This window comes from Acinetobacter sp. YH12134 (genome assembly GCF_013418555.1).
GTDB lineage: Bacteria > Pseudomonadota > Gammaproteobacteria > Pseudomonadales > Moraxellaceae > Acinetobacter > Acinetobacter indicus.
Window position 1 is genome coordinate 1 of sequence record NZ_VPBT01000019.1, and the last position, 57,671, is coordinate 57,671.

A 57,671-nucleotide genomic window follows, 5' to 3' on the forward strand; every position below is an offset into this window, starting at 1 on the left:
GGTTTAATTAGCTCATGAAATACGGTATTCTGATGTGACAAAACCTGAATCCTGGTCGTTAAAGTGTTTGTTTGCACTCATATTTTAACTGTTAGGACTCAGGTTTTTTTATTTAAAGCAAACTATGAGACAGCAGTGGGCTCAGGCCTCTTTTTTATGAAATGGAGGAAAGCTTAATAATAAGTCTTGGAATTCGAAGCATGTAAAAAGGCGGGAATCAAACCGGTTAAGGCCGCACGAATATCCGGGCGTTCATTAATCAGTTGATGTGACCCTTCTTCCAGCATCAGCAAGGTTTGCAGGCGGAATTTACGCCGGATAAACTCGATGTTATAGCGCCAGTCCACAGTCTGATCCTGCGCGCCCTGGGCCAGCCACACCGGAATCCGGCACGCTGGTCGCTGCTCCATTTCCAGCATCCATTTGGACATGGCCAGAATCCAGTCCATGCCCATCATGCGTGGTTGTAACGGATCTTTTAAGCGCACAAAACGTAAAAATTCCGGGTTATGGTTATTGCGTCTAAAATGGCGTGGCACTTCGCGTTTAATCCGGCGGATAATCCCAAGGCCCACTGAATTATGCCACCAGGCACTTTTGGCCGGACGGATGAGAGGTGACAGTAACAGCACCCGCTCAACAAACGGATTCTCCCGGCGCTCGGCAAATTCCAGTAAATGATGCATCCAGATCGCACCACCGGTACTTTGCCCTACCCCTAGCCAAGGCTTAGGCAATTGATCGGCATTGCGCACATATTGGTAAATGGCGTGTAGCACCTGCTGGTAATGATCAAAATTCTGGATACTGGCGGGCGAGCCATTACTTAAACCATGGCCGGGCAAATCATAAGTCAAGACACTAAAGCCCTGCTCCAGAATTTCTTTGACAATCGGCTGATAAATGCCGCTGTGCTCCAGATAGCCATGCAGTAAAAACACCGTACCTTTGCTTTTTTCCAGCTTGCCCGCTTCAAGTTTAGGCTGAAACACCTGCACATGCAGTTTAAACAGCGGCATTTGCACATAACCCTGCCAATGCTCGCACTCTAAGCTGTCAAAACCGTAAAGCTGGCGATAGGCCTGAATATCCACCGTGGGCGCATAAGGCCGGTTCAGGTTTAAAGGCTCCAGCACCTGCGGCGTGGTATCGCGGCTAGGAACCGGTAAATCCAGCTGTTTCAGCACACTCGGATTTAAAAACGGGATATTCGGCATTATGGCACCTCCCGGCAGTCGCTCGAACCAAACAGCATATCGCGGATGGTGGCCAGCATTTCATAATTGGCACGGCGGCTATGATCATAGTTCTGCTCACTAGGCTGCCATTGGGTCAACTCGGTTGGAATTGGCGCGACCACCGGCACGGTTTCAATGCCGTTTAAGGCAAACAAACGGCGTGTGCGCGGCATGTGATATTGATCGGTGATTAAAATCACCGTTGGTGCGCCGCCTTTTTTCTGTAGCAGCAAGGAACTAAAACGCGAGTTTTCACAGGTGTTCATACTGCGATCTTCCAGCAAGTTGGCTTCAACCCCGCGTTCTGCCAGCCATTTCTGCATATAAGGTGCTTCAACACCGCTCAGCACAATGGGTAATTTATACTGTTTTTCAATTTCTAAGGTTTTTTCTAAACGTAGTCGTGTGTAGTTATTCACAATAATATCTTTTTGATTTTCATGTAAGGTCAGACCGCCGCCCAGAACCACAATTGCATACGGCTGGGAAGTTATTTGCGGCTTTTGGATATTTTGTTGTTGAATCAGTGCGATATCCTGAAAAATTTCTTCATCAACCGGTACGGTTTCAACCGCTGCCACTTCATGGGTTCTTAAAAATTTCAGATACTGTTCCATTAGGGCCTGATTTTCAGAGCTGTCTAACTCCAATAAATCCTGTAACTGCTGTGAAGGCTGTGCAAGTTGCGCCTCAGATGCGGAAACATCGGCCAGCAATGGAATTTGCGGTGTGCTGTCCTGCTCTTGTTCCTGCTGACTGCGCTGCTCATCCTGAATTAAAGCCTGCAAGGCTTTATAGCGTGCCTGAATGATGGTGAGATTCTGTGAATTTTTGGCCTGAATCTCTTCTTCTATCACTTTTAAATAAGCTTGCCGGGCAATCCACAAATTCGAGCCAGGTTCCAGATTTTCCTGATCGGTCAGTGCCCCCATCTGCTGGCTTTGTGCAGCCACTTCATTGACCTCCACCGGCACAATGGTATTCAGCACTTTTATCACAAACTTGGAATAAAACGGCGAATAGATAAAAACCACCAGACAGCCCATCAGCACAAATAGCACAGCCGCCATTTGTACGATACGCACCATCCAGTGAGTTCTATTCATAAATGCCTAACCTGATTAAAAGGTATTGTGGGGAATAATCAGCCCGGCGTCATTAAACAGCACCGGTTCTGGTTCTAAGTGTATCCCAAATTTTTGGTACACGTCCTGCTGTACTGCCTGATATGTTGCCTGAACATCGGCCAGGGTCGCATTGGCATAATTGACAAGCACCAGCGCCTGCTTGTGAAACATACCAACCATGCCCAGCTGTTTCCCTTTCCAGCCGGCCTGATCAATAAGCCAGCCAGCCGCAATTTTGACCTGGCCTTCGGGCTGCGGATAATGCGGCATGTTCGGGAATTGAGTCGCCAGCTGTTCATAGACCGCGGCAGTCACCACCGGATTTTTAAAGAAGCTGCCGACATTTGGAAATTGCTGCGGATCTGGCAGTTTACTTTGACGGATCTGGATCACTTGGCGTTGCAGGTTTTCAGCGGTTTGCTCATCACCCACAGCGGTTTTTAAATCGCCATAATTCAGTTTCAAGTCCGGCTGTTTCCGCAGCTTGAACGTGACATGGGTGATGATATAGCGGTTTGGATTTTCTTTGAAAATACTGTGACGGTAGGCAAAATGGCAGTCACTGGCCAGAATCGAATTAAACTGACCGTTATAGCGGTCATAAACCTGTACCGATTCAATAAATTCACCGACCTCAACCCCATAGGCACCAATATTCTGCACCGGCGATGCACCGATCAGACCGGGAATTAAGGCCAGATTTTGCAGGCCAAATAACTGCTGCGTGGTGGTCCAGAGCACAAAATCATGCCAGACCTGACCCGCACCGACGCGAATGGTGCTGAAATTGTCATCTTCATTCAGGAATTCAATGCCCTGAATATCCATATGTAACACCAGCGCCTGAATCTGCTCTGGCAGCAGCATATTACTGCCGCCCGATAAAATCAGCACATTCAGCTGCTGCAACTTGGCATAATTTAAGGCCGCAATTAAATCATCGGTAGAATGCACCTTAATATAATGAGACGCATTTGCAGCCAGATTTAAGGTATTAAAAGGCTTAAGCTGGACCTGATGTTGAATGTTCATATTCTTAAACCTGATTTAAGCCAATTCTGTTTTTAAAATATTGATCCAGGCCTGTGCGCTGGACTCACACTGATCCAGCACGCGTTCAAAGCCATCGGCTTCGCCATAATAAGGATCAGGCACTTCATGACGTGGATATTGTGGATCATGTTCGCTCATTAGCGCCACTTTTGCACGTAGCAGTTCTGCACCATATTCTTCGGCCGCATGACGCTTTAAATGCTGAATATTTTGCAGGTTTTCCTGATCCATCGCCAGAATCAGATCAAAATCTAGAAAATCGCGCGTGGTTAACTGACGGGCACGCAAGGCAGATAAATCATAGCCACGCTGCAAAGCATGTTGCTGGCTGCGCGCATCGGGTGCTTTGCCCGGATGATAATTACTGGTGCCGGCAGAATCGACCCAGATATTCAGTTGCTGTGCATCACAATAATGTCTGAACACCACTTCCGCGGTAGGTGAACGGCAGATATTGCCCAAACAGACACATAACACCTTGTATGGCGTTCTGGATGACATAACAACCTCAAAACTGCTTTCTTTTAAAGTGTCTTATGTTAAGTTATTTGCAGGATGAATCCTATATTGTCACTATAGATAAATGTTGATTTAAGTATAAAAATTAAGGATAAAGCGTATGAGCCCATTTCAATTCCAGACTGTGCCCAACATTATTGCCGGACTGGGCAGCATCCAACAGCTCAAAGCCCTCCTGACTGAACAGAACAATCAACGTGTGCTGCTGGTGACCGATCCGGGAATGGTGCAATTACAATTGCATGCACCTGTTTTGGAAACTCTCGAAGCTGCCGAATGTGATTACCGCATTTATGCCAGCGTACAGGCCGATCCACCGGAACATATTGTGCTGGAAGCCGCCGAATTCGCCCGGCAAAACCAGATAGATACAGTCATTGGTTTTGGGGGTGGCAGCTCGCTGGATGTGGCCAAAATTATTGCCCTGCTGGCCCATCCTGAACAAAAACAGCAACTGCATGACATGTATGGCGTCAATCAGGCGCAAAAACCGCGTTTGCCTCTTATTCTAATTCCAACCACGGCCGGCACCGGCTCGGAAGTCACGCCCATTTCCATTGTCACCACCGGCGAAACCACCAAAACCGGCATTGTGTCTGCTGCCCTGTATGCCGATGTCACCATTTTAGATGCCAACTTTACCCAAAACCTGCCGGCGCACATTACGGCCGCCACCGGTATTGATGCAATGGTACATGCCATTGAAGCCTATACCTCCAAACACAAAAAGAACTTTTATGCCGATATGCTGGCGATTCAGGCACTTAAACTGCTGAACCAGAATCTGCATCTGGTGCTAAAAGATGGTAACAACATGGAAGCCCGTCAGAATATGCTGGTCGGCTCGATGCTGGCCGGACAGGCTTTTGCCAATGCACCGGTGGCAGCAGTCCATGCACTGGCCTATCCGCTGGGTGGACATTTTCATTTGTCGCATGGGCACAGCAATGCGCTGGTCTTAACCGAAGTGCTGAAATTTAATGCACCAGCCGCCAAGCAGCAGTATGCCGAATTGATGACCTTGCTCGACCCATCCAGTAAAGGTTGTGTAGATGGTTTGTGCGATCTGTTTATTGACCACATGCAAAACTATCTGGACCGCAGTGGTCTGACCTTAAAACTGAATGCCCTGAATGTACCTGAAAACATGCTGGAACAGCTGGCCGAGGATGCCATGTTACAAACCCGCCTGCTGCAAAATAATCCACGCGACATGGAAAAACAGGATGCATTGGCCATTTATCAGGCGATTTATCAATAAGGCTGAAGCTATTTTAAGTTGTGGTAAATCAAAAATATAAATTTTCGATCTATTCAGGGATGACGTCTTTTTATGAAACCGGTAGCCAAAACCCGCGATCAATACACCTTCTTTTTACCGATTCAAACCCGCTGGTCAGACAACGACATGTATGGTCATGTCAATAATGTCATGTATTACAGCTACTTCGATACCGCTGCCAATGCGCTGCTGATTGAGAAAGCCGGACTGAATATTCATCAGGCCGAGATTATGGGGCTGGTGGTAGACTCTGGCTGCAGCTTTTTAGCCGAGCTGAGTTATCCAGAAGTGATTGAGGTCGGTGTGGCGATTGCAGCGCTGGGCAACAGCTCGCTGAAATATGATCTGGCAATTTTCAAGCAGCATCAACAGCAGGCTTCAGCTCAAGGACATATGGTGCATGTTTTTGTCGATGCGCAGCAACGTAAAAGCACCCCGATTCCAAGCGAAATGCGGAATGCCCTGTTGTCTTATCTGCGTTCTCAATAAACGGTTGAAATGGTCTGACGGTGGTTATTTCAACTGGATATTCTGCAATTCGCCATCAAAACTTTCGAGCAGCGATTTAACCTGCGGCTCCTGATGCAGCAGCTCACTGGCGCGTTGATAAGCACGTACTTTACGTTCCTGCTGCAAGCTATACGGTGTCACCTCTGTGACCTGTCCATACTGCACTTTCAGGAAGCTGTTCGGCCACTGCTGTTTCAGCGCTGCTTCTAAATGCTGTAACTGCGAATTTAACAATTGCTGATACTGCTCCGGAATATGGAAAACCGACTCAGCTTCAATCTGGCCGGTCATCAGGCCGTGTTGGGCCAGTTCCTGAACTGCCGGTGATAAATCACTATTACGGAACCAGTATTCCCATTTTTCCACACTCCATTCGCCCTCTAAGGACTGCACCGGCAGTTGCAGAATATCTTGCGGCATCAGGCGCTGATCAGCACGTGGAATAGCGGTATTGTCTACAGCAGCAACGACAGGCTGGTTGACGGATGACGTCGGTGCTGGCTGCGCAAATAAACTGTCTTGCGGGCTGGAATCCTGTGGATGTGTCAGCTCAGGCTGTTGTGCGACAGACGAAACCGGTGCTGCAAGTTCAGCAGGCTGTTGAATCGGCTGCGCAGGAGTGGTTTCTGGTAAAGGGGCAATTTCATCAAACAGGAAATCATCACTGCTGGCCTCATCCTGCGTTTCCGGCTGATCAGCACGATCATCTTCATCTAAATCAAACAGCACTTCATCTGCCGCCGGATCAAAAATCATCTGCGCAGATGCCGCTTCTGCCGGTGTAGTCACCGGATGGTCTGGTTCGGATGGAGATGGAACTTCAGCAACCTCTAGCGGTTCATCTTGCAGAAAATCATCTGATGATGGTTCAGCAACGGGTGGGTTTATAGCAGCAGTTTCAGCTTCTAATTCATCCTCAGCTGAAACAACGGGATGCACCGGTTCAGGCTGCGCGGTAGCTGACTCGACTACCGGTGCTGCAGCAACTGCGTTGCTTTGTGCGCTGACCTGCGTCAAGGGCACTTCATTTGGCTGTAAGGGACGGAAAGCCAGCAGACGCAGCACGCACATCTCAAAGCCCTGCTCCTGGGTAACCGCCAGCTGTAAATCTGCGCGACCTTTGCTGGCAATCTGGTAATACAGCTGTAAATCCTGAGCCGAAATGCGCTGCGACAGCTGGGTAATTTTCTGGTTAATTTCGGCACTATATTTCAGGCTTAAATCTGGCAGATATTGCAATAAGGCCAGTTCATGCAAGGTCGAAATCAGCTGATCCAGCACCAGTGATACATCCAGCGCCTGCTGACGGAACTGTATTAACAGTGCGCTCACGCGTGCAGGTTGGTTCTGATGAATCGCTAGAATCAGGTCATAAATAATGGTGCGGTCAATCAGCCCCAGCATGTCTTTGACATCCTGATGATGAATTTCACCCTGACCATAGGCAATGGCCTGATCGGTTAAGGACAAGGCATCCCGTAATGAACCTTGTGCCGATTCAGCAATTTGCCAGATTGCATCCTGCTCGGCCTGAATCTGCTCTTTGCTGAGAATTGAAGATAGGTGCTCGGTAATTTCATCTACTGCCAAAGGACGCAAGGTAAATTGCAGGCAGCGTGAAATGACCGTAATCGGAAGCTTCTGCGGATCGGTGGTGGCAAACAGGAATTTAACATGCTCTGGCGGTTCTTCCAGCGTTTTTAGCAAGGCATTGAAAGAGTGCGTCGAGAGCATATGCACTTCGTCAATCAGGTAGACTTTAAAGCGGCCTTGTGTCGGTGCATACGGCACATTATCGAGCAGTTCGCGGGTATCTTCCACTTTGGTACGTGATGCCGCATCAATCTCGATTAAATCAATAAAACGGCCTTCATTCACCGCCTTACAGGTCGGACAAACTTCACACGGTGTGGAGGTCACCCCTGTTTCACAGTTCAGGCATTTGGCCAAAATACGCGCAATGGTGGTTTTCCCGACCCCACGAGTCCCGGTAAACAGATAGGCATGGTGTAAACGGCCACGCTCTAAGGCACTGGTCAGTGCACGAGAAACATGATTTTGCCCCACCAGCTCATTAAAATTACGTGGACGATATTTACGCGCAAGTACCTGATACATGTATGCTCCTTTTTACAGGTCTAAGCATACTGTTTTTTTAGTAAATAGTGAAATAAATGACGGGCGCTTCCAAAGAAAAATCCCTTGTTCGCGCCAGCAAAAAAGGGATTAAAAATCAGTATATTTAGCAAATGATTAGCCAGTATTTAAACAGACTTGGCCAGAATAAAATCACTTTGCATTTGATAGCGTTTGCCTGTTTGATCTACACGAATCTCGAGCAATTGTTTCTCAAGATCGACATATAACAAATTTCGGGTGTTGACTTGCAGCAGTTCAAGCTGCTGACGCGACGCATCTGCAAAGCGAATCCGCCCTTGAATCACTTCCGGTGTATTGTGCCCGCTCATACTTTCACGCACCAAGGTATAAGTTTCATCCTGATGAAGTTCTAAAGATTCTGCCATTCCCGGACAATCATCACAGCGCGACAAACAGCCCATACAAGGCGTAGTGCCTTTGAACTCACCGACCCACGCAGGAATTGCGCTCTTAGATTCCACCACGGTTTGGGATTGAGTTGAGTTTTGATCCTGACATCCGAGTACAACTGAACTGGCGACCAGCGGAATCAAAATGACTTTTTTCATCTTTGCACAACATCAAATTGACTAGTGCCAGAACATAGCACAAGGATAGGCTCAAAATCATCTCAAACTGTTTAAAACCAGCCCTTTCGGCCTTTTAAAACACCATCGGCACAGCGTAAGGTTTCCTGGGTTAATCCCCACAAGCGATAATCGCCGGTGATGGAACCGGTCGGAAAATTATGGGTATAAGCAAAACTTAAATTCCGCTCTGGATCACACCAGGCCCCTGAACCATTAAAACCAATATGACCAAAACCTGACGATGCCGACTTGCCCAAGCTCAAAATGCGGTGATAGCCCAAACGCCAATGCATTGGCAGCGGCATCACCCGGTCACGGGCGGTATATTGTACCTGACTTAGGACCTGAAACACCTGTGGTGAAATCAGTCGCTGCCCCTGCCATTGGCCACCCTGCGCCAGCATGGCATAGATTTTGGCCAGACTTTGTGCCGTAAATACCCCGGAGGCTGCCGGCACAATCGCCTGTAAACCGGCATCACTAAAGAATGAAAATTTCTTCATGCCTTTGGGAATCATGGCATCCTGAAAATCTTGCGGATGTTGCCCACTGAAGGCCAGCAGCTTTTCTAAAGGCGATGCGGTACGTGCAGGTTTAGCAGCAGCCTGTTTTTTGGGAGGCTGGGCAGATTGGGCGGGCTGAGATGTGGCAAACGGTCGCGCTACCCGCGCCAACTGCTCTACCGGCACGCCAAAATAAGCTCCGTTTAATTCCAATGGCTCGCTTAAATGACGCTGCATCAATACAGCCAAGCTTTCATTACAGGCTTTTTCCAAGACACCACCGACCTGCCAGCCAAAGGTCAGGGGCTGATAGGCTGCATCACTGTTCGGCAGAAAACGCGGTTTGGCCGCGGCAATGACCTCCAGCATATGCGACCAGTCGGCCATTTCCGAGGCATCGGCAATCAGGTTACGGATATCGTATAAACCACTGCGATGGCACAGCATCTCTCTTAAAGTCAGCTGCTGTTTGCCCTGCGCTGCAAATTCTGGCCAATATTCAGCCACCGGCACATCATAATCCAGCCGCCCCTGACTCACCAGAATATGTGCCAGCGTGGCCAGCACGCCTTTTCCGGTAGAATAGCAGACCGACAGACTATCCGGCTGCCAGGCCTCATTGGCAGATTTTTGACCGGTATAAATATCAACGACTTTATGACCCTGAAAATAAACCACCAGCGCAGCGCCGCCTTGCGTTGAGCGGGCATCCTGAAAACGGCTAAATAGATGGGCCAAATCTTTAAATGGTTCTTCCACTGAACCACGATAATTCTGAATATCTGCACGCAGATAATCTTTTACGCTGTTCATGCATCCTTTCCAGCAATATGGTGAACAATGAAAAAAGCCTAAATCCGGTTTGGACTTAGGCGCTATGACTTAAAGTGGGCGAATGCTACCGCTGACATGCGGCTTCTGATTCTTTTTGCTGCGAATCAGGAAGTCAGTATTTTGTGCCTGCTGCGCCGTCAAGAATTCCACCTGAGATGGCAGATACATTGGCAACTTAAACCAGACATCAGCTTCATACGCATCTGGCAACTGGATATTGGCCAGCGCTTTGGCTTTACTCCACATACCATGTGCAATGGCCTGTTTAAAACCAAAGGCTTTGGCGGTTAACGCATGAATATGGATCAGGTTAAAATCTCCCGATGTCATCGCATAACGGCGACCGGTATTTTCCGACACATCCCATTGTCCTGCCGGCACATAATCCGGTACGGCACTTTCTGCTGCTTTGGCCGCGGGCTTGCTGCCAGTTTTCTGACGTGACAAATAGGTGGTTAAACCTTCCATCACCACTTCATTACCAACTTTAGCAGTGGTGATAAAATCAAACTGTACGCCTTTGTCATGTGGCTGCAATTCACCAAACTTGCAGGATAAAGTCAGCTGCTCATTCACGCCAACTTTACGGTATTGCTTGAGCTGATTGCGGATATGCACCAGACCTAAAATCGGAAATGGGAAAGCTTCCGCAGTCATCATGTGCATTTGCAGGCTTTGCGATAACACCGCCAGATAAATGGCCGGAATATAGCCGTTATTTTTAAAACCACAGACTTCGTTATAGGCTTTCAGATGTTTCTGGTCGACCTTGAATGAATCCACCACATATTCAACTTGCGGCAGAACTTTTTCACCCTTCGGCTTTTTAAAAATTAAGCCCTGAATCACTTTTGGATAGGCTAAATACGGCTTGGGAAGTTGACTAAAATGGCGAGTATTCATACTGAACCTTTGGAATATTTATCTTTTAAATCACCCTTTCTTTAATAAGAATTGGGTTTTCTATTTTAATTCCCTCAAATCCCTCCCGACCTCCCTTCAAAAAGGGAGGAGAAGTCCCCCTTTATTAAAGAGGGATTTTAGGGGGGATTCCGAGTGAGGGATATATTAAGCCCCTAACAGACTCTGACCACAAACACGCACCACGTTACCATTTAAACCGGTAGATGCAGTTGAGGCAAAGAAGGCAATGGTTTCTGCGACATCAACCGGTAAACCGCCCTGACTCATCGAGTTCATACGGCGGCCCGCTTCACGAATGGCAAACGGAATGGCCGCAGTCATTTGGGTTTCAATAAAGCCCGGAGCCACAGCGTTAATGGTCACGCCATTTTTCAGTACTGGTGCGGTATATTTCACCACTCCAATTACGCCTGCTTTTGATGCCGCATAGTTGGTTTGGCCCAGGTTACCGGCAATCCCTGAAATAGACGATACGCAGATAATACGGCCATTGGCATTCAGACCGTCATTTTCCAGCAGATAGTCGTTCACGCGTTCAATAGCAGCCAGGTTAATGTTAATCACCAGATCCCACAGTTCAGGCTTCATATTGGCCAGTGTCTTGTCACGGGTAATACCGGCATTGTGCACGATAATATCCAGACCGCCCTGTGCAGCAGCTGCCGCTTTAATCTGCTCGCCCGCATCAGCGGCGGTAATATCAATTGCCAAGGTTGAACCCCCAATTTCAGAGGCAACACGGTCCAAGTCAGCTTGTTGCTGTGGTACGTCCAGACAAATCACATGCGCGCCATCACGTGCCAATACATGCGCAATCGCTTCACCAATACCACGGCTGGCACCAGTTACAACCGCGGTTTTACCTGCCAGTGGTTTAGCCCAATCCACATCGACCGTGTCTGCTTTAGAAACACGAATCACCTGACCCGATACATAAGCCGAACGCGGTGACAAGGCAAAACGTAAGCTCGATTCCAGGTTCGCTTCAGCGCCGTCATCAACATAAATCAGATTGGCGGCAATGCCTTTTTTAAACTCCTTCCCGACCGATTTAACAAAGCCTTCCAGCGCACGCTGTGCAATTGCATGTTTTACCGTTTTGGCGGTTTCCGGTGTGGTGCCGATCACCACTACACGGCCAGAGGCCTGAATCTGGCGCGCCACCGGATTAAAGAAGTTATAGAGCGCATTTAACTGTTCAGAGTTCTGAATGCCTGAGGCATCAAAGACCACCGCTTTAAATTTAGATTCTTTATCGCCCGCGTTAAAAGCACACAGGTTTAAACCGGCTTGTGCAGCAGCCTGCTGTAATTCTGCATTATTGCCGGCATAGCTGTTGGCATGGATATTGGCCAGAACCTGGGCAATTGCACCTGATAATGTGCTTTCCGGCGCTGCGCCCAACAAAACTGCACCCTTGACCACAGGCGTCGCGCTGTCAAAACGCTCAAGGAAAGTTGGGGATGGCAGGCCTAAATTTTTAATGACAAATTTACCAATTGGAGATTTTGCAAAAGCTTGGTATTGGTCAGTCATGATTATTATCTCTCAGACAAAATGAATTTGTGATTAATCTAAAGTTATCCTTTAGCTTCAATATGATGTCAGATACTTTGTATTTCAATAGATCGATCAGTTTGTTATGAATAATACTTGAGATCATATACAGATGACTTGACCTGAAAGCATTCTGCAATGTCATTGTAGTCAATTCAGGCTATTCTAGATTATGCTAATGTAACCCCTAAGAAGATCATCAACATGCTTGGAAAAGCCTTATGAGCAAAACAACTCAAGAAAATCCGGCGGTCGAAAATTCTGCTACAGAAACTGTGTCAAATACATCAAAAAGTACAACGCGTACAACCAAAAGTTCTGGCACGGCAAATTCGTCAGCAAACCCTGCGGCTAAACCTGCACGCACCCGTGCGGCATCTACCCGTAAAAAAAGTACAACCCCTCCTCCTTCTGAAACTACAACTGAAACATCTGGTCAACAGGATAATACCATGAGCCAAAACACTGTCCGTCGCGTTGCGATTATCGGTGGTAACCGCATTCCATTTGCACGTTCAAATGGCGCTTACTTCACTGCCTCAAACATCGATATGTTCACCGCCGCTTTAAATGGTCTGGTAGAACGTTATCGTTTAGAAGGCCAACGCCTCGGTGAAGTCGTTGCCGGTGCCGTACTCAAACACAGCCGTGATTTTAACATGACTCGTGAGTGTGTACTGAACACTGAATTGGCTCCTGAAACACCTGCTTACGATATTCAGCAAGCGTGTGGAACCGGTTTGCAGGCAGCTTTTTTAGTGGCCAATAAAATTGCTCTGGGCCAAATTGAAGTCGGTATTGCTGGTGGTGTCGATACCACTTCCGATGCCCCGATTGCTTTTGGTGACGGTTTACGTAAAGCCCTGCTGGAGCTGAATATTGCCAAAACCGGTAAAGACCGCTTAAAAGCGCTGACCAAAATCAATATCAAAGACCTGATGGATGCACCGAAAAATGGTGAACCACGTACCGGTCTGTCAATGGGTGACCATCAGGCGATTACTGCGCTGGAATGGGGCATCTCGCGTGAAGCGCAGGATGAACTTGCTGCATCTTCACACCAGAAAATGGCAGCCGCCTATGAAGCAGGTTTCTTTGATGACCTGATCACACCATTCTTAGGTTTAGAGCGTGACAACAACTTGCGCCCGGATTCTTCAGTAGAGAAACTGGCTAAACTGAAACCAGCTTTTGGTAAAGGTGATGCGCGTACCATGACCGCAGGCAACTCAACCCCACTGACCGATGGTGCATCTTGTGTTCTGCTTGCTTCTGAAGAATGGGCCAAAGCCAATGGTCATGACGTACTGGCTTACTTAACCTTCCAGGAAACGGCTGCAGTTGATTTTGTCGAGAAGAAAGAAGGCCTGCTTATGGCGCCAGCCTATGCCGTACCACGGATGCTGGAACGTGCCGGTCTGACTCTACAAGACTTTGACTACTATGAAATTCACGAAGCTTTTGCTTCACAAGTGCTGTCGACCTTAAAAGCCTGGGAAGATCCAAAATTCTGTAAAGATCGCTTAGGTCTAGAAGCACCATTGGGTTCAATTGATCGTAACAAGCTGAACGTAAAAGGTTCTTCTCTGGCTGCTGGTCACCCATTTGCTGCAACCGGCGGACGTATTCTGGCGACTGCTGCCAAACTGCTGAATGAAAAAGGTTCAGGTCGTGTGCTGATTTCAATCTGTGCTGCAGGCGGTCAAGGTGTAACAGCGATTGTCGAGAAGTAATTTCCCCTGCCTTCACTGAAAAAGCCACTGCCTGGTGCAGTGGCTTTTTTTTATGGACGTTTTATTACCTTTTTATTGTCTGCTCTTAAATTCATCAGACGTATTTTAAACAGACTCACGATAGGCCGGTGCATAGCCCAAACGTACCTCAATCGCGTCATAACCCCACTGGAAGATAAAGGTATAGACCAAAATACATAAGGTCAGGCTTAAATCCAGCAAAAAGGCCTCGGGCAGACTCATCTGCATGGCATAGGCCACCATTGGAATGGTGGCTAACATTAAGCCACCCTCAAAACTAATGGCATGTAAAATCCGTACTTTCACCGTACGCTGGAGCTGTCTGCGTGCTTCAAATTTTTCAAAAAAATGATTAAACAGCATATTCCACAAGACCGAGGTTACTGCCATGGCCACACCCAGGCTACCGGTCACTTCCAGCGGCATCTTGAAAATCAGGCTTAAAGCTAGGGCAATAATCACCAGTAAAATCAGTTCATAACTCAAGGCATGAATTAATCTTCTTTTCGACAGCAGCATGTTAAACCTTATCCATTTCATCAATTGTCGCCATCTTATTTTTAAATTATCGACAAATCTAGTTAGAATCTTTCAATATTATTGACAGGTTACTGCCCATGAATGTGAATCAGGAACAGCTGATCATTTTTAAAACCGTGATTGAATGCGGTTCTTTTTCCGCAGCGGCGCGGCAACTGGGAAAAGTGCCATCTGCAGTAAGTATGTCAATTGCCAATCTGGAAATTGACCTGAACCTGAATCTGTTTCAACGCATCGGCCGTGAACCGGTGCCCACCGCACAGGCGCTGACGCTGTATGAAAAGACCGAACAACTGCTGGTTGAAATGAACCAGTGGAAACAGCATGCCGCAGCGTTAAGTGAAGGGCTGGAATCGGAACTGAATATTGTGGTGGTGTCCGAGCTGATTCATAGCGACTGGACCCAATACATTGCCCTGCTGCAGCTGGAATTTCCAACGCTACAGATCAATATATTTTCAGCGCCACAGGAAGATGCCATGCACATGCTGGTCGAACAGTCGGCGCAACTGGCAGTAATGTTTGAACGTGAACAACTCGACAGTGGCGAACAGTTTGTAGAACTGAAACGCGAAGCCTTGGTGCCGGTGGCGGTCCGAGATTTTGCCTTGGCTCAACAGGCACCGGTCAGCTTTGAAGCTATTTTGCACAGCCGGCAAATTGTGGTGGCCAGCCGTGACCGTCGTATTCAGCCGGAACTGTTATTTTCCAAACAGTACTGGCGCACTGATAATCATCATACTGCCTGCTCGTTAATTTTACAGGGTCTGGGCTGGGGTGTGTTGCCGCTGCAAATGCTGGATGAAAACCCGAACTTAAAGCAGCAACTACAGGTTTTGGACTTTCTGGATTTCTCGCCAAGTTTGAATATTTTGTCGATCTGGTCTGGAGCCGTGAAAGCAAACTGGGGCTGGCTGCTCGTTTTTTGATTAATCACTTGCGCAATCAACGAAAAAGCACAAATTAGACACTGATCTGTAACGCTTTTCACTTGGGTTAAATCCAGTTTGTGTTATAAATAATTGCATAAGCAATAACCGAACAACTAGAGAAGCGGATTCAATGACACAGAACGCCTTAAACCAATTAAAACGCTTAACAACTATTGTGGCCGACAGCAGTGACTTAACTGCCATTGAAAAGTTTCGTCCTTTAGATGCAACAACCAACCCGTCTTTAATTACCGCGGCGGCTGAACAGGCCGACAGTAAACCGCTTTTAACCGAAGCCTTTGATCAGGCCAAAGCAGAAGGTTATCAGCAAGACGAACTGATTGAACGCACCATTGATATTTTAACCGTCAAGTTCGGGGTAGAAATTCTTAAACTGATTGATGGCCGTGTATCGACTGAGGTAGATGCCTCACTGTCTTATGATACAGATGCGACCATTGCCAAAGCCAAAGAACTGCTGGCGCTGTATAAAGAATATGGTATTGATCAGAAACGTATCCTGATTAAAATTGCTTCAACTTGGGAAGGCATTCAGGCGGCAAAACAGCTGGAAGCAGAAGGCATTCATACCAATTTAACCTTACTGTTCGGTCTGCATCAAGCACATGCCTGCGCTGATGCCAACGTCACGCTGATTTCCCCTTTTGTCGGGCGTATTCTGGACTGGTACAAAAAAGCCGAAAATGTCATGTACTACCCAATTGAAAAAGATCCGGGTGTGCTGTCCGTGAAAAAGATTTACCAGTTCTACAAACAGCATGCGGTGAAGACTGAAATCATGGGTGCCAGCTTCCGCAGTATTGATCAGGTCTTGGCGCTGGCCGGTTGTGACCTGTTAACCGTTTCACCCAACCTGCTGGCCGAACTGGAACAGGATGAGCGTGAAGTCACAGCACAACTCTCAAGTGACACGATTGAAGCTCAAGGCGAGCTGGAGCCGATCACAAAAGAGAAATTTAAACAGCAGCTGGAACATGACTTAATGGCCTTCCAGTTACTGCAAAGCGGTATTGATGGCTTTATTAAAGCGCGTGAACAGTTAAGCCAGTTATTGCGCCAAGGCTTTGGTATTGATGCCGAAATTAAAGCTTAATTTTTCTGTTTAGCCGCGCCGCTGTGCGCGTATTCCAGGCCGATGTTGCTATATAATGCTGCATCGGCCTTTTTAGTTCTCTGGATTTCCTGTGTTTGGTATCACTGACGTAATGACGTTCATTATTGGAACCATTTTAATTGTGATCCTGCCCGGCCCCAACTCTTTATATGTGATGTCAATTGCCTCACGCTTTGGCATTAAAGCCGGCTATCTGGGCGCTTTAGGCGTTTATACCGGTGACCTGATTTTAATCCTGTGTACCGCCTTTGGCGCAGCCTCCGTGCTACACAGTTTTCCATGGCTGTTTATAGCGCTGAAAATGATTGGCGCGCTGTATTTAAGTTATTTGGGCATACGTCTGATGATTGCCGCCTATCGCACCTGGCAGCCCGAGAAAAGCCGCTCGACTCAAACCAAGAATAGCAGCAGTACGCCAGAACAGGTTCATCCTTTTCGCACCGCATTAACCATTAGTATTTTAAATCCGAAAGCGATTCTGTTTTATCTGTCTTTTTTTGTGCAATTTGTTGATCCGGCCTATCCTTATCCGGCGCTGACCTTTACCCTGCTGGCCATTATTCTGCAAATCATCAGCATGAGTTATCTGTCAATTCTGATTTTTTCCGGAATGAAACTGGCAACCTATTTCAACCGGAATTACCGCCTTACCGCGACCGGTGTGGCCGCAGTTGGCCTGCTGTTTTGTGGTTTTGGCTTAAAACTGGCCAGCTCGACCCTATAAAAATCAAGCAAAATTTTTAACTTCTGATAAAGATTTGAGCTTTTAGATGGCCATTGAAAGGCGTATGATTTATCGGCTTTCTCTCCCATTTTTATTGTGCAACGGATTATGCAAAAGCTTATACATGATTTTTCTATTCCGGCTGTTTTTGCTGGATTTATCACTTTTTTAATTGGTATTAGTGTTTCTGCCGTACTGGTGATTCAGGCGGCGCAAACTTTAGGGGCCACAGCCGAACAGATTACCTCCTGGTTCTGGGCTTTGGGTCTGGGCATTGGCCTGTCGGGCTTGCTGCTCTCATGGAAATTCAAATATCCGGTGTCGACGTCCTGGTCAACCGCCGGGCTGGCCCTGATTATTGCCACGGGCAGTGGTTATAGCCTGAATCAGGCCATTGGGGCTTTTCTGGTGTGCGGCGTGCTGACCGCACTGTTGGGTTTTTTCGGGATTTTTGAACGTCTGTTTCGCTATATTCCACAAAGCCTGACCAGCGCCATGCTGGCCGGCGTACTGCTAAAATTCGGCATTGCCTTGTTCGCCAGCATTCAGCATGAATGGGCATTTATCCTGTCTTTACTAGCAGCCTATGTACTGTCAAAACGCTTCTGGCCACGCTATAGCATTGTGCTGACCGTAATTGCCGCGATGCTGCTGTGCCCGCTGGTACTGGATTTCCATTTTCCTGTGGTGAGCTGGTCATTGGCGCAACCGGTGTGGATCAGTCCGGAATTTAGCCTGCCCGCTATTTTAGGTCTGGCTTTACCTTTGCTGGTGATTAATCTGGCCTCGCAATATTTACCCGGCATCGCCATTATTAAAAGCTATGGCTATCAGCCGCATGTTAATCAGTTGCTCGGCTGGACCGGTACCGCGCAGGCCGTGTTATCGCCTTTTGGCTGTTATAGCGTGAATATTGCAGCGATTAGTGCCGCCGTTAGTCTGGATCATCAGGTGCATCCGGACCCATCAAAACGCTATATTGCCGGCATTAGCTGTGGCCTGTTTTATATCCTGATGGGCTTGTTTGCCGCCACCTTAACCAGCCTGCTGATGTCTTTTCCGGCAGTGCTGATTACTGCATTGGCCGGTATCGCCCTGTTTGGCACCATTGGCCATAACGCCTTTATTGCCTTTAAAGAGGCCGATGACCGGGAAGCCGCATTAATGACCTTTTTACTAAGCGCTTCAGGCATCCAGTTCTGGGGCATTGGCTCGGCCTTCTGGGGACTGGTTTGCGGTGTGGTGGTGTTACTGGTGATGAAATTTCCCTGGAAAGCCAAATCCTAAAGACTAACATGATGACCAGCAGATTTTAGGGCGCGGATCTATCTGTCTGATCCGCTTTACTATAATCGGCCAGAAATGACAGGGTCTGCTCAAAAGTCTGCTGGCTTTCGGGCAGATGCATTAAGAACTGATATTCATGAATCAGCCAGCGTTTAGAGTCGGGATAAAATACTGCTTTTACTGGCACCTGCTGCTGCTTTAACACCTCTAACAGCGGTAAAGATTGAGTATCAGTCAGAAAATCCTTATTGCCGCCACTTAAAAATACCGGTGGAAACGCGGGAGTAATATGCTGAATCGGTGAAATCTGCTGCAGAAATTCCGCATCCTGTTTGCGGTCGCCGGTATAGGCCTGCACCATGTTATAAATGCCCCACTCGACAATTTTGATTTCATCCGGCGCGGTTTTAATAAAATACGGTAAATCATAAATCCCGCAGTGCAAAATCACCCCTTTCAGCTGTGTTAAGGCCAGAACCGGCACAAATTCCGAATGCGCGGCAAATTCCGGATTACTCAACAAGGCTGCATAATGGCTGGCCAGATTGGCACCGGCAGAATCTCCAGCCAGAAATAGTTGCTCGGCATCAACACCAAACAGCGCGCCATGTTCCTGAATATAGGCCAGTGCCTGATTAATCTGGTGTAACTGGGTGGGATAAGTCGCCGCTGGCGCCAGTTGATATTGCAGTGAAAACACCGGATAACCGGCATCTGCCAGCCGTTTAAAATAACCGCGCGCATGGGCTTTGGAACCGGAAATCCAGCCACCGCCATGAATCCAGACCACGGCCGGGCGTAATCCGGTATCATCAGGTGTCTGTGCTGGCAAATAGACATCCAGGCTTAAATCCGGATCTTGCTGATACTGGATATTTTCCAGCACCCGCACCTGCTGCGGTGCATCCCGATCCATCAGTTTCTGTTGCAATTGGGTGGTCAGATTAAATGCGCCAGCAATAATACGGCTATTACCGGCTGTGCTTTGGCAGCCACTCAGCACCAGCAGCAAGCTCATGCACAGACTTAACATCAGATACTTCATTTCACCCATCTTCCTGTTTATACAGCTGTTTTATTTTTCTTCACTATAAAGCAGCCGCCGCGCAGATGGAACCCGGTTTTTCACGACAATGCGATCTGACAATGTAGAGTATTCCAGTCAGAATTATTTGTTAAATCAAAGACCTACTTAAGTGGTATTGTGATTGAAAATCTGTATCTTTTTTGCAGACAGAACACCGGAATAAATTGAATGCCCCCCGGTGATGTGCTATCTATAGAGTATAGCTAAACATTAAGTTCATTATATCAATAAGGAGTTTCTCCATGGCGTATCAGCATATTCTCGTTCCGGTCGATGGTTCTCAAATTTCCTATTCTGCGGTGCAACATGCAGCTGAAATTGCCCGTGCCTTTAACAGTCAGCTGAGTCTGGTGAGTCTGGTGGCGGAAGACCCGTTCACTGATGCCGATTTCTATTATTCATCTGCCATCATGAAAGAATACTTTGTGCAGGCACACGGTAATGCACAAAAAGCCCTGAAAGAAGGCCAGCAAATTGCCGAAGCTGCAGGCGTTACTGTAAGTACTAAAATTGTGGAAGGTGAAGTATCGGCCAAGCATGTGGTTGAAGCTGCACAAGAAATGGGCGTTGACCTGATTGTGATGGGTTCACACGGTCGTAAAGGCTTCCAGAAATTCCTGCTCGGTAGTTTTGCTCAGGATGTACTGCGCAGTTCTGAATTGCCGGTGCTGGTCATTAAGGCCTAATTGCCCTACTACAGTTCAGAATCCTGAATGCTTTTGATGTACTTTCATTCACTGTCAGTTTCAATAAAGCCCGCGATATTCATATGTAAAAATAAGGAAAACTGTCATGACCAGCTATAAACATATTCTTGTTCCAGTGGATGAATCCCCGATTTCTTATGCTGCTGTAGAACAGGCTTTAAGTCTGGCCAAAGATTTAGGCTGCCAGGTCACGGTAATGAGCGTGATTGCGGTTGACCCATTTGTCGGCGTCGATTTTTATAAAGTTGCTCCGGCCATTACCGACTATTTCATGCAGGCCGAAAAAAATGCCAAACTGCGCTTGCAGGAAATTCTTGATTCTTTCCAGCGTGAAGGCGTGCAGGTCGATCAGAAACTGGCGCACGGCGTTTCACCCTCAGATGGCATTATGCAGATTGCCGATGAAGTCGGTGCCGATCTGATTATTATGGGCTCACATGGCCGGACCGGTTTCAAGAAAATGATGCTGGGTAGCGTAGCGCAAAACGTGCTGACCCAATCGCCTATTCCGGTGCTAATTGTAAAAGTCTAAAGTAAATCTAAAGCTGCCATAAAAAAACTCCTCAACGTGAGGAGTTTTTTTTAAATCTGCTGAACAGCGGTCAGGGTTTGGAAATTTCCTGATGCAATGCCTGTAAAAACAGTTCTGCTTCAATTTTATTCGGAAAGATGCGCTGATACAGCCCCTTGTCCTGCATCGAGTGTGGTGTATATTCAATAGACACCATAAAACGCTCTTCATTCAATATTCTGTTCACTCTTAACGCAATAATATGTCGTGAATTCAAGTAAAAACCATCTTCAATTTTAACCAGCATCACTCAACCTCTTGTTCACGCCAGAACCCGGCTTTTTCACCTGAACCTTTCCAGGCTAAAAATAAAAAAGCCCACCACAATGATGAGCTTTTTTATTTAAATTATCTAAACACGTTTCAGCCTTAATTTAGCATACTCCCCGCGAATATGCGGTAAAGTTCACATAAAGTTACAGCTAAATACCGAGAAAATAAAATAAATCTTCATTATTCTATTTTTCGAGCGAAAGCTGCACCGGTTTAGACATTCAGCATACTGTTTAAAGTTTCAACCACGTTTTTCGATTTCACCAAGGGCTTCAAGGTTTCCAGGGCCACCTGTACCTGACTGCGCTGTGGTTCATCCAGCGTATACCAGCGTGACAGCACCTGCAGCAAACGTGAACCTAAAATCGGGTTCTTTTCATCGAGGTATTTGGCCAGATGGATATAATGCTGCACCCCAAAACTCCAGGTATTTACCGGATTCATATTCAGACCACCACTGACCGAACGAATGCGGTTTGGCGTACCCAGATCATAGTCCGGATGCTGGGTTAAGGTATGAATGGTTTCAGCCGTTGCATTTGGATGGGAGGCCTGTACAGTAAACCACTGGTCTAAAGACAGCGCTTCATCTTTAAAGCGGTCATAGAAATCCTGCAGGCAGGATTCGGCTTGCGGTGCATCATTCCAGACCAGTACACGTAGCGCGCCTAAACGTTCTGACATATTGCCAGTATTCTGATACTGCTGATGCGCCAGATCAAAGGCTTCGGTATCGCCCTGACGTGCCATCAGACTGAGCATAATATTCTTCAGCGCACGCACGCCCATGGCCTGTGAAAACTCTTTTTGCAGGTCCGGGTCCAGACTTAGGTAAGTTTCCTTACAGAAAGCACCCAATTCACGCGCCAGCGTATTTAACAAGGCTTCACGTTTTTCCTGAATGTCCACCGGACTATAGTGCTGATCAATCCGGCTGCCCAAATAACCTTCACTTGGTACATCAAAAATTCGTGAGGCCAGTAACGGGTCCTGATTGACCAGTGCCGGCACCGTGTTTTTCATGGCCTGAAGATAACTTTCTACCGCATGACCATTTAGCAAAATGCGCTCCAGCAAGGTCTGCGTCGCCTGCCACTGGTTAAAGCCGTTGGTTTCATACTGCATCAGGAAGGCCAACTCGGCATCACTGGCATCAAATTCCAGATTTACCGGCGCCGAGAAATTACGTAACAGCGACACCACCGGTTTGGCATTAATGCCGCTAAATTCGATGGTTGCCTCATCCTGATCAAACAGATACACGCCATCTTTTACGCCATTTTCAAACAGGGCCTCAGATTGCAGCGCATATTGCTCGCCGGTTTCAGCATTAAACAGCGCCAAAGCCACCGGAATTGGCACGGCTTTCAGGTCTGGATATTTCGGATGCGCTTTCAGGCTCTGTTTAAGGCTTAAACGATAGGTTTGAGTCGAAGCATCATACTCGCCATGTGCCTGCAGTTTTGGAGTACCCGGCTGGTTATACCAAGTTAAAAATGCCGATAAATCAACGCCTGAACCCGCAGTCAGTGCCGCAACCCAGTCTTCGACCGTCACCGCCTGACCATCATGACGGCGGAAATACTCATCGGTACCCGCGCGGAATTTTTCCTTGCCGAGCAAGGTCGACATCATGCGGTTAATTTCCGCCCCTTTTTCATACACCGTGGCGGTATAAAAGTTATTAATTTCAACAAAATGATCTGGACGTGGCGGATGCGACAATGGGCCAGAATCTTCCGGGAACTGATGCGCTTTTAATACAGCGACATCATCAATCCGTTGTACTGCGGCCGATTGTAAATCTTCTGAAAACGACTGGTCACGGAAAACGGTCAAGCCTTCTTTTAGACACAGCTGGAACCAGTCACGACAGGTAATCCGGTTACCGGTCCAGTTATGGAAATATTCGTGTGCGATGACCGACTGAACCCGCATGATTGCCGCATCGGTGGTGTATTCTTCATCGGCCAGCACGCAAGAGGTGTTAAAGATGTTCAGGCCCTTGTTTTCCATCGCGCCCATATTGAACTGGCTAACCGCCACAATCATATAGTTGTCGAGGTCATACGGCAGACCATAATGTTCTTCATCCCAGCGCATGGAATGTTTTAACGCTTCCATGGCGATGTGACATTTAGGAATATCTTTTTCTACCGCATAAATTTCCAGTGCCACATTACGGCCTTCAGAAGTCACATAGCTGTCTTTCAGCACCGCTAAATCGCCGACTACACAGGCAAACAGATAACTTGGCTTTTTGGTCGGGTCCTGCCAGATCGCATAATGACGCTGGGCATCGACCTCGCCTTTTTCAATCAGGTTACCATTGGCCAGCAGCACCGGATATTTTTTATCGGCTTCCACCCGGGTAGTAAATACCGACAGCACATCCGGACGGTCCGGATAGAAGGTAATTTTACGGAAACCTTCCGGCTCATTCTGGGTCACAAACAGATCACCAGCCTGATACAGACCTTCCAGCATGGTGTTGCTTTCCGGATGAATCACCACCTGGGTTTCAATACGTGCACGATCTGGCGCATTCTGAATTACCAGCTGTTCAGCATCAAGCTGATAGTCATTTTCGGTCAGTTGCTGACTGTTCAGATGAATAGATTTCAGCTCCAGGTCACGGCCCAACAGCACCAGGTCGCCTTCGGTCTGGCGCTGCATCTCCAAAATAGCATTGACGATGGTGTGGTCTGCATACACCTGAATATCCAGATTAATTGAATCCACCAGAAATGCAGGTTTTTGATAGTCTTTTAAATAAATAGTTTGGTCTGCTTCAACCACTGGATTTGCTGCGATATTCATATCATGTCCTAATTGTTTATACGCCGGGGCATTATGCGGATGATGTCTTGATCATACGCCAACTTTTTCAGTCTGTCTGCTGAATGCGCGTCTGTTCTAATATGGGCATCCGGCTGCAACTTTTCAATTCATCATTCAATTAAATCTGTTTAAAAATACAGAGATGCTGAATTATGCAGCGAATCCAACAGCTTAATCTGCCCGCTAAAATCTTCTCGCGCTGGTGTTGCGCTATGCTGGTGCTGTTCTGCCCATCTGACCTGAAATTCTGCGCTATTGAGATACAAGTTCCTACATAAAGCTGCCACTTGACTACATTCTGTAATCAAAGACCTGTGATCTGTGCAGCTAAAAATATACTGCGAGACAAAACCGGATGATTTCTCTTATATAAACAATGGCTTATTTAGACTTCGTCAAGATAAATCCGGTGACAATTCGCCAGCATTTGCGAAGGGAGATTTATTCAAATTTAGCTTTTCAATTTCGCTTCTAGAGTCAAACAGTTATCGGCTAAATGACGCTTTCAGTTGGATGGATCGCCATTTCAGCGTAGGTCATTACATTATTTTCAAATCGGCTACATTTTGTGCACGCTTCTTGCTTGTATTTAAAGGCGCCGAGCGCATGATAACAATGATGAAAAAACGAGAAGAGGTGTGAGATGTATTTAAAAGAGCATATCGTCCGTGTAGAAAATATTAAAACCCTGCAAACCCTCGATCAGGCCAACATCGACCATAAAGTGATTGCCCTCTTTATGAACTGTGAAGGCATTCCCATACAGACCAATGAAGTTACCTCTATTTTGAATACCTATGATGCCCTGGGCAGCAAGAAAATCCCAAGCAAAAAAGTACAGGCGCTGATTCAGGCCAAGCAACTTGGTGAGGAGGATGATTCGCTACCGTGTCCGGTATAACTTCTCTCCTCTAACTTCCATTTAAAATACGGCGTCCTGCCGTATTTTTTATGAAAAAGAGCTGTTCAAGTCAGGGCGTTTAAATTCAGCATAGTGTCCAAGTTTTCTGCTTTATGTTTTTTTGAGCAAACCAATGCGGCCCAGCCATGTATAATCCAGACATCCTATTTCTAAAATGATGACTGCACCTGAATATGCTCCAGATTCTGCAAAAACAGTTAGATGAAAGCACCTCGTGTCCGCTGTGCCGCGCTGCCATGTATTGGGTGGAAGCCGAACAGTACGATCAGGAGCTGAGCTATCACGAGTGCAGTTACTGCGAACATAAAGTGTATCCGGGCAATTTGCACAGTTGTCATTGCCCGGCCTGTGAAAAAAAACGCAAACAGCTGATTAAAGAAGCGCTGGTACAGGAAAACCGCAAGCTCAAAAATAAAGGCAAAGATAAAGACATGATTGAGCACAAGCTGAATCAGTTAAGCTTTATCCAGAAACTGTTTTTATTGTCAATGCTGGACGATCAGGTACATGAAAATACCCAGCATGATGAATATATTTACTGGGAGCGAATTAAATTCCAGCCTTTTTCACCCAACTATTTATATCAGAAACAGCTGATCAAACAGCTGCTTGACCAGCAGATTCTGGTGGCCAAGGAATTTGCCGATGAAGCCGGCCAGTATTATGTGAATGTGCGGCTGGACGGTTATTCGGAGCCGAGCCTGTTCAGTATTACCCATCAGCTTCGACAATGGTTTTACCAGAATTTGAGTCAGGGCGTGCCCTTTCACAGTTCAGATGAAGTCAAAGATGCCATCTATGAACTGATGTATGAAAAAGTGGTGCAGTTCATGCAGTTTTATTGCCGCATCTGGCAGGTGCAAATTTCTGGCAATAACAGTTTTAAAAGCCTGTGTTTTCGCCTGCTGGACAGCCTGGCAGCGGGTCAGATTTTTTATCTGGTACAAACCGCGCTGGATTATCTGCATGGCCAGAAATTATTACAGCCGCGCAATGAAAAATTCATTAATACCAATCTGCTGAAAAAAACCGTAGAACAGTACCGTGAACGTGGCCTGCAAGAAAAATGGATGACCACCACGCTGCCACATCCACCACAACTACCGATGAGCAAAATGGTGGAAATTCTATTTTTCCGTTTTCTCAATTATGATGAAATGATCTTTGTACAACCGATCTGGAAAATCTGGGAAAAGATTGAACCGCGCTTAAAATTTTATGCCTTAAAACGCTGTATGCACTGCGGCTCGGATGAACTGGATGTCGATTATGATGCCCAGCATTATGTGTCCTTGTTCTGCCGTCGCTGTAAACAGCAAGACCACTACTTTACCCAATAAAGGGGTAACTGATGAATTATCCAGAACAGCTTTCCACTCTTGACAGCAGCCTGCCCGATGAAACCGCGGCAATGATTGAAAAAATTATTGAAGCCTGGAGCCTGCTTAAAACCCGGCAACCACTGGTGCAATGTATCACCAACAGTGTCGCCACCAATTACACCGCCAATATTCTGCTGGCTGCCGGTGCATCACCGGCCATGATTGATAATCCTTTTGAAGCAGAAAGCTTTAGCAGTATTTGCAGCGCCTTAAGTATTAATTTGGGCATACCGACCAGCGAACAGATGCAGGCCATGCAGATTTCGGCAGAAACGGCCCAGCGTCTTGCCAAACCGTGGGTGCTGGACCCGGTCGGTTATGGGCCCGTCTTAAAATGGCGCTCAGATATGGTTGATGCGCTATTGGCCTTTCAACCGAGTGTGATTCGCGGCAATGCGTCGGAAATTGGCGGCTTGGCCGGCGCACAGGTAGAATCCAAAGGTGTTGATTCGACCCTGGACAGCACCGCGGTATATGCACAGGCCAAAAGCCTCTTGGCGCATGCCGAATGTATTGCCATTTCCGGTGAATCTGATTTTATTCTGTCCAGACAGCTGGAACAGGTGGTGCAGGTGAATGGTGGCTCGGAATTACAGCCCAAAGTCACCGCAACCGGCTGTGCCCTAGGCGCTTTAATTGCGGCGTATGCCGCGGTCAGTCCGGTGACCATTGCCACCATTGCCGCGCATGTCCATTTTGCCATTGCCGGAAAACTGGCCCACGCGCAAAGTTCACAGGTTGGCAGTTTTAATGTGGCGTTTATAGATGCAATTTTCAGTCTGGATGCGGACACCATCCGTGAACATGCCGATTTAAAATTTCTGGCGCCTTAAGACACCTTCCGGTCCAAAGCAAAGTTGAGTGCCGTTTCGGTCAGGGTTTTACTGTCTAAACGGCAAATACACATCAGGCCGATGCCATCAAAATAGTCCGGTGCGTGTTGCAGGAAAAAATCACAATGCGGATTGGCATGCACTCTTAACTGTTGCAGCTCCTCTTCACTGCGCAGCGGCACACAGGTCTGATGCACATAAATATCTTCATCACGCTTCTGGATGTCGTGTTGCCGGCTGGCAATCACCTGCAACACGCTTAAATAATCCTCCGGCATCCGGATATCACTGCGTGGATAAAAGCCCCGAACACGTGATACAAAATGTGCATAAAGCTTCGGCTGGTTGATGGTGGCAATAAACCACATGGGCGTTAAAGGATATTTAAAGCGCTGGTTCAGCATGGCTTTGAGCGCACTGTTGATGATTTTATGGTTGTATTGATGGCGATAGCTTTTTAAAAAACTGGCGCGTGAGTTGACCACCAGAATTGGCTGATGTAACAGGGTTAAGGCCAACAGTGGAATAATGGTCTGCCCGACCAGTTTGCCACGATGATGATATTGAATAATAGTGACCGAAATTGCCTGCGGGTCATACAGATATTTCTTTAGCTCCTTTTCACAGGTTAACGTAAACACCTGCTGATCAAACTCGGCAATTTTTTCAAAAAAATAATCTTGTTGTTGTGTGGATAAGGCTTTGAAGTCAAACACCGTCTCAGTGATATCCATAATCCTTCACCCTATGATTGTTTTAATTTTTCAGACTCATTTTAGTGTCACAACCCGGAATCAGTTATCACTATTTTCCTGGATTTGTCCATTTTGTGATAAATCATTGTAATTATATGAAATAATTCATATTAATCAAGATAATTGTGAGTAAATTTAATCTAATGATTTTACAACGCTTATCTGGGCTTTCTCGCTAAAAAACCTGATAATTCAGCGAATTAATGAGATCTGGTTAACATTTTAATTCGACCAAAGGTTATCTGCCTGCCATCTACACAACGGCGAAATAACCGTCGTTATATTACATAAATTTTCAACTAAAAATCAAAATGAATCATAAAAAAACCAGTGAAAAATCACTGGTTTTTGTGAAACAAAAAATGTGTGAAGAATTAAAACAACTGGAAAGCTTTAGATGCCCAGCCGCGTGCAGCCGATGAACTGACCGCAGGCAAAGGTTGTCCTCCATAAACTACGCTGCCCTGCCGATCCTGATAACTCATCCAGCCAATGGTGTCAGCAAAGCCAACTGGGGCTTGGCTATAGTCACACACGCCTTGCGGGAAAACCCGATGCAATCGCTGGAGCTGTTCATTGCTAAAGCGGACCGTATTGCCATAATCCGACACATTTAAAGGTTTCAGCTGACACTTGTTGGCATAGGTGGTCAGGCTGTCCCCGGCCACCATACGCGGTGTGCCATATACCGGTAATCTGAGCGTGCTGCACAGATTCTCACGGTTAATGATGCCGGCAGTAATACAAGCATCTTTTACATCTGCCGGTTTGTTTTGGGTCAGTTTGGTGGCAATAGGCAAATCACTTAAGTCTTTTTCGACATTGCTTAACCAGCGGTCCATATCATTAAAGCTGATTTCCAGACATTTGGCATCGGCAATCATGACCAGATCACCGCCATAAATCACATGGTTATTATAATTGCCATGCGCTTTTTCCAGTCGCGCCCGAATGGCAAAGGCACGATAGGAATCATGGAACAGCGCCGGATCCGGACCTCGACAGTCAATAATCGCCACTTTATTCAGGTTGTTCCCAACATTAATTAAGCCACTGCGATAGGCATTGTTCAGCGCCGTATAATTGGCTTCTAGACGTTCAGGCACCGCCTGAATATCAATATCCACACCGCCTATTTTTTCGTTTAACTGTACAAACTGTTCTGGGGTGATGATATTTTTCATCAAGCTGTCTAGGCCATATTGTACCCCGACATTATCCATCGGCAGGCCGGCAAAACCGCGACCAATCCGTTTTTCAGTTTCGGTCCACAGCTCCGTTGGGCGTGGGGCCAGCAAATTAATTGCAGCATCCTGAATCGAGCAACGAATGCCTTGAGGATTATTGGTGGCATGATATAACTGCGCCGATGAAATTCCCTTGCAGATGGTATTTGGCCGCGCCACATCAAACTGGGCCAGCTCACTGACATAGCCATTAATTTCAGAAATATGTCCCTGAACATGCGCAATCTGATGCGGCAAGAAGCTTAAACGGCCTTCTGGAGTCTGGAAATAATTAATCATCAGGTGATAATCGGCGAACTGTGAAGCGGTACTCCAGGCATCAGGGAATGAGCAAGTGGGTAAAATCCCCTGATAAATTCCCGGATAGGCATTGGCCACCCATTGTGCTGCCAGCGCACCACCTGAACAGCCCTGCCCGATGGTATAGCGCAAGGTGCCATACTGCTCAATAAAACGCTCTTTGGCCATAATCAGCGATTCTGCCTGAATCGCCAGATTACAGTTATGACCGCTATGAGACAGTGCAGTCGACATCACCCCAAAGCCGCGGCCTAAAGCCAAAATGGTGACATCAGGCAAAATGGAACTTGAAGTGGCAATGACCGTTGGCGCAGAGGCAGACTGGTAATCATTTCCACAGCTTTGTCCATGCGTAACCACCAGTTTATGGTTAAATTGCGCTTGTGGCTTTAAGGCCGTCCACGGCTGGTTCGGATCATACAACACCGCGAAACGGTATTCATCGCGGTTCTGATAGCCCACTTCCTCACGCACAATAAATGGCACCGTTAGTCCTTCATCGGTAGTGGTGGTGGCAATATTCTGACTGGCCGGCGGTTGTGCCGGGTCATAACTTTTAATGAGTCCCAAACGATCTTTATAGTAATAGTTATATTGCACAGCCTTTTGACAGAACTGATCGGTCGACGCATTGGTACAGGTCCAGGGCTTTAACTGCGGGCCAGACAGTAATGGTCCACTCGAAGGATGATTGATCAGGCTTAAATTCTGATAATAACGCCCTGCTTCAACCTTGAGTTGATTATCGCCCAGTTTAAGTCCTTCAACTAAGGCTTGGCGCTGCTCATTGGCAAATGCATCACTAATATTTTGTCCATTCAGGGACACTTTCAACGCCGTAGTTTGAATATCATCGGGCAGATCCAGTTTCAGCAATACATCCGAGTCTGTAATTAAATCTGGCCGGGTGGATAACACCTCCACCATTTCCCGTTCTACTTTTGAAGATGTTCCTGAACCGGAAGAATCTCCACCTCCGCCACCACAGCCATACAATATGACACTACACACCGCAATATTGAGGCTATTGAATACCAGTTTTCCTTTCATACGCTCATCCATAAATTATTATTTTTCTGAAGTTTTTATATGTATAACTTCATTCATGAGCATAAAGATAATTTGACAACAACTATTGTCATTATTGTTATTTATTGTTTTATGGGCTGTTTTAAAAAATCACCAAAATCAGGGATAAAAACCAAATTCTGCTTCTGAATATCTGATTTAATTTCAAGCTATTTTGCATGACTAAAAAGATGAATAGTTATATAACTTTTACTTTAATTAACTTGGTAAATGATTAAATTCTTTTATTCCCGTGTAATATTTTCCATCTTATTGGAAAATTTTTGCAACCATTTAACGATGAAATGAGAAATTCAAAACATCCAAGTTCCAGATAAAAAATGCTTATTTTTGAGCAATAAAACTTTCTCCTCCTCCCACTTTTGGCTATGACCTTTCATTTATAACCAGCAGATCAGAAAAACTTTCGTAGGTTGAAGTAAAAGAGTGTGCTTTAATACGCTCAGTATGAGATGAGCCTCTTACAGTATGTGCCTCAGATGTGCATACGACTAGCCCCTAACCATGGGGCTTTTTAATGTCTATATGATTTTGAAGTCGTATTAAAATTTAACCGAAAAATGCAATGATACTCTGAATCACCACAGCATTCACAATATCAATAAAAAATGCACCACACAGCGGTACGATTAAAAAGGCTTTATGTGATGGACCATAGCTATTGGTGACCGCCTGAATATTGGCAATCGCAGTCGGGGTTGCTCCCATACCAAAACCACAATGCCCTGCTACCAATACGGCTGCATCGTAATTTTTTCCCATGATTCTAAAGGTCACAATTGCGGTAAATAAAATCAGTACCGCTGTCTGCGCAAACAAAATGGTAATGAGCGGGCCTGCCAAATCGGCCAGCAACCAGAGTTGCAGTGACAGTAAAGCCATAGATAAATACAGGGACAATGACGCGTTGCCAAATACATCAATGGCACGGTCGAAAATATCGACTTTCAGTACATGCTCCAGAAAGTTACGTACAATTACTCCTGTACCTAAAGCCCAGACAAAGGTCGGCAGTTCAAACCATCTTCCCTGACTGATCTCTGTCATTTCATTCGCAACAAAAATACATAGAGCAAACATCCCCAAAGTCGACACTGCATTACTGGCTGTAATCAACCGGGTTTTCTTTGGATATTCGAAGGGTGCGGTGTTGATGCTAGTATCGAGTTGTTGTTCATTGGTCTCTTGCGCTACTGTCTCTGCCAACTGATTTCGTTTAATCAAGAATTTGGCAACCGGACCACCCACAAGCCCACCAATAATCAAACCAAAAGTAGCACTTGCCATTCCGAGGACAATTGCCCCCTGTATTCTATATTGAGTTTCAAGCACTTCACCCCAAGCACCGGCAGTACCATGTCCACCCGTTAAGGTAACAGAACCGACAATCAGACCAATCAATGGATCAAGCCCAAGTGCTGTGGCTAAACTCATGCCAACCGCATTTTGTACAACTACAAATAGAATGACACAGACCAGAAAGATCAGCAGTGATTTCCCACCTTCTTTGAGCTTGGTAAAGTCTGCACTTAAACCAACAGAGGTAAAGAACATCAGCATCAGGATAGTTTGAGTTTCTGAGTCAAATGTGGCACTGATATTAAAAAATTTATAGAGAATAAAAGCTGTAATCGCTGCGATGAGACCACCGATTACAGGTTCAGGTAAATTATAGTTTCTAAAGAAGCCAATTTTACTAACAAGATACCGCCCAATAAAAAGAAAAAATACTGCAATCACCAAGGTGCCAAAGGCATCAATTTCATAATTCATAACATTCCCTATTGGCTTTATTTTCATACAGTTTTAGGAAAATAGTATGAAAAATCAATTTTAGAAATGTTATGCAAGTTACTGTTTCTAGTAATTGTTTAATTAATAGACTGAATCAGGGTAATTAATGCGATGGAATATCATAAACCCAATTTTTGGCTTGTTGGTCTGTCGTAGTTTCACAAACATAGTAGTCATGATCCCAAGCATCTTGATGGAAGATTTCCTTTTTATAGTAAGTTACTTGTTTACCATTTTCGACACAGACAAAGCTGTCACCTTGGTCTTTGACTTGGGTTCCGTTAAGGAAACCACCAATACAGAGACATCGGGATTGTTTGGGCATTGTTTATCTCTCTCTAAGCCATTTAAACATATATAGATTTGACCACGATCTTACCAACGTCGCATATTTAAAGCACTTCAACCTTTAAAGGAACATTATATGTCTTTAGTAGTTGCTGAACTTGAAATATATGTTTTTGAGGTACAATGATTTTATTCGCATGCTCTAAAATATGTTTATTTTTAAAATATTTTAAGAAAAAACAAATCATATGCCTTGGTAGCTTTCCACCTAAATAATTAATATCTTTTGAAAAAAACTTTTGATTAATAGCTAAAAGTTCCTTTTGCTGATTAAGGGTAGCTATTTCTGTAGTATCAATGCCATTCGTAGTAAGATTTGCGGGTAGCTTCCATTCCCTTTGCTGATAATATCCATTTTCCTGAGTATATTTCTTATTATCTAAAGGATAAATCATATTCGCCAACCCTTCAAACCATGCTCTTTTTTCTAGAAGATCTGCTTTTTTATTATCTAGTCTATTAATTTCTATATGATTTTGGGTTAGTAAAGCTTGTTTTAATTCCGCTTCTATCTGTTCAGCTTCTTCTCTAGCATTTTGATGAAACTTTAATAATCTATAAACAAACTTAGAAGATACATTCTCAAGATGTCTATCATTATCATAATTAAATATTGGTAAGTACATAGCAGGTGTTATACCAATCTGTCTTAGGATACCTGTATTAAACTCAATACTAAATTTCCCAAAGAGATCTGTATGTCTATAAAGCTCAGACCTTTCTATCAATGTAAAACAGACCCTATGTTGAACAATTGGTTTTAAAGGACTTTCAATTTCAAAAGGAAGTATTATTTCTTCTGGAACAAATAAGAGCCCATTTTTTAAAATACTTTCTAATGTTTGAAAACTTCTTTTATAGTTATCCGCTTCACTTTCATTTTTTAAAAATCTAGAAAATGAATGATAAAAATATTGTTGTGACATTTTTTAGAATCTCAAAAAAAAATAAGGGCTGATTACTCAGCCCTTATCTTATACCGCTTATTGCTTAATTATCAATTAATTAAGACAATTGAGCAGCAGCAATTTTCTTCGTATCTACATTTTCAGCAGCATCTGTGTATTCAGACATTTGATCGAAGTTCAAGTACTTGTAAATGTCAGCAGACATGCTGTCGATTTGAGAAGCGTATTGTTGATACTCTTCTGGAGTTGGTAATTTACCAAGAACCGCAGCAACAGATGCAAGCTCAGCAGAAGCCAAGTATACATTCGCGCCTTGACCTAAACGGTTCGGGAAGTTACGTGTAGATGTAGACACTACAGTCGTGTTCGGAGCAACACGTGCTTGGTTACCCATACATAATGAACAACCTGGCATTTCAGTACGCGCACCAGCTTTACCATAAATGTTGAAGAAACCTTCTTCCATTAACTGGTGTTCGTCCATACGCGTTGGAGGAGCCAACCATAGACGAGTAGATAAAGAACCACCAGGAACTTTGTCTAGAAGTTTACCAGCTGCACGGAAGTGACCGATGTTCGTCATACAAGAACCGATGAATACTTCATCAATCTTGTCGCCTTGAACGTCAGAAAGCAGTTTCGCATCATCTGGATCGTTCGGGCAGCACAGGATAGGTTCGTTGATGTCAGCAAGGTCAATTTCATACACTTTAGTGTATTCAGCATCAGCATCAGCTTTAAGCAGTGATGGGTTCGCTAACCATTTTTCCATGTTCTCAACACGGCGCGCCATAGTACGAGCATCGCCATAACCTTGTGAAATCATCCACTTCAGCATGGTGATGTTAGAACGTAGGTATTCAGCAACTTTCTCTTCAGAAAGCGTGATCGCACAGCCTGCAGCAGAACGTTCAGCAGAAGCATCAGACAATTCGAATGCTTGCTCAACAGTTAAGTCTGTTTCCATTTCTGTTAAGTCGATCTCTAAGATACGACCAGAGAAGATGTTTTTCTTACCTTTCTTCTCTACAGTCAGGTCACCTTCTTTAATTGCGTAGTAAGGAATCGCGTGTACCAGGTCACGTAGAGTGATACCAGGTTGCATTTTACCTTTGAACTTCACAAGTACAGATTCAGGCATATCCAGTGGCATAACACCAGTCGCAGCAGCGAACGCTACCAGACCAGAACCTGCCGGGAATGAAATACCAATTGGGAAACGAGTATGCGAGTCACCACCAGTACCTACTGTATCTGGAAGAAGCATACGGTTTAACCAAGAGTGAATAATACCGTCGCCTGGACGTAAAGATACACCACCACGGTTCATGATGAAGTCAGGTAGTGTGTGTTGCATTTGCACGTCAACTGGTTTTGGATACGCAGCTGTGTGACAGAAAGATTGCATTACCAGGTCAGCAGAGAAGCCCAAGCAAGCCAGGTCTTTTAACTCGTCACGAGTCATAGGACCAGTTGTATCTTGAGAACCAACAGTAGTCATCTTCGGTTCGCAGTAAGTACCCGGGCGAATGCCTTGACCTTCTGGAAGACCACATGCACGACCAACCATCTTCTGCGCTAAAGTGAAGCCTTTGCCAGAGTCAGCAGGTTGTACTGGAGTACGGAATAAAGAAGATGGCTCAAGACCTAAAGCTTCACGTGCTTTACCAGTTAAACCACGACCAATGATCAGGTTAATACGGCCACCGGCACGTACTTCATCTAGAAGCACTGGAGTTTTCAGTTCAGATTCAGCAATTTGTTCGCCGTTTTTGAACGCAGTTACTTTTGCAGCAGCGTGATCGATTTTCAGTGTGATTTCATCACCCATGTTCATGTTAGAAACATCGATCTCAACTGGTAATGCACCCGCATCTTCCATGGTGTTGAAGAAAATCGGAGCAATTTTACCGCCTAAGCAGTAACCGCCGTCTTTTTTGTTTGGAATGTGTGGAAGTTCGTCACCGAAGAACCAAAGCACAGAGTTCGTTGCAGATTTACGAGAAGAACCTGTACCAACAACGTCACCAACGTAAGCAACCTGGTTGCCTTTCGCGATCAGTTCTTTAATTTGGTTTAATGGACCAACTTCACCAGGAACTTCTGGGTTGATACCATCACGAACGTTTTTCAGCATTGCATTTGCGTGCAATGGAATGTCTGGACGGCTCCACGCGTCTTGTGCAGGTGACAAGTCGTCAGTATTTGTTTCGCCTGTTACTTTGAAAACAGTCAGTTTGATTTCTTCTGGAACGTCTGGACGGCTAGTGAACCATTCAGCTTCAGCCCATGATTGAAGTACTGCTTTCGCATTGTCATTGCCCGCTTTTGCTTTTTCAGCAACGTCGTGGAATGCATCAAATACAAGCAGGGTTTTCTTCAGGGCGTCAGCCGCTAAACCACCAAGTTCAGCATTTTCCAGAAGTTCAACTAAAGGCGCTACGTTATAACCACCAAGCATAGTACCTAGTAAGTAAACCGCACGTTCTTTAGAAACTAATGGAGAAGTCGCTTCGCCTTTTGCAACAGCAGACAGGAAAGCAGCTTTTACATAAGCAGCTTGGTCTACACCCGCTGGAACACGGTTTTCAAGCAAATCAACCAAGAAAGCTTCTTCACCAGCTGGCGGGTTTTTTAATAATTCAACTAATGCAGCGGTTTGAGCATCATCAAGTGGCTTCGGTGGGACTCCGAGTGCGGCACGTTCTTCAACGTGTTGGCGGTAAGCTTCTAGCACGGTGTTATTCCTCTTTTTTAAAAAATTACCTGTGAATTCCAGCTTGTTCAAAGCTTCACAAGTAATATGGACTGCAAAATTTTACTAAAATTCCAGTTAAAAGTTAATGCAAGGAAGGTGTTTCTTTGTGATGCTCATTATTTTATAACTAAATGATGTTCATATTGTTTATACAATAATCAAGCGGAGCACGTTTAGACCCGTCATTGCTGCTTTTAATCCACTTTAACCGAATTCTAAATAGAAAAAAGGCAACACTATGCTGCCTTTTCCGGGTTCCAATTACTATTCAACCTTAGTGTACCGTTGTACTGTTTAAATATTGCTGCAGATGTTCGCGACTGCCCTCAAATTTGACCTGAATTTCATCTTCATGCAGGGTACTATGCCCGGCACTGGCAAAGGAGATATTGACCTGATAACGCTTGCTGTCAGCATCAATAAGTTGTTGAAAATAGACTTTATCTCCAATACTGAGCACATAATTGCTATTGCCAATAATGGTCACGCCCTGTTCATCTTCCAAGAGCAAATCTGCATGATGCAGATAACCAATCACGTCCATGATGTGCTCCTTTATTCTGGCTATTGTTAAATCCATTATTTATTAAAAAGATAAGCTTTTCTATATTGGTGCTAAAGAAAAGTGTCACAATATATATTTATATTGCTTAGGCTATTTAGAAGTAAGTAGAGGAAGAAATAGCAGACTCAATATCTGCTTAAAATATAAATCAACGCAGCGAATTTTGATTATTGTTATCTATATGCAGAAATAGTGAGCACAAAAAAATGCCAGATTACGGATATGTCATCTGGCATTTTAGGTTCATGACTTAAAAACGTCGATAATCCGGCATTTCGTCATACGGCGTAGCCAGACATTTTTCTGTATATTGCGCTTTAATTTTCTCACGCGCGGCATCTACATCGCCCTTCACTTCCTGTTCAGGCATGGCATAGACCGTTTCAATAATTTCAAAGATAAATTTGCGTGTGGTTTCATCTTCTACTTTGTCCGCATGAGCCAGTGCCTGATCTTTTTCAATGGCATTTTGACGATCCAGCATGATGGTTCGTGCTGCATTGCCAACACTGGTACAGTAACCTTTCCATTGCTCTTCCGGGGTTAAGGGCTTTTTCTCTGCACAGCCGGCCAATGCAATTACGGCAGCCAAAGCGAATAGTTTGTTCATGCATACTCTCCTATTTCCGTTATGATAATCAAAGTTATCGTGAATGAGAAATCAGCCAGAAAAAATGCGCTCGTGTTGAGCGCATTTTCAAGTTCAGATTAGACGGCTTAGAAACGCCAGTTATAGAAAATATCCACGGCACGTTCCAACGACTGACTGGCTTCCAGATACAGACGTTTGTTCATCTGATAGCGCAAGGTCAGCTTGTTCACCGGGGTAAACACGCCCACGCCATAACGGATAAACAGATCCGGAGTGATATAACCGGTCAGGCTGACCTGGGTATCATCACCCGTACCCTGTGCATCTAAAGCCAACCCACTTAAACCGAAGGTACGCCCAATCTGGTTGGTCAGGGCACGTGTACCCCCTAAGCCCATACTAATACCAGCCGCGGCAATGGTATTGTTGACGTCTGACTTAAAGCTTTCGGTCTGGCTTAAACCGCTGGCACCTTCGTTAATCCGGCCGGTAATCAAGGCATTTAATGCTTCTTGTTCAGATAAGCCTGCATCGTTATAGACCTGAATATTCGGACTACTGGCTGTGCCTGTGACTCTAAAGCCGACCATACTGCCCTGTACGTTTTTATTGGCATCCATGTCTAAAGTTGGGTTAGAAATTGGGCCATTAAAACGCGCAATTGCACGGTTCAAATCCAGACTTTGGCCATAGGCTTCAATCTTGACGCGCTGGCTAACCCCAATTGCACCATTGGCGCGCATGGCGGTTTCCAGACCACGCTGACTCAGATACAGACGGCCCACCAGAGGAATACGGCTGTCAAAGCCCTGGAAGATGACCTGATCACCCAGATTCAGTTCCAGATCGGCACGAATATCCCAAGGACGCGCAGAGCGTAATACCGCCAGCTGGTCTTGCCCTTCATGCACCACACGCACATCTGAAGACAGGCTCACCACCGGATCGGAAGCCTCAGGCATGGAAATTAACGCACGCGGTACATCGACCTTACCATTTAAGCTTAAGCGTTTCTGGGTCGGGAAAACCTCCATGGATAAATCCGGCGTCACAATGGCAGTAATTAGCGGCGCCTGACGTACCAGCAGATTATCCCCTTTTAAGTTCAGCTGAATTTTAGGTACGCCTTTCCAGTCAACACTACCGGTTAAATGCCCCACACCCTGACCGCTGTTAAATGCGGCATTAATTGTGGCCGAGTCCTGCCGAATCGAGGAATACAGCTGCACATTGGTCAGGTTCACCGGCAGGGAAATCATGCTGATGGCACCATCTTTCAGACGCATTTCACCGGTCAGTAATGGCTGGGTTAATGTACCACCGACCTTACCGGCAAAGGACAATACCCCGGCCATAGAACGCACATCGGCAATAAACGGCTTAAAGACTTTTAACTGCACTTCATTAAAGGCAATTTCACCGCGCATCGGCTTACGCTCGGTATACGGATCAATAATAACATTGGCATAACCGGCACCAATTTCCGGAGTTTTCACATCCAGTCGAATTTGCAGACCTTCGGCAATACTTTTAGCCACCACAGCCACCTGATCATAGCTTAAGGTCGAGCCCAGCTCTTGTGGGTCATCACCTGCCAGTCCAATGACCCCATTACGGGTTACCAGACGTGCATCAATTTTTGGCCGCTGACCTTGTGCCCAAGATGCTTTGGCATGTCCATTGACTTTACCGGTAATCGCCAGACCTTCCGGCATAAAGGCGGCAAAATCATTCAGGTCGACATTGCGGGTTACAAAGGACAGATTACCGCGGTTTTTATTGACCCGAATAGGCTGGTCAAAACACAACTGGCTTTGCTGGCTCATCCAGCAATGCGCACCCACAAACAGATCGCTGGTTTTGGTCTGGAAGATGACCGAGGCATTCTGACGCTGTACCAGACGGGTTCTTAAGGAGTCAAAATCACCTTTCTGGATTTGACCTAACCAGTTATTTTCGGCATTAAAACCGCCGGCCAGCTGCACATAGAAGCTACTTAAACGGTTTTCCGCTTTCACTTTCAGTAGATGCGCCTGACGGGTACCGGCCAGTGAAATCTCGCCTTTTTGAATTTCACGGTTGCCGCTACGTAAATTTTCCAGACTGGCCGTAAGCAAGGTCGGGGTATTTTCCGAGGTCGGTAATTCACCGCGTAAACGCATTTTACGCACGCTAAACAGGTTATTTAAACCAAAATCATCGACCACCAGATTGGCAGTGGCCTGCAGGCGCGGCTGTGACTGCACATTTAAATAGCCATAAGCACGGCCACGCAAACCGGCATACAGTTCGTATAGTGCTGGCGCATTCAGTTTGATTCTCAGGTTTTGTGCATTCCCGGTGGCCTGAATCTGGTTCTTGGCATAGGCCAGGTATAAATTATTGGCCTCAAACTGCTGTGGCAGGAAACCTTGCTGATTGGCATCCATTAACAGGGCCAGATTACCGGTACCACGCACCGGTTTATTGTTGATCATGCCGGCCAGATTAAGCTTTTCAATATTGATGCGTTTAAGCTGATCTGACCAAACCCCTTGGGTACGCACATTACCCGACAGCTCGCCGCGCACACTCGAAACAAAATAATGCGGCTTAAAGCGGATTAAAGAGGCGTTCAGGTTCCAGCCAATGCCATTTTTCAGGTTCAGCATCCCATTGGCCAAGATCTGCCCCGCCACACCGTCATGACGCAGATCTGAAATCTTGATCAGCTCTGGTGTACCCGACAGTTTTAGCTTTAAACTGCCCTGACTGGCTTCCAGCAGACTGCTGTTGAGCGCGCCATCATAATTGACCGCAAAGCTCTTGAAGCCACCACCCGCACGCTCATCATGGAACAGCAAGGCCACGGTACTGTTCCCGGTCAGATGCACCGTTTCATCCTGCTCAGCCAGACGACCGCGTAAATCAATATTGTTTAAATGAATAATCTGCTGGTTCGGACGGGCAAAACCATTGGCCTGCAAACGGCCATTCAGCAGATTGACCGGAGCAGCATCAGCAATAATTTGCGGATTAAAATTGTCCGCGTTTAAGGTAGCATTCCATTTGAGCTGGCGCTTGTCGGTTGGCAGTTCAATCAGCGCACGGCCCGTTAAGGTGCTGGCGCCGGCGTTATAGCTAAAGCTTGGTACATCCAGATTACTGTTCTTCAGATTCAGCTCGGCCTTGTACATACCCGCTGGTAAAGCACCCTGCTCATGCTGTGCCACCTGGGTTGCGACAAAAATCTTCTGCTGGCCTTCGACCAGGGCCATCTGCACATCACCCGATTCACTGGATAACCACCCGATATAAGGCATCGCGCGGTCAATATTGTTCCAGCGCACATCCAGCACCATGGGGTTTGGCTGGCGGTTTTTCGGCGCATTCTGATCCAGTTTCAGGTTCCAGGTTTCATAGCGGTCAAAATCGACCTGCGCCGTCAGATGGGTTCCATTTTCTAAATGGCCTTTAGAGGCAATTTGAGCATCCAGACTTGGCGGCAGAAAATCCTGCACCACCTGCGGAATGAGTGGGTCTTTCGGATTAATCTTGTCCAGGCGACCGGTGAGGTCCCAGCTGACGCGCTCGTTCCAGCCGACCACACCAGCCACATTCACGGCGCCCTGCATCAGCTGGCCATTTAAGTTGCTGATGTTCAGCTGATTGACCAGATCGGTATGCATAAGCGCGGTATATTGTCCTTTTGGAAGATCTTTACCCGTCAGATCGGTAGCGACATCTAAATCCAGACGTTTAATATCACCCTTAAACTTGGCTGTGCCGTCTTCTGTATACAGCTCCCAATCTTGTAACAGCGGCCAATGGTATTGATTGAACTGCAGCTCGCCAAACATGGGCACATTTTTACGCATCGGATGCAGCACCACCCAACCGGTGAGCAAATCGGGCGTATAGGTCGCCACCCCGGCCTGAATGGTATCTAAAGACCCTTTGGCGACGACTTTAATATCATGAATATTGAGGCTGTTGTTTAACGAAGGTAAATTCACATCGCCAATGGCATTCAGCGGATATTTGCCATAAAAATCCATATCGCCGCTGGCATTTTTGACCGACAGATAATCCATACGCATACTGGAATCTTCAAATTCCAGTTTGGTGCCCGACCACAGCGCATCGTTCAGGATCACATCATAAAAATTGACTTTGCTGCCACCTGAAGTCTGAATCAGCAAACGGTCCAGATCGGCATGATCAAGCCGGAGTACAAAAGGCAGACGGATTTCATTAAACTTGAATGGTCCATCACTTGGCGGTCCTTTGGTGGTAATTTGCAGATTACGCACATCGGCATGGGTAAAATGGATTTCCTTATTCAGCACGGCGCGCCAGCCCAGCATGACATCAGCGCGGTCAATTTTGACATCCACCGATTTCAGTGTGACCAGAATATTGCGCAGGATAATACCGCGCAATAAGTTCCCGCCTTCATATTCATACTGAATGATCTGCTGACGTTCCAGCACCCGGTCAAGCAGGAATTTACTGCCACGGTCGGTCGAGAACATGATTGCCAAAGCCGATACCAGCAACACCACCATAAACAGCAGTGACAACAAGGCACTTCTGACTATTCTGCGCTTTTTGGGTACAGGCGCGGGTGTATTTGGTTGCTGTTCAACTTCAGCCATAGTTCTCTCTAAATCTTAATTTTATAATTGCGAGCCAATAAAGAAATGCAGACGAATTGGATGATTCTCATCCGAAATGCCCGAAGCGACATCGACCCGAATCGGGCCAATTGGTGATGCCCAGCGTACCCCTAAACCGACACTGTATTCGGTCGGATTGCTAAAATCGGCATCATAGGCATTACCAAAATCGCTAAAAATTGCTGCGCGCCAGCCTTCCCTGAATTGATAGTTATATTCCAGTGAGCCAACCCCAAGTGCTTGTCCACCAATTTTAAAGCCATCAATTTGCGGAGACAGGCTCTTAAAGTCAAAACCGCGAATGGTCTGATCCCCACCGGCAAAGTAACGCAGATTATAAGGCACTTTGCTAAAATCTTCGGTCACGATATAACCCAAATCGGCACGACCGACAAACTGATGATCGTTATTTTCACCCAGAGAATAAATAAAACGCCAGCCGGCATTTAAGATTGCCATATCGGCATCGGACAACAGGCTTTCACTGCCAAGTTCAACTTTATAAATCTGCTTGAAACCACGGGTCGGATTGACACGCGGACTGCTGTCAGTACGCGACAGTTCATAACCAAACAGTAAAGATTGCTGCTCGGTGGAACCATTGCCAATAAAGGCGTCAGGAATCTTGTCAATATCGACCACACCGTTCTGGGTTAAACGGTCCAGACGGTAACGCAGACCATAAGCATGTTGCCAGCTGCCACGCGGGTTTTTAATAATCCGGTCGGCGCCGGCCACTGCCGATTCAATTAACAGGTCATTGCCGGCAGAAACATCGCTACGCTCTTCACGCTCATAACCGGCCACCAAAGTAATATAGTCATTCAGTGGATGATTATAGGGAATGCTATAGCGGCCATCTAAAGACTGGCGGATTTCAGATAGTTCCAGGTTGGCATCGAAGGAGTGACCACGACGGTTAACAATGGCCCGGCGATACTGGCCACGTACACGCATTCCGGTATCTGTGCCATAACCGGCACCGACTTCTGCACTGTTCAGCTTGTCGGCGTTCAAAGTCACAATCACCGGAATTTTCTTTTCCAGACGTGCCTGTTCTTTTAGCCGCTCTTCTTCTGATTGCTGGGTTTCCTGTTCGACCCGCAGCTGACGGATGTTTTCATTCTGCTCGGCTTCCTGAGTGCCGGCAAACTGGTCTTCATCCACCACTGACTGGGTCACTTCTTCAGTCGAGCTTAAATCTTTCTGGTCCTGAACCGGCTGGAAGTCTTCAGCGGAAAGTTTGCGCTGATCAACCAGGGCCTGAATATCCGGTGGCAACTCTGTTGGGCGTTCCAGCGGATCGGGACGCATGGTATCGACCAACGTATAGTTAAAATAACGTGAGTTGGTCAGGTTATTGGCCAGACCGTTGACCCGCCAGAAAGTATAATCGGCGCCATCTTCCCACGGCACCATGCTTTCCAGAATATCCATATCCAGAGGAAATTCTTTGCTCGGATCGCTCATCCGGAACTGGGCCGGCCCCAACGTATAACGCTCGCCGGTTTCATAGCGCAGATTAATATCGGCAGTATTTTGCGGCTGCGCCACTTTCACGTCATGCAGGCGCCAATAGCCATCAAAGAAACCGTTATTGGAGGCAGCATCATTAATCCGGGTTTTGGTCTCTTCATACAGACCGTGGTGAAACACATCGCCAACATCCTGATCGGGCAGGACGCGAATTACCTGGAACTGTGCCAGATTCTCACCTGGGCCGCTAAATTCAATATTCTGCTCCTGCACACGCACCGGTGTATTTGGTGTGACCAGAACCCGCACCCGGCTGTCATTCAGCTTTTCAAACTTGAATTCGGCATGATAAAAGCCGACGGCCTGTGCCGCCTGATTAGATAAAGAACGCAGCTGTGGTAAAGCCGAGGGAAAATCGGCAAAAGATTCCTGGGTAAAACTGGACAGTTTGCCGCGCACATTGGCACGCAGATTTTCCAGTGCCGTGGCATAGGCCTCTGCGGAAACTTCACCACTATTTTCGGCGCCGGTAATCACCACATCGGCACTAATCCGGGGCACCCGTGCAGTATTTAACTCACGCGGTGGACGTACCTTATACAGCAAGCGCCGGAAAAACCCCGGTTTATCGGCATCGGCCACTTCTGTATTCAGGCCCAATTCAGTCAGGGTTCGGCCGGAGGTATTCGCTTCCACCACAATCTGGCTGTCGGCGCGAATACTGTCCATGAGCTGGTCGACATTGACCGGAGACTGGTTAATTTCGGCCAGTTCCTGCTGGGTGGCATCATTAATCAGTACTTCGGTATTCTGCTCGGCGCGATACTGGCGTGCTTCCTGTTTGGCCTGTTCAGCGATCTGGAAAATTTCTGCGGCCATATTGGCATCGACCGGCATTACCGGTAAATCATCCAGATTTTCCAGTTCAATTGGCTGAAAAGCGTCTATCGGTTCACTGCTATTTTGCTGCTGTTGCAACATCTCCAGACTGTCCGGCTCAGTGCTGGGCACCTGAAAATTCTCAATTTTTTCTAATTCTTCAGGGGTATCTTTGCCTTGGCTGAGCGCCAGATCGCGAATTTCCTGTTTCATGTCGGCCGATGCGACCGGATCGCTCGCCGGTTCCGCCACTGCGGGAGGATTTTGACTAAAGCCCTGCTGTGCGACTAAACTTAAAAAGATGCTCAGACAAAGTTGTCTGGAATGCCTCCACTGAATTATGGCATGCATACTGTTAGACAGCGCAGACTTTTTAAAAGTTCGGTTCACAAGCATAGAAAACTCTAAATTTAATCTTTTTAATGGAAAAATCCGCAATGAAATGTTCGCTAACAGACTCTAATTTATTGGATTTTTTCAACAGTGAAAACACTGCAAAATATCATACATGATTTTCGGGCAATTATATCAATTGGTCACATTTCTTAATAAAACTAATGAAGTCCACTTCTTATGGAAAAAAATGAAAATTTGCTAGCCACACGACGCTTCTTGCCCATGTTCTGTACCCAGTTTCTGGGCGCGCTGAATGACAACGTGTTTAAGCAGGCTTTGCTGCTGGTGATTACCTATGGCTGGATCAGTCAGCAATCTGGCAGTATCAGCACCCTGAATAATCTGGCGGCACTGCTGTTCATTTTGCCCTATTTTATTTTCTCGGCCACAGCCGGACAAATTGCCGATAAATATGAACGCTCGCAGCTGGTGCGTTATTTAAAACTGCTGGAAATTGCGGTGATGTTACTGGCCACGGTCGGCTTCCTGATTGGCAACTTATGGTTGCTGATGTTTGCCCTGTTTTTAATGGGTACCCAATCGACCTTTTTTGGTCCCATCAAATATGCGATTTTGCCAGAAATCCTGAAACCGAATGAGTTGATGTCGGGAAATGCGCTGTTCCAGTCCGGCACCTCAGTTGCCATTCTGGTCGGGATGATTCTAGGCGGCGCGGTGATTTCCATCTCCGCTGGTAATTTACTCTGGATCAGCCTGACCGTGCTGGCTATTGCCGTGGTCGGTTATCTTGCCAGCCGTTTTATTTTAAAACAGCCGATTGCTGCACCGCAGTTACAGGTGGACTGGAACTTTTTCCGTACCAGTATTCAAACCTTAAAATATGCCAAAAACCTGCCGCTGATTTTTCTGATTTTACTCGGTAACTCCTGGTACTGGTTTTATGGCGCGACGTATCTGACCCAAATTCCGCAGCTGACCCAGCAAAACCTGCATGCTTCTGAAAATGTGGTCAGCTTATTGCTAACTTTCTTCTCGGTCGGGATTAGTGTCGGCTCATTACTCTGTCGTAAAATTGGCGGTACCGAGGTAAATATCAAGATGGTGCCGATTGGTGCAGTCGGTTTAACCGTATTTGCATTTTATCTGGCCGCCGCCCTGGCCTTTGTACCACCACAAACTGGCGAACTGCTGGGCTTAAGTGAAGTCTTTCAGCAAGGCTGGAGTTATTATCATGTGATGCTAGCCGTGACCTTGCTCGGTATTAGCGGTGGTTTTTATATTGTGCCCCTATATGCCATGATGCAGGCCTATTCACCGCGCTCGCATCGTGCCCGGGTGGTGGCAGCCAATAACATTTTAAATGCGATTTTTATGGTTTCTTCAGCCATCTTCTCGATTATTATTTTAAGCGTGCTGCAAATTGACCTTAAAATTCTGTTTTGTATTACTGCTGTTTTAAGCGCCATATTCACCATCTGGCTCTTGTTTAAACTCAAGTCTATGCTTGATACTGCAGCAGACCCTCTGGAGGATTAAATTCATGCGTCATTACACCGGTCTCGACAAGTTTATTCATTCATTTGATCAGGCCTTACGCAGCCTGGTTCCGGGTGTCACCTCGGCTCAGCGCGATAATCCTGGGCAAAATACTCCAACTCAATTAGCAGTGAGTGAAGCGCGTCATGTGGCGGGATTAATGCGGGTCAATCATAGTGGTGAAGTTTGTGCGCAGGCGCTGTATCATGGTCAGGCACTGACAGCGAAGCTCCCGAATGTACGCCGCGAAATGGAACAGGCCGCCATTGAAGAACAGGATCATTTGGCCTGGTGTGAAGACCGTTTAAAAGAACTGGATAGCCATACCAGCCTGCTCAATCCGGTCTGGTACGGACTATCTTTTGGCATGGGCGCTATTGCCGGAATTGCCGGAGACAAATATAGCTTAGGTTTTGTCGCTGAAACTGAGCGTCAGGTCAGCCTGCATTTAGAAGATCATATTCGTCAATTGCCAGCACATGATGAACGCTCGCGCAAAATTCTGGAACAAATGAACGAGGATGAGCTGCATCATCGTGATACGGCGCTAAATGCAGGTGGGGTTGATCTCCCTGCGCCTGTACGTATTGCTATGACCGGTATTTCAAAACTGATGACCAAGACTAGTTATTATATTTAAGCGTTTTATCTTCATCATGTTTGATGAAAGATTCCAAAAACAGCCTGCATCCTCGCAGGCTGTTTTATCATGCGTGTGCAAGCTTAAGTAAAATCAACACGACCAATTTATCTACTTAATTTAAAAAGCCCGGTATAAAAACCGGGCTTGCTGATAAATCATGTCATCTTCAGGCTGAACATTGAATTACAGGAAATGGATGGGGCTGATGAGCAAATGCCGCATTGTGCCACAGCTCGAACATCGGGATTTTCACATCCAGCGCCAGTGGTAATTTTTTCGGATTAAATTGCATTTGCTCCAGGCTTGTCCCCCAAGCAATTAAATCCACATCTAAACTGATTTGATGTGAAGGTCGTACCCGCCCGGAATCTGCTTCTAACTGTTTTAGCAAGGCCAGAATCTGCTCGACACTGTGTTCACTCTTGAGCAGACAGGCGGCATTCCAGTAATCCGCACCAATCCCATCCCGGCACGGAATCAGATAAATCGAGGAACACTGCAAACGCCCCAAACGCGACAGCGCAGCAAATGCCTGTTGAAAATGCTGTTCAGGATGAGAATTACTCGCCAGTGCTAGGGCGAAAATCGTTTCGGTGGCGTTCAAGACGAATTCCTACAGATTGGGCTTGCGGGATAATGGCAGGCTTGCGGATGCTAATCATAATCGATTCAACTGTAGGATAGTGAGCAAAAAGTGCATCCAGCACCAGCTTTGCTGCATGTTCAATCAATTTTGGCTGAGCGGCCTGAATCACTTGCGCAGAAATTTCGCAAATTTCGGCATAGTTCAGGGTATCTTCCAGTTCATCAGAACAGGCAGCCTGCTCCAGACTGCACTGAATGCTTAAGTCCAGCAGCAAAGGCTGGATAATCTGACGCTCCCAGTTAAAACAGCCCACCACTGTTTCGACCTTTAAGCCTTCAATAATAATTGCGTCCATCGGATTACTCGGGCGTGTATAACGTGAATCATCGCCTGCCTGCTACATTAGCATCACGTGTCACTTTGCGATGTAGCAGCAACAGCTTGTTATATAAAAGCTGGGCGATGTCTATAAATTAATGTTTGAGCAGCAGATTCGGGTCCATACTTTGTACCATCTGCAAGCGCTGGTCGGCATAAATGTCAGTATACGGCGCCAGGATACGCATGAAACGGTCAAAGTACAGCATTTGCTTGAACAGCAGCGCAAAATCACGCGGGAAACGGATGCCATGACGTTCACCAACCGCCACCATATCCATCATGATGTCATTTAAATCGGCCGGATTTGAACTGAGGATTTCCTGGGGATCGGCCAGCAATACACCACTAAACAGACGTTCCAAATCTTGCGCCAGAATTTTAGTGTCAATCTGGGTATCGGTCATGCCCATTTTCAGCATGTTTTCCGCCATCAGCGTGTAGTCGGTATTCTGCAAGGCATCCATAAAGGCGATACAGGCCGTCCAGACTTCAGGCTTCAGCTGCCCGACAATACCAAAATCAATAAAACCGACGCGGCCATCTTCCAGCAGCATCAGGTTGCCAGCATGCAGGTCGGCATGGAAACTGTTACACATCATCAGGCTGCCAAACCAGGTATTCATGGCGGTAATTAACACCTGCGACGGGTCTTTGGCATACTGTTTTACCACTTCAAAATCGGTTAAAGGCACCCCGAAAAGACGCTGCATGGTCAACACCCGGCGAGTGGAATACTGATGATAAACCTTCGGCGCTGTTGCAGCCTGATTCTGGGTCAGGTTCAGATAATTGACAAAATCATCCAGGTTTTTGGCTTCTTCAATAAAGTCGACTTCGCGCACCATACGGACTTTAATTTCTTCGACAATATCGGCCAGAGAGGCGAATTTTACTTTTGGTACGGCTTTTTCCAGCAGCTTGGTGGCCCAGTGCAGCACATTCAGGTCAGTATATAAAATGGTTTCCACACCCGGTTTCTGGACTTTAATCACCACATCTTCGCCCGAGACCAGCTTGGCAGCATGCACCTGGGCAATGGAAGCCGAAGCCAGCGGGGTTTCATCAATCGAGGCAAAAATTTCGCCTAAATCACGCCCGGCGAATTCTGAAGCCAGCACCTGCTGTACATAGCTAAACGGCAATGATGGAGTTTGATCTAAACAGCCCTGAAACTCTTCCACATACTCACGTGGAAACAAAGATGGCGTGCTGGCAATAAACTGTCCCAGCTTGATATAGGTTGAACCGAGCGATTCAAAGGTTTCACGCATCAGTTTGGCATTGCTGGGTTTTTCAGTCGCATATTTCAGGCCGGCTTTGGCCGCCACGACCGCCGTTTCGCCCATACGCGCCACGGAACGAAGGCCATCTAACCAGATATTGTTTTTCATAATGTCTTCGATGAAATTAAATTTGAGTCAGTGTAGCAAAAAATTGATGTCAGATAGATTTATCTTGCCTGACAGCATGGGCAATTTCGGTCTTTTTCAAACGCCAGCAGGCGCTGTTTTAAACTCAGCCCATCCCAGAGCAGCAGCTTCTGTTTTAACGCAGCAATTCCCAGACCTAAATAGATCAAGGTATGATGCGCCTGTAAACTGGCCATCACATTCGGAGTCGTGGCCAGCACACCAGAATCGGCGCAGCGCAGGCTTTCATTGGCCTGATCTTCTTTTGGAAACAGGCATTCATAGCAGGCCGAATCGCCTTCCACCATAAACAGCTGGCCCTGAAAACCAATAGCCGAGGCGCTAATCAGCGCCACCTGATGCTGCACACAAACACGGTTGACCAGATAACGGGTACTGAAATTATCGCAGCCATCCAAAACCAGATCCTGCTGGGCAATCAGTTCGGCGGCATTGCTGTCATCCAGTTTGGCTGTGATGGCATGTACCTGAATATACGGATTAATCTTTTGCAGACGCTTGGCCAGAATGTCGGCCTTATAAAAACCTAGATCTTCTGCGCTATAGGCAATTTGACGTTGCAGGTTACTGACTTCAATCGTATCGGCATCAATAAGGGTGATTTTTCCGACCCCGGCGCGCGCCAACAGTTCGGCACTGCTACAGCCGATACCACCACAGCCGACAATCAGCACATTGGCCAGTTTTAATTTTTCCTGCGCTTCGATGTCCCAGCCATCCAGCAAAATCTGGCGACTATATAAATGCATTTCTGCATCGCTCAGTTCCTGCCAGTTATCCTCAAGTGTCACCATTTATCTTCCTGTTTTTTGCTGGCTATAGTGTAATTCGATTGATTTTTTTTAACAGCCTTACCCGCTGTTTTTTCGGTGTTCGCTGCCCTTCGTTTTATGTATAGCCTCTTGGTCTGGATGATATGTAAACAACTGTCTTGCCTGATGCGATTTTGTTGAGCGCAGATATTGTTTTACCCTGAATCTGTATGAGTTAGGTGAGACCGCTACGCGAAGCACAAAAATCGTTTTACTCTGCTTGTGAATGAGTTCTTTTGCGTAAAAGCGCATTTACTGACATCAGGAGCAGAGCACATGAACGATCAACATAACCGCGACAAATTATGGGAACTGATTAAAGATGTACGCTTCACCATGATCAGTCACCACACCGAAACCCAAGAAATTCATGCACAGCCAATGACCATGCTCAATTCTGAAAAGCTGCATGAACGTCAGAATTTGTATTTTATTTTGCGTGACAGCAATGATCTGGTTACAGCAGTGACCAGCGGCCGTAACCAGATTGGTCTGGCGTTCTCCAAACCCTCAGACGGGATTTATGTGTCGATGAGTGCACATGCGCAAATCAGTACAGATCGTGCCCTGATTGATCAGCTCTGGAATCCATGGGCGGAAAACTGGTTTAACGGCAAGGATGATCCTTCGGTGCGTGTTCTGGTGGCAGAAGCGATTAGTGCCGAATACTGGAATGTCACCGACAATAAAGTCACCCAGTTATTTAAAGTACTGAAAGGCAATCTGACCGGTAAAACTGGTGAACCCAATTCTGAACACCAGAAAATGGATTTATAACAGCCACATATACGCCTTGAAATAGCCATAAAAAAAGTCACGCTTTGACCTGTATTTTGCAGATTCTTGCGTGACTTTTTATAGATAAAAATAAAACTGATAAAAATCAATATCAAGAAACCAAATGTAATGACATACAAATTACATAAATTAAATAATTTTAATTGTCTTCTATCTCCTCTTAACTGACTTTTTCCAACAGTATCTGTTTATCAATTTCCTGCTGCTTAAGGATATTGCGTTGAATCTTGCCGCTGGAGGTTTTGGGTAAAGCCTCGACAAATTCAATCTCTTTCGGATAAGCATGTTTGGATAAACGTGAACGCACATAATGCTGTAGTTTTTGTTCCAGTGCCGGACTTGCAGCAAATTGTGCTTTTAGCACCACAAAGGCTTTAACGATTTCAGTACGCGCCGGGTCCGGTTTACCCACCACCGCTGATTCCAGCACTTCCTCGCATTCCAGCAAGGTGCTTTCGACATCAAACGGTCCGACCCGATAGCCCGAAGTTGTAATGACATCGTCTGCACGCCCAATAAAATCAATTCCGCCCAGCTCATTTAAACGCACCGTATCACCGGTTAAATAGTACTGGCCCACAAAGGATTTACGGTTATGTCCGGCATAGCCTTTAAACCACATTAATGGAGATTGTGATTCATCCAGCGCCAGCGTGCCAATTTCACCCGCGGCAACTTCCTGATGCTGTGCATTTAATACCGCAAAACGATGTCCCGGAATGGCATAACCGGCCGAGCCCACTTTTTTGTGATGTTCCAGCGCATGATGATTGGCAATCACCATGCCCAGTTCAGTTTGTCCGTACTGATCGTAAACATTGACCTCGAGATCCTGTTTAAACCAGTGAATAACTTCTGGGGTTAGTGGCTCACCGGCACTGCTGACCACGCGCAAGGTTTTAGGTACACCGGCAAATTTTTCTTTAAAGCCAAAGAACATACGAAAGGCTGTTGGCGAACCGGCCAAATTGCTGACCTGATATTTTTGAATGACTTCCAGTGCATGATCGACACTAAATGGTCGTTCATCCATGATAATACTATGCCCCAGACTGAGCGGCCCGGTAATGCCATAATACAGCCCATAAGCCCAGCCCGGATCGGCCAGATTCCAGAACGAATCTTCAGCACGTAAATCCACCGCATGCTGCATATAACCTTTAAAGGCCAGCAAGGCTTTTAAAGGCACCGGTACCGATTTTGCCAGACCCGTAGTACCCGAAGTAAACATCATCAGGAAGTCATCTTCAAAGCTGCGCAGTACCGGCTCAAAACTGGCAGAATGCTGATTCAGCTGCTGCCAGAAATCGGCATCACTTGTTCCAGCGGCTTCGGCACCGACGGTTAATATACCAATCTGCTGCAACGAACTGAGTTTGGCGCGCTGCTCGGTATGGGTCACAATAAAGCGGGTATTGGCAGCCTCCAGCCGGTGTTCAATCGCTTTCGATTCAAAGGCCGTAAATAGCGGCTGATAGACCGCGCCCATCCGCCAGGTGGCCAATACGGTAATCAGTAATTCCGGAGTACGTGGCAGCAGACCGGCAATACAGTCGCCTGCTTTTAAACCCATGGCCTGAAAATAATTGGCCAGCTTGCCCGAAGCCTCAGCCAGCTGATCAAAGCTCCAACGGGCTGATTCACCCTGCTTACCTTCCCAGATCAAAGCGGTGTGCTGCTGTCCAGAATATCGGCCACAGCATTCGGTATAGGCATTCAGTGCCTGTGCCGTTCCCTGTAACTGGGTAGCAATCAGTTGTTCCAAATTAAAATCTTGATAGGCGTCTTGCAACGTTTTCATGGGGGCAACCTCTTATCCTTCGGGGCGATTGATCTGCAAAAACATCCGTATTGCAGAACGTGTTCCTTGTTGTTTTCATGCCATCGGGCTGATGGTCTGCAGTCCATCCGACTGCAGGGTTATTTCTTATACTGCTATTTTTAGGTTGTGCCCATGCAAAGTGGTCTTCACATGGGAGATGGGTTAGATGATGAATAGCATCTTATGCTTCAGTTCAGCATAAGGACGGCGCGACTGCAATTTCCATTGGCCTCAATCGTGATGCCGTGTTTGGACATATTGCTGTATCAACGTCGGTTTAAGGCTGGGTCACAGCCCGGGCGATTACCAAACGCTGAATATCCGAAGCACCTTCATAAATCTGGCTAACCCGAACATCGCGGTAAATCCGTTCCACCGGGAAGTCGGACACATAACCATAACCGCCATGAATCTGGATGGCATCGGAGCAGACGCGTTCTGCCATGGTCGAGGCAAACAGTTTGGCCATTGAGGCTTCTTTTAAACATGGCAAACCGGCATCTTTTAGGCTGGCTGCATGTAGAATCAACTGACGCGCCGCTTCAATTTGCGTGGCCATATCGGCCAGACGAAAAGCCACTGCCTGATGTTGCACGATCTCAACCCCAAAGGCTTTACGTTCATTGGCATATTCCACGGCGGCATCTAAAGCAGCACGCGCCATCCCCACCGATTGGGCAGCAATCCCGATCCGGCCTGACTCCAGATTGGACAAAGCAATTTTATAGCCTTCGCCTTCCTGACCGAGCAGATGATCAGCTGGAATACGGCATTGATCCAGCACAATAGTCGCCGTATCGGAACAATGCTGCCCCATTTTGTCTTCTAAACGCGATACGATATATCCGGGGTTCTCGGTCGGGACCAAAAAGCAGGAAATGCCTTTTTTGCCAGCAGATTTATCGGTCACAGCAAAGACCAAAGCCAGCTGGGCGTGTTTACCGGTGGTAATAAACTGCTTAGTGCCATTTAATATCCAGCTGTCACCATCACGTTCAGCCTTGCATTCGATGGCACTAGCATCGGAACCGACTTGCGGTTCGGTCAGGCAAAAACAGCCTAACCATTCACCGGTCGCCAGTTTGGTCAGATAATGCTGTTTTTGCGCTTCAGTGCCATAACGCTGAATGATGCCGCACGGTAAAGAGTTTTGCACACTCACAATCGTCGAAATCGCACCATCTCCTGCGGCAATTTCCTCTAAAGCCAGCACCAGCGAGATATAATCCAGACCGGCACCACCCCACTGTTCCGATACAGTCATACCCAGTGCACCTAAAGCGCCCAGCTCTTTCAGTTCCTGTGCCGGAAACTGTGCGGTTTTATCGCGTTCGGCTGCGGTCGGTTTCAATTTCTCCTGCGCATAGCTACGCATCATGTCCTGAACCATTTTTTGTTGTTCATTTAAAATCATTGCTTTCTCGTTCTCATTACGTTGGATTCGGCTGAAGTACGCTGGCTGATCTAAAAACTTGGGGGATGGTCTAGCTGCAGCATCAGCACGACAACCAGACCAGATGGGTTTATCTTATTTTTATTTACTTAGGCTATTTATTTAACCCAGCAAAGGGCTGCTTTTTTAAGTATTGTACTTATTTAGGCTGCATCCGGATCGCACCATCCAGACGAATCACCTCACCATTCAAATAGCCATTTTCAAAAATCTGTCCTACCAACTGGGCAAACTCATGTGGCTTAGCCAGACGCGGTGGATATGGCACCATCTGCCCCAAAGCATCCTGCACATGCTGTGGAAAGGCTTTCAGCATTGGTGTTTCCATAATCCCCGGTGCAATGGTCATCACGCGGATCGATTCACGGGCCAGTTCACGCGCTAGCGGCAAGGTCATCGCCACAATCGCACCTTTGGACGCAGAATAGGCCGCCTGACCAATCTGTCCTTCATACGCCGCCACTGAAGCGGTATTGACAATTACACCGCGCTCTTCTTCACCAGCTTGCAGTTGATATTTGGCCATCAGCTGCGCAGCAAAACGAATCATGTTAAAGCTGCCACTGACATTAATGTCCAGCACTTTCTGGAACATGCTTAAGCTATGTAAGCCTTCTTTGCCCAGCACTTTGGCTGAAGGTGCGATGCCGGCACAGTTGACCAGACCATTTAACTGGCCATAGTGCTGCTCAATCTCGGCAAAGAATTGCTCTACCGCGGCTTCATCGGTCACATCCAGCGCCTTAAACTGGGCTTTTTCACCCAATTGCTGTGCCATTTGCGTACCCAGCTCCTGATTCATATCGACCAGAATGACATTGGCCCCCTGCTCCACCAGATACTGTGCAGTAGCAGCGCCCAAACCAGATGCACCACCGGTAACCACACATACTTTTCCTTGAATCTTCATTTTATTTTCCCAAATAGTTTTGTTATCAATGACACATACTCGACTTAAGATGCAGAGTAATCAGACTCCAGCTTGAGTACAATTTCCAAATACAGCATCCTGCATGATGCCTTTGAACAATAGCATTTTTAACATAATTTTAAATTGAATAGACACGCGATGACGCCATCCCATTTGCATTATAGTAAAGGCACCATTTCTATTGCACTGGTGCATGAAGCACTGCAAGCCGCCCAGCAGCAAGGGGTGGAAATTCACTCCATTCTGACCCGGGCCGGTATTCCGCTGGAGCTGATGCATTCGGCCAAAGCGCGGGTGTCGGTGCTGCAATATGCGCAGCTGTGGATTGCCCTGGCCGATGCCATGAATGATGAGTTTTTTGGTATGGACAGCCATCCGCTGCGCCGTGGCAGTTATCGTTTATTGTCCAAATGGGTCTACTCTGCCGATACCATTGAAACCGCACTGAAAGAGATTCTAAAGTTTTTCAACCTGATTCTGGATGATCTGCGCGGGGAACTGCAGCTCAACAAAGATGCTGCTGTGCTGACCCTTCATGATCGGGCGCAGCCCAAAGCCATGTTCAGTTATGCGACTTATTTAATGCTGGTGCATAGCCTGATCTGCTGGCTCAGTGGACAGCGCATTGTCATTCAAAAAATCGAACTAAAATGCCCGGCTCCAAGCGATGATGCAGATTATCGGGTGCGCTTTTGTGAAAACATTCGCTATGAACAACCCGACAACCGAATCTATTTTGATGCGCAGGCTTTGGGTCTAAAAATCAAGCAGGATGAGCGCAGCTGGAAACGCTTTTTACAGCAAACCCCGTATAACCTGCTGGTGCGTTTTAAAAATCCGCATGCGTTAAGCACGATGATTCGCAAACAACTGATGCAGCGTCCGCCAAGTGAATGGCTGGAACTGCATGAACTGACCCGACAACTGAATATGTCAGGCGCCACTTTTCAGCGCCGTTTAAAACAGGAAGGTACCAGCTATCAGCAACTGAAAAATGAAATCCGCCGCGATACCGCGATTGAACTGCTCTCGAAAACCGAGCTATCGCTACAAGATATTAGTGAACGGCTGAATTTTCATGATCCAAGTGCCTTTCACCGAGCCTTTAAAAAGTGGACTGGCTTAAATCCGGGGGCCTACCGGCAGAATCAAAGCTAGCCGTTATTTATGCTGATATTTTTAACTCAGAACTTTTAAATATAAGTTGCAATATGAAGCACTTGGCATTTCAAGTGCAGTATTTGAACCGGTCATTCATCGTAACAGCATTGCCAATCACCCCAAAATAGATTAATTTTCACTCAATTTATCGCATAGATTCTATGCAATTTTGGCTGTAATCCCTCCTCCTCCTTGTTGTACTCCATCTTTAGAGGTTCCCATGCTTAAGATGATTGATGTGCTTGCACAAAATCTGGTTCAAAATTTTAATCACGCACTTTCTACTCCTTCAGAGCAACTTGATGAATTGCTGAATCAAGGCATTCTCAACACCTCTGAAGATCAGTTACGTAATGCGATGGCGGCATTTTTTGATCGTGAAGATGCGCTAGAAGCGGCACAAGCCTTAGATATTCCTCCGGAAGATCTGCACGCCTTACAAGCAGGCTTAGCACTTAAAGATGAAAACCTGAGCGAAACGGCAAAAATTGTAGCGCTGTGTCTGGCTTTAGAAACCGATAGCCTGGCTCAGATGGAAGTATCTGACTGTCTGCAAGATTATCCAATGTAAATCTTGAGCAGTTACCCAACGCCTTATTCAAGTGACGCTACGGCGTCACTTTTTTTGACTGGATTATACTGAATCATCCCAACGTATACGGCTTGCATTGCCTTGTCCGGCTATGGAACACTACGGCTGAGCATCCGCGCAGAAGCACTATGATTATTCGGGATAAAAGCAACAGTTTCGCATTACTTTTTGCATGGTCAGGCACCATCTTGCCCAAGGTCATGCCGGCCTTAATGATGGTGGTGTTCATTTCCACCGTGCTGGTCTATCTGTCCTCGCATCATTATGTACAGGCGCCGGCCGTGCCCGCGATTGGCTTTACCATTTTCGGGGTTATCCTGTCGATTTTCCTCAGTTTCAGAAATACTGCCAGTTATGAACGCTGGTGGGAAGGCCGCAAATTATGGGGGCAGCTGATTGCCACCTCACGCCATCTTGCCCGTGATTCCTATGTGTTGCCGCCCGCCGAACGTCAGGTGCTGATGTATCGGGTAATGCTGTTTAGCAATTTACTGAAAAACCGGCTGCGCACCCAGAATGAGCCGATTGATTTTTAT

Annotated in this window: 47 protein-coding genes and 1 pseudogene (1 of these 48 running past the window's edge); 18 read left to right on the top strand and 30 right to left on the bottom strand. The window is 46.4% G+C overall.

Annotated elements, in window-relative coordinates; all coding sequences use genetic code 11:
* Positions 1 to 173: 173 nt before the first annotated feature.
* From FTU69_RS11085 to FTU69_RS11100, 4 genes are read right to left on the bottom strand one after another with little or no spacing between them, the layout of a single operon-like run.
* Entirely contained in the window at positions 174 to 1,217 is a 1,044-nt protein-coding gene (locus FTU69_RS11085; RefSeq protein ID WP_005178596.1) for an alpha/beta hydrolase, read from the bottom strand.
* Entirely contained in the window at positions 1,217 to 2,344 is a 1,128-nt protein-coding gene (locus FTU69_RS11090) for a YdcF family protein (protein WP_180103890.1), read from the bottom strand. The genes FTU69_RS11085 and FTU69_RS11090 overlap by 1 nt, the downstream gene beginning before the upstream one ends.
* Positions 2,345 to 2,359: 15 nt before the next feature.
* Positions 2,360 to 3,397, bottom strand: coding sequence for a UDP-N-acetylmuramate dehydrogenase (murB, locus tag FTU69_RS11095; RefSeq protein WP_180103891.1), 1,038 nt, complete (start codon positions 3,395 to 3,397; stop codon positions 2,360 to 2,362).
* A 15-nt stretch (positions 3,398 to 3,412) separates the two neighbouring features.
* The gene (locus tag FTU69_RS11100; protein ID WP_005178601.1) at positions 3,413 to 3,919 is read right to left on the bottom strand and encodes a low molecular weight protein-tyrosine-phosphatase; all 507 of its coding nucleotides are present in this window, start codon (positions 3,917 to 3,919) and stop codon (positions 3,413 to 3,415) included.
* A 118-nt stretch (positions 3,920 to 4,037) separates the two neighbouring features.
* Between FTU69_RS11100 and FTU69_RS11105 the strand changes: the two genes are divergently transcribed.
* Positions 4,038 to 5,198 carry an iron-containing alcohol dehydrogenase gene (locus tag FTU69_RS11105; protein WP_005178603.1) on the top strand — a complete coding sequence of 387 codons (1,161 nt, stop codon included), beginning with the start codon at positions 4,038 to 4,040 and terminating at the stop codon, positions 5,196 to 5,198.
* Positions 5,199 to 5,270: 72 nt separating this feature from the next.
* The gene (locus tag FTU69_RS11110; protein ID WP_127798842.1) at positions 5,271 to 5,708 is read left to right on the top strand and encodes a thioesterase family protein; all 438 of its coding nucleotides are present in this window, start codon (positions 5,271 to 5,273) and stop codon (positions 5,706 to 5,708) included.
* 24 nt (positions 5,709 to 5,732) lie between these two features.
* Here the strand turns inward: FTU69_RS11110 and dnaX are convergent, their stop codons facing one another.
* The 5 genes from dnaX to FTU69_RS11135 all read right to left on the bottom strand — a co-directional run bounded on the left by dnaX (position 5,733) and on the right by FTU69_RS11135 (position 12,255).
* Positions 5,733 to 7,847, bottom strand: a complete 2,115-nt coding sequence (gene dnaX / locus FTU69_RS11115) for a DNA polymerase III subunit gamma/tau (protein ID WP_180103892.1) — start codon at positions 7,845 to 7,847, stop codon at positions 5,733 to 5,735.
* Positions 7,848 to 7,993: 146 nt separating this feature from the next.
* Positions 7,994 to 8,437 (bottom strand): copper resistance protein NlpE N-terminal domain-containing protein, encoded by a 444-nt coding sequence (locus FTU69_RS11120; RefSeq protein ID WP_180103893.1) that lies wholly within the window; start codon positions 8,435 to 8,437, stop codon positions 7,994 to 7,996.
* A gap of 71 nt (positions 8,438 to 8,508) precedes the next feature.
* Entirely contained in the window at positions 8,509 to 9,774 is a 1,266-nt protein-coding gene (locus tag FTU69_RS11125; RefSeq protein ID WP_180103894.1) for a serine hydrolase, read from the bottom strand.
* Positions 9,775 to 9,843: 69 nt separating this feature from the next.
* Complete coding sequence (locus FTU69_RS11130; protein WP_180103895.1) at positions 9,844 to 10,698, bottom strand: MaoC/PaaZ C-terminal domain-containing protein; 855 nt, start codon at positions 10,696 to 10,698, stop codon at positions 9,844 to 9,846.
* Between the two features lie 165 nt (positions 10,699 to 10,863).
* On the bottom strand, positions 10,864 to 12,255 hold the full coding sequence (locus tag FTU69_RS11135; protein ID WP_016659064.1) for a 3-oxoacyl-ACP reductase: 1,392 nt from the start codon (positions 12,253 to 12,255) through the stop codon (positions 10,864 to 10,866).
* Between the two features lie 242 nt (positions 12,256 to 12,497).
* On the opposite strand from FTU69_RS11135, the gene FTU69_RS11140 reads away from it, so the two are divergent.
* Entirely contained in the window at positions 12,498 to 14,009 is a 1,512-nt protein-coding gene (locus FTU69_RS11140; RefSeq protein WP_045795462.1) for an acetyl-CoA C-acetyltransferase, read from the top strand.
* 105 nt (positions 14,010 to 14,114) lie between these two features.
* On the opposite strand, the gene aceI is transcribed toward FTU69_RS11140, so the two are convergent.
* Positions 14,115 to 14,549: a chlorhexidine efflux PACE transporter AceI gene (aceI, locus tag FTU69_RS11145; RefSeq protein ID WP_180103896.1), complete on the bottom strand. Its 435-nt coding sequence runs from the start codon at positions 14,547 to 14,549 to the stop codon at positions 14,115 to 14,117.
* 98 nt (positions 14,550 to 14,647) lie between these two features.
* Between aceI and FTU69_RS11150 the strand changes: the two are divergent.
* The 4 genes and pseudogenes from FTU69_RS11150 to FTU69_RS11165 all read left to right on the top strand — a co-directional run bounded on the left by FTU69_RS11150 (position 14,648) and on the right by FTU69_RS11165 (position 18,648).
* Positions 14,648 to 15,537 (top strand): annotated as a pseudogene (locus tag FTU69_RS11150) (LysR family transcriptional regulator).
* Positions 15,538 to 15,632: 95 nt separating this feature from the next.
* Positions 15,633 to 16,616: a transaldolase gene (tal, locus tag FTU69_RS11155; RefSeq protein ID WP_005178624.1), complete on the top strand. Its 984-nt coding sequence runs from the start codon at positions 15,633 to 15,635 to the stop codon at positions 16,614 to 16,616.
* 91 nt (positions 16,617 to 16,707) lie between these two features.
* Complete coding sequence (gene leuE, locus FTU69_RS11160) at positions 16,708 to 17,361, top strand: leucine efflux protein LeuE (protein ID WP_104489198.1); 654 nt, start codon at positions 16,708 to 16,710, stop codon at positions 17,359 to 17,361.
* A gap of 108 nt (positions 17,362 to 17,469) precedes the next feature.
* The gene (locus FTU69_RS11165; RefSeq protein WP_180103897.1) at positions 17,470 to 18,648 is read left to right on the top strand and encodes a benzoate/H(+) symporter BenE family transporter; all 1,179 of its coding nucleotides are present in this window, start codon (positions 17,470 to 17,472) and stop codon (positions 18,646 to 18,648) included.
* A gap of 25 nt (positions 18,649 to 18,673) precedes the next feature.
* Here the strand turns inward: FTU69_RS11165 and FTU69_RS11170 are convergent, their stop codons facing one another.
* Positions 18,674 to 19,693 (bottom strand): alpha/beta hydrolase, encoded by a 1,020-nt coding sequence (locus tag FTU69_RS11170; RefSeq protein ID WP_005178627.1) that lies wholly within the window; start codon positions 19,691 to 19,693, stop codon positions 18,674 to 18,676.
* A gap of 284 nt (positions 19,694 to 19,977) precedes the next feature.
* On the opposite strand from FTU69_RS11170, the gene FTU69_RS11175 reads away from it, so the two are divergent.
* Both FTU69_RS11175 and FTU69_RS11180 read left to right on the top strand, forming a co-directional pair.
* Entirely contained in the window at positions 19,978 to 20,421 is a 444-nt protein-coding gene (locus FTU69_RS11175) for a universal stress protein (protein ID WP_005178628.1), read from the top strand.
* 106 nt (positions 20,422 to 20,527) lie between these two features.
* The gene (locus tag FTU69_RS11180; protein ID WP_005178630.1) at positions 20,528 to 20,974 is read left to right on the top strand and encodes a universal stress protein; all 447 of its coding nucleotides are present in this window, start codon (positions 20,528 to 20,530) and stop codon (positions 20,972 to 20,974) included.
* A gap of 70 nt (positions 20,975 to 21,044) precedes the next feature.
* Here FTU69_RS11180 and FTU69_RS11185 read toward each other — a convergent pair whose 3' ends face one another.
* Positions 21,045 to 21,260 carry a hypothetical protein gene (locus tag FTU69_RS11185; protein WP_005178631.1) on the bottom strand — a complete coding sequence of 72 codons (216 nt, stop codon included), beginning with the start codon at positions 21,258 to 21,260 and terminating at the stop codon, positions 21,045 to 21,047.
* Positions 21,261 to 21,499: 239 nt separating this feature from the next.
* Positions 21,500 to 24,106 (bottom strand): aminopeptidase N, encoded by a 2,607-nt coding sequence (pepN, locus tag FTU69_RS11190; RefSeq protein ID WP_168370164.1) that lies wholly within the window; start codon positions 24,104 to 24,106, stop codon positions 21,500 to 21,502.
* 664 nt (positions 24,107 to 24,770) lie between these two features.
* Between pepN and FTU69_RS11195 the strand changes: the two genes are divergently transcribed.
* From FTU69_RS11195 to thiM, 3 genes are all read left to right on the top strand, one after another.
* Positions 24,771 to 25,028, top strand: coding sequence for a hypothetical protein (locus FTU69_RS11195; protein ID WP_180103898.1), 258 nt, complete (start codon positions 24,771 to 24,773; stop codon positions 25,026 to 25,028).
* A gap of 194 nt (positions 25,029 to 25,222) precedes the next feature.
* Positions 25,223 to 26,389: a hypothetical protein gene (locus tag FTU69_RS11200; RefSeq protein ID WP_005178640.1), complete on the top strand. Its 1,167-nt coding sequence runs from the start codon at positions 25,223 to 25,225 to the stop codon at positions 26,387 to 26,389.
* Between the two features lie 11 nt (positions 26,390 to 26,400).
* Positions 26,401 to 27,264, top strand: coding sequence for a hydroxyethylthiazole kinase (gene thiM / locus FTU69_RS11205; RefSeq protein WP_180103899.1), 864 nt, complete (start codon positions 26,401 to 26,403; stop codon positions 27,262 to 27,264).
* Here the strand turns inward: thiM and FTU69_RS11210 are convergent.
* The 10 genes from FTU69_RS11210 to FTU69_RS11255 all read right to left on the bottom strand — a co-directional run bounded on the left by FTU69_RS11210 (position 27,261) and on the right by FTU69_RS11255 (position 45,029).
* Positions 27,261 to 27,998 carry a hypothetical protein gene (locus FTU69_RS11210; RefSeq protein WP_163170207.1) on the bottom strand — a complete coding sequence of 246 codons (738 nt, stop codon included), beginning with the start codon at positions 27,996 to 27,998 and terminating at the stop codon, positions 27,261 to 27,263. The two genes, thiM and FTU69_RS11210, sit on opposite strands and share 4 nt — an antisense overlap.
* A gap of 395 nt (positions 27,999 to 28,393) precedes the next feature.
* Positions 28,394 to 30,616, bottom strand: a complete 2,223-nt coding sequence (locus FTU69_RS11215) for a DUF6351 family protein (RefSeq protein ID WP_104489194.1) — start codon at positions 30,614 to 30,616, stop codon at positions 28,394 to 28,396.
* 588 nt (positions 30,617 to 31,204) lie between these two features.
* Complete coding sequence (gltS, locus tag FTU69_RS11220; RefSeq protein WP_180103900.1) at positions 31,205 to 32,428, bottom strand: sodium/glutamate symporter; 1,224 nt, start codon at positions 32,426 to 32,428, stop codon at positions 31,205 to 31,207.
* 124 nt (positions 32,429 to 32,552) lie between these two features.
* Positions 32,553 to 32,774 carry a hypothetical protein gene (locus tag FTU69_RS11225; protein ID WP_104491589.1) on the bottom strand — a complete coding sequence of 74 codons (222 nt, stop codon included), beginning with the start codon at positions 32,772 to 32,774 and terminating at the stop codon, positions 32,553 to 32,555.
* Positions 32,775 to 32,841: 67 nt separating this feature from the next.
* Positions 32,842 to 33,723, bottom strand: coding sequence for an abortive infection system antitoxin AbiGi family protein (locus FTU69_RS11230; RefSeq protein ID WP_104491590.1), 882 nt, complete (start codon positions 33,721 to 33,723; stop codon positions 32,842 to 32,844).
* Between the two features lie 79 nt (positions 33,724 to 33,802).
* Positions 33,803 to 36,442: a bifunctional aconitate hydratase 2/2-methylisocitrate dehydratase gene (locus tag FTU69_RS11235; RefSeq protein WP_180103906.1), complete on the bottom strand. Its 2,640-nt coding sequence runs from the start codon at positions 36,440 to 36,442 to the stop codon at positions 33,803 to 33,805.
* Positions 36,443 to 36,737: 295 nt separating this feature from the next.
* Entirely contained in the window at positions 36,738 to 37,007 is a 270-nt protein-coding gene (locus FTU69_RS11240) for a hypothetical protein (protein ID WP_005178664.1), read from the bottom strand.
* A 271-nt stretch (positions 37,008 to 37,278) separates the two neighbouring features.
* On the bottom strand, positions 37,279 to 37,638 hold the full coding sequence (locus FTU69_RS11245; RefSeq protein ID WP_005178666.1) for a hypothetical protein: 360 nt from the start codon (positions 37,636 to 37,638) through the stop codon (positions 37,279 to 37,281).
* Between the two features lie 107 nt (positions 37,639 to 37,745).
* Positions 37,746 to 42,257 carry a translocation/assembly module TamB domain-containing protein gene (locus tag FTU69_RS11250; RefSeq protein WP_180103901.1) on the bottom strand — a complete coding sequence of 1,504 codons (4,512 nt, stop codon included), beginning with the start codon at positions 42,255 to 42,257 and terminating at the stop codon, positions 37,746 to 37,748.
* Between the two features lie 21 nt (positions 42,258 to 42,278).
* Complete coding sequence (locus FTU69_RS11255) at positions 42,279 to 45,029, bottom strand: autotransporter assembly complex family protein (RefSeq protein ID WP_180103902.1); 2,751 nt, start codon at positions 45,027 to 45,029, stop codon at positions 42,279 to 42,281.
* A gap of 177 nt (positions 45,030 to 45,206) precedes the next feature.
* On the opposite strand from FTU69_RS11255, the gene FTU69_RS11260 reads away from it, so the two are divergent.
* Together FTU69_RS11260 and coq7 are read left to right on the top strand one after the other, a co-directional pair.
* Positions 45,207 to 46,526 (top strand): MFS transporter, encoded by a 1,320-nt coding sequence (locus FTU69_RS11260; RefSeq protein WP_180103903.1) that lies wholly within the window; start codon positions 45,207 to 45,209, stop codon positions 46,524 to 46,526.
* A 4-nt stretch (positions 46,527 to 46,530) separates the two neighbouring features.
* Positions 46,531 to 47,166 carry a 2-polyprenyl-3-methyl-6-methoxy-1,4-benzoquinone monooxygenase gene (gene coq7, locus FTU69_RS11265; RefSeq protein WP_005178679.1) on the top strand — a complete coding sequence of 212 codons (636 nt, stop codon included), beginning with the start codon at positions 46,531 to 46,533 and terminating at the stop codon, positions 47,164 to 47,166.
* Between the two features lie 169 nt (positions 47,167 to 47,335).
* Here the strand turns inward: coq7 and FTU69_RS11270 are convergent, their stop codons facing one another.
* From FTU69_RS11270 to FTU69_RS11285, 4 genes are all read right to left on the bottom strand, one after another.
* Positions 47,336 to 47,773 carry a 2-amino-4-hydroxy-6-hydroxymethyldihydropteridine diphosphokinase gene (locus FTU69_RS11270; RefSeq protein WP_005178682.1) on the bottom strand — a complete coding sequence of 146 codons (438 nt, stop codon included), beginning with the start codon at positions 47,771 to 47,773 and terminating at the stop codon, positions 47,336 to 47,338.
* Entirely contained in the window at positions 47,730 to 48,110 is a 381-nt protein-coding gene (folB, locus tag FTU69_RS11275; RefSeq protein WP_016659086.1) for a dihydroneopterin aldolase, read from the bottom strand. The genes FTU69_RS11270 and folB overlap by 44 nt, the downstream gene beginning before the upstream one ends.
* A 118-nt stretch (positions 48,111 to 48,228) precedes the next feature.
* Positions 48,229 to 49,527 carry an AarF/ABC1/UbiB kinase family protein gene (locus FTU69_RS11280; protein WP_075166870.1) on the bottom strand — a complete coding sequence of 433 codons (1,299 nt, stop codon included), beginning with the start codon at positions 49,525 to 49,527 and terminating at the stop codon, positions 48,229 to 48,231.
* A gap of 59 nt (positions 49,528 to 49,586) precedes the next feature.
* Positions 49,587 to 50,360, bottom strand: a complete 774-nt coding sequence (locus tag FTU69_RS11285) for a HesA/MoeB/ThiF family protein (protein WP_104488920.1) — start codon at positions 50,358 to 50,360, stop codon at positions 49,587 to 49,589.
* Positions 50,361 to 50,654: 294 nt separating this feature from the next.
* On the opposite strand from FTU69_RS11285, the gene FTU69_RS11290 reads away from it, so the two are divergent.
* Entirely contained in the window at positions 50,655 to 51,155 is a 501-nt protein-coding gene (locus FTU69_RS11290; protein WP_005178694.1) for a pyridoxamine 5'-phosphate oxidase family protein, read from the top strand.
* 181 nt (positions 51,156 to 51,336) lie between these two features.
* Here the strand turns inward: FTU69_RS11290 and FTU69_RS11295 are convergent, their stop codons facing one another.
* The 3 genes from FTU69_RS11295 to FTU69_RS11305 all read right to left on the bottom strand — a co-directional run bounded on the left by FTU69_RS11295 (position 51,337) and on the right by FTU69_RS11305 (position 55,361).
* Positions 51,337 to 52,977, bottom strand: a complete 1,641-nt coding sequence (locus FTU69_RS11295) for an AMP-binding protein (protein ID WP_180103904.1) — start codon at positions 52,975 to 52,977, stop codon at positions 51,337 to 51,339.
* A gap of 298 nt (positions 52,978 to 53,275) precedes the next feature.
* Positions 53,276 to 54,412 (bottom strand): acyl-CoA dehydrogenase family protein, encoded by a 1,137-nt coding sequence (locus FTU69_RS11300; protein ID WP_016659090.1) that lies wholly within the window; start codon positions 54,410 to 54,412, stop codon positions 53,276 to 53,278.
* Positions 54,413 to 54,590: 178 nt separating this feature from the next.
* Entirely contained in the window at positions 54,591 to 55,361 is a 771-nt protein-coding gene (locus FTU69_RS11305) for a 3-hydroxyacyl-CoA dehydrogenase (protein ID WP_005178702.1), read from the bottom strand.
* A 159-nt stretch (positions 55,362 to 55,520) separates the two neighbouring features.
* On the opposite strand from FTU69_RS11305, the gene FTU69_RS11310 reads away from it, so the two are divergent.
* The 3 genes from FTU69_RS11310 to FTU69_RS11320 all read left to right on the top strand — a co-directional run.
* Entirely contained in the window at positions 55,521 to 56,540 is a 1,020-nt protein-coding gene (locus tag FTU69_RS11310; protein WP_180103905.1) for an AraC family transcriptional regulator, read from the top strand.
* 223 nt (positions 56,541 to 56,763) lie between these two features.
* A complete protein-coding gene (locus tag FTU69_RS11315) occupies positions 56,764 to 57,114 on the top strand; it encodes a hypothetical protein (RefSeq protein ID WP_177155736.1) in 351 nt (116 codons plus the stop codon).
* A 149-nt stretch (positions 57,115 to 57,263) separates the two neighbouring features.
* Positions 57,264 to 57,671: the beginning of a bestrophin family protein gene (locus tag FTU69_RS11320; RefSeq protein WP_005178708.1), read on the top strand. 504 nt of this gene lie beyond the right edge of the window; 408 of the gene's 912 nt are visible here — the first part of the coding sequence; the start codon lies at positions 57,264 to 57,266; its stop codon lies off the right edge, out of view.

Coding starts and splice junctions, on each gene's coding strand:
- FTU69_RS11085 (WP_005178596.1), bottom strand. CDS start 1,217: ATGCCGAATATCCCGTTTTTAAATCCGAGTGTGCTGAAACAGCTGGAT.
- FTU69_RS11090 (WP_180103890.1), bottom strand. CDS start 2,344: ATGAATAGAACTCACTGGATGGTGCGTATCGTACAAATGGCGGCTGTG.
- murB (WP_180103891.1), bottom strand. CDS start 3,397: ATGAACATTCAACATCAGGTCCAGCTTAAGCCTTTTAATACCTTAAAT.
- FTU69_RS11100 (WP_005178601.1), bottom strand. CDS start 3,919: ATGTCATCCAGAACGCCATACAAGGTGTTATGTGTCTGTTTGGGCAAT.
- FTU69_RS11105 (WP_005178603.1), top strand. CDS start 4,038: ATGAGCCCATTTCAATTCCAGACTGTGCCCAACATTATTGCCGGACTG.
- FTU69_RS11110 (WP_127798842.1), top strand. CDS start 5,271: ATGAAACCGGTAGCCAAAACCCGCGATCAATACACCTTCTTTTTACCG.
- dnaX (WP_180103892.1), bottom strand. CDS start 7,847: ATGTATCAGGTACTTGCGCGTAAATATCGTCCACGTAATTTTAATGAG.
- FTU69_RS11120 (WP_180103893.1), bottom strand. CDS start 8,437: ATGAAAAAAGTCATTTTGATTCCGCTGGTCGCCAGTTCAGTTGTACTC.
- FTU69_RS11125 (WP_180103894.1), bottom strand. CDS start 9,774: ATGAACAGCGTAAAAGATTATCTGCGTGCAGATATTCAGAATTATCGT.
- FTU69_RS11130 (WP_180103895.1), bottom strand. CDS start 10,698: ATGAATACTCGCCATTTTAGTCAACTTCCCAAGCCGTATTTAGCCTAT.
- FTU69_RS11135 (WP_016659064.1), bottom strand. CDS start 12,255: ATGACTGACCAATACCAAGCTTTTGCAAAATCTCCAATTGGTAAATTT.
- FTU69_RS11140 (WP_045795462.1), top strand. CDS start 12,498: ATGAGCAAAACAACTCAAGAAAATCCGGCGGTCGAAAATTCTGCTACA.
- aceI (WP_180103896.1), bottom strand. CDS start 14,549: ATGCTGCTGTCGAAAAGAAGATTAATTCATGCCTTGAGTTATGAACTG.
- tal (WP_005178624.1), top strand. CDS start 15,633: ATGACACAGAACGCCTTAAACCAATTAAAACGCTTAACAACTATTGTG.
- FTU69_RS11165 (WP_180103897.1), top strand. CDS start 17,470: ATGCAAAAGCTTATACATGATTTTTCTATTCCGGCTGTTTTTGCTGGA.
- FTU69_RS11170 (WP_005178627.1), bottom strand. CDS start 19,693: ATGAAGTATCTGATGTTAAGTCTGTGCATGAGCTTGCTGCTGGTGCTG.
- FTU69_RS11175 (WP_005178628.1), top strand. CDS start 19,978: ATGGCGTATCAGCATATTCTCGTTCCGGTCGATGGTTCTCAAATTTCC.
- FTU69_RS11180 (WP_005178630.1), top strand. CDS start 20,528: ATGACCAGCTATAAACATATTCTTGTTCCAGTGGATGAATCCCCGATT.
- FTU69_RS11185 (WP_005178631.1), bottom strand. CDS start 21,260: ATGCTGGTTAAAATTGAAGATGGTTTTTACTTGAATTCACGACATATT.
- pepN (WP_168370164.1), bottom strand. CDS start 24,106: ATGAATATCGCAGCAAATCCAGTGGTTGAAGCAGACCAAACTATTTAT.
- FTU69_RS11195 (WP_180103898.1), top strand. CDS start 24,771: ATGTATTTAAAAGAGCATATCGTCCGTGTAGAAAATATTAAAACCCTG.
- FTU69_RS11200 (WP_005178640.1), top strand. CDS start 25,223: ATGCTCCAGATTCTGCAAAAACAGTTAGATGAAAGCACCTCGTGTCCG.
- thiM (WP_180103899.1), top strand. CDS start 26,401: ATGAATTATCCAGAACAGCTTTCCACTCTTGACAGCAGCCTGCCCGAT.
- FTU69_RS11210 (WP_163170207.1), bottom strand. CDS start 27,998: ATGGATATCACTGAGACGGTGTTTGACTTCAAAGCCTTATCCACACAA.
- FTU69_RS11215 (WP_104489194.1), bottom strand. CDS start 30,616: ATGAAAGGAAAACTGGTATTCAATAGCCTCAATATTGCGGTGTGTAGT.
- gltS (WP_180103900.1), bottom strand. CDS start 32,428: ATGAATTATGAAATTGATGCCTTTGGCACCTTGGTGATTGCAGTATTT.
- FTU69_RS11225 (WP_104491589.1), bottom strand. CDS start 32,774: ATGCCCAAACAATCCCGATGTCTCTGTATTGGTGGTTTCCTTAACGGA.
- FTU69_RS11230 (WP_104491590.1), bottom strand. CDS start 33,723: ATGTCACAACAATATTTTTATCATTCATTTTCTAGATTTTTAAAAAAT.
- FTU69_RS11240 (WP_005178664.1), bottom strand. CDS start 37,007: ATGGACGTGATTGGTTATCTGCATCATGCAGATTTGCTCTTGGAAGAT.
- FTU69_RS11245 (WP_005178666.1), bottom strand. CDS start 37,638: ATGAACAAACTATTCGCTTTGGCTGCCGTAATTGCATTGGCCGGCTGT.
- FTU69_RS11250 (WP_180103901.1), bottom strand. CDS start 42,257: ATGGCTGAAGTTGAACAGCAACCAAATACACCCGCGCCTGTACCCAAA.
- FTU69_RS11255 (WP_180103902.1), bottom strand. CDS start 45,029: ATGCTTGTGAACCGAACTTTTAAAAAGTCTGCGCTGTCTAACAGTATG.
- FTU69_RS11260 (WP_180103903.1), top strand. CDS start 45,207: ATGGAAAAAAATGAAAATTTGCTAGCCACACGACGCTTCTTGCCCATG.
- coq7 (WP_005178679.1), top strand. CDS start 46,531: ATGCGTCATTACACCGGTCTCGACAAGTTTATTCATTCATTTGATCAG.
- folB (WP_016659086.1), bottom strand. CDS start 48,110: ATGGACGCAATTATTATTGAAGGCTTAAAGGTCGAAACAGTGGTGGGC.
- FTU69_RS11280 (WP_075166870.1), bottom strand. CDS start 49,527: ATGAAAAACAATATCTGGTTAGATGGCCTTCGTTCCGTGGCGCGTATG.
- FTU69_RS11285 (WP_104488920.1), bottom strand. CDS start 50,360: ATGGTGACACTTGAGGATAACTGGCAGGAACTGAGCGATGCAGAAATG.
- FTU69_RS11290 (WP_005178694.1), top strand. CDS start 50,655: ATGAACGATCAACATAACCGCGACAAATTATGGGAACTGATTAAAGAT.
- FTU69_RS11295 (WP_180103904.1), bottom strand. CDS start 52,977: ATGAAAACGTTGCAAGACGCCTATCAAGATTTTAATTTGGAACAACTG.
- FTU69_RS11300 (WP_016659090.1), bottom strand. CDS start 54,412: ATGATTTTAAATGAACAACAAAAAATGGTTCAGGACATGATGCGTAGC.
- FTU69_RS11305 (WP_005178702.1), bottom strand. CDS start 55,361: ATGAAGATTCAAGGAAAAGTATGTGTGGTTACCGGTGGTGCATCTGGT.
- FTU69_RS11310 (WP_180103905.1), top strand. CDS start 55,521: ATGACGCCATCCCATTTGCATTATAGTAAAGGCACCATTTCTATTGCA.
- FTU69_RS11315 (WP_177155736.1), top strand. CDS start 56,764: ATGCTTAAGATGATTGATGTGCTTGCACAAAATCTGGTTCAAAATTTT.